Source organism: Pseudomonas paracarnis (assembly GCF_904063055.1).
Lineage (GTDB): Bacteria > Pseudomonadota > Gammaproteobacteria > Pseudomonadales > Pseudomonadaceae > Aquipseudomonas > Aquipseudomonas paracarnis.
On the sequence record NZ_CAJFCN010000001.1, the window covers coordinates 798271 to 855076 of the forward strand.

49 protein-coding genes and 1 pseudogene (2 of these 50 running past the window's edge) are annotated in these 56806 nt (G+C 60.8%); 28 read left to right on the forward strand and 22 right to left on the reverse strand.

Going from position 1 to position 56806, the window contains the following annotated elements; translation table 11 throughout:
- The 3 genes in view from JMV15_RS03710 to JMV15_RS03720 are tightly spaced (each overlapping or abutting the next) and all read left to right on the forward strand, a layout consistent with a single transcriptional unit that may run on beyond the window.
- A protein-coding gene (locus JMV15_RS03710; RefSeq protein ID WP_014717493.1) for a 5-oxoprolinase subunit PxpA crosses the window boundary here: on the forward strand, positions 1-423 show its 3' portion. 318 nt of this gene lie to the left of the window's left edge; only the last 423 of its 741 coding nucleotides appear in the window; the start codon falls outside the window, past its left edge; its stop codon occupies positions 421-423.
- Positions 420-1124 (forward strand): 5-oxoprolinase subunit PxpB, encoded by a 705-nt coding sequence (gene pxpB / locus JMV15_RS03715; protein WP_014717494.1) that lies wholly within the window; start codon positions 420-422, stop codon positions 1122-1124. Before JMV15_RS03710 ends, pxpB begins: the two co-directional genes overlap by 4 nt.
- Complete coding sequence (locus JMV15_RS03720; protein WP_019818254.1) at positions 1121-2035, forward strand: 5-oxoprolinase subunit C family protein; 915 nt, start codon at positions 1121-1123, stop codon at positions 2033-2035. Before pxpB ends, JMV15_RS03720 begins: the two co-directional genes overlap by 4 nt.
- A gap of 108 nt (positions 2036-2143) precedes the next feature.
- Here the strand turns inward: JMV15_RS03720 and JMV15_RS03725 are convergent, their stop codons facing one another.
- The 3 genes from JMV15_RS03725 to JMV15_RS03735 all read right to left on the reverse strand — a co-directional run bounded on the left by JMV15_RS03725 (position 2144) and on the right by JMV15_RS03735 (position 5436).
- Positions 2144-3322, reverse strand: coding sequence for a vWA domain-containing protein (locus JMV15_RS03725; protein WP_003189625.1), 1179 nt, complete (start codon positions 3320-3322; stop codon positions 2144-2146).
- A complete protein-coding gene (locus JMV15_RS03730; protein ID WP_003189627.1) occupies positions 3322-4167 on the reverse strand; it encodes an AAA family ATPase in 846 nt (281 codons plus the stop codon). The genes JMV15_RS03725 and JMV15_RS03730 overlap by 1 nt, the downstream gene beginning before the upstream one ends.
- Before the next feature lie 192 nt (positions 4168-4359).
- Complete coding sequence (locus tag JMV15_RS03735; protein ID WP_014717497.1) at positions 4360-5436, reverse strand: DUF748 domain-containing protein; 1077 nt, start codon at positions 5434-5436, stop codon at positions 4360-4362.
- A gap of 125 nt (positions 5437-5561) precedes the next feature.
- Between JMV15_RS03735 and cysK the strand changes: the two genes are divergently transcribed.
- Entirely contained in the window at positions 5562-6536 is a 975-nt protein-coding gene (gene cysK / locus JMV15_RS03740) for a cysteine synthase A (protein WP_201491273.1), read from the forward strand.
- Here cysK and JMV15_RS28240 read toward each other — a convergent pair.
- Positions 6535-6627 (reverse strand): annotated as a pseudogene (locus JMV15_RS28240) (outer membrane lipoprotein carrier protein LolA); the annotation flags it as partial. The gene cysK and the pseudogene JMV15_RS28240 overlap by 2 nt on opposite strands.
- A 148-nt stretch (positions 6628-6775) precedes the next feature.
- Here JMV15_RS28240 and JMV15_RS03745 point away from each other — a divergent pair.
- The gene (locus tag JMV15_RS03745; RefSeq protein WP_005786126.1) at positions 6776-7714 is read left to right on the forward strand and encodes an aspartyl/asparaginyl beta-hydroxylase domain-containing protein; all 939 of its coding nucleotides are present in this window, start codon (positions 6776-6778) and stop codon (positions 7712-7714) included.
- A 177-nt stretch (positions 7715-7891) separates the two neighbouring features.
- Here the strand turns inward: JMV15_RS03745 and acnA are convergent, their stop codons facing one another.
- Positions 7892-10633 carry an aconitate hydratase AcnA gene (acnA, locus tag JMV15_RS03750; protein ID WP_038449463.1) on the reverse strand — a complete coding sequence of 914 codons (2742 nt, stop codon included), beginning with the start codon at positions 10631-10633 and terminating at the stop codon, positions 7892-7894.
- 196 nt (positions 10634-10829) lie between these two features.
- Here acnA and rlmM point away from each other — a divergent pair, with 196 nt between their 5' ends.
- Positions 10830-11906, forward strand: coding sequence for a 23S rRNA (cytidine(2498)-2'-O)-methyltransferase RlmM (gene rlmM, locus JMV15_RS03755; protein ID WP_038449465.1), 1077 nt, complete (start codon positions 10830-10832; stop codon positions 11904-11906).
- Between the two features lie 129 nt (positions 11907-12035).
- Entirely contained in the window at positions 12036-12281 is a 246-nt protein-coding gene (tusA, locus tag JMV15_RS03760) for a sulfurtransferase TusA (protein WP_014717501.1), read from the forward strand.
- Here tusA and JMV15_RS03765 read toward each other — a convergent pair.
- Positions 12278-13672 carry an MATE family efflux transporter gene (locus JMV15_RS03765; protein WP_014717502.1) on the reverse strand — a complete coding sequence of 465 codons (1395 nt, stop codon included), beginning with the start codon at positions 13670-13672 and terminating at the stop codon, positions 12278-12280. The two genes, tusA and JMV15_RS03765, sit on opposite strands and share 4 nt — an antisense overlap.
- A gap of 251 nt (positions 13673-13923) precedes the next feature.
- On the opposite strand from JMV15_RS03765, the gene pdxB reads away from it, so the two are divergent.
- Entirely contained in the window at positions 13924-15066 is a 1143-nt protein-coding gene (gene pdxB, locus JMV15_RS03770) for a 4-phosphoerythronate dehydrogenase PdxB (protein ID WP_038449467.1), read from the forward strand.
- A 102-nt stretch (positions 15067-15168) separates the two neighbouring features.
- On the opposite strand, the gene JMV15_RS03775 is transcribed toward pdxB, so the two are convergent.
- A complete protein-coding gene (locus JMV15_RS03775) occupies positions 15169-15342 on the reverse strand; it encodes a PA1571 family protein (RefSeq protein WP_014717504.1) in 174 nt (57 codons plus the stop codon).
- 237 nt (positions 15343-15579) lie between these two features.
- Here JMV15_RS03775 and JMV15_RS03780 point away from each other — a divergent pair, with 237 nt between their 5' ends.
- Positions 15580-17385 carry an ABC transporter ATP-binding protein/permease gene (locus JMV15_RS03780; protein WP_169912502.1) on the forward strand — a complete coding sequence of 602 codons (1806 nt, stop codon included), beginning with the start codon at positions 15580-15582 and terminating at the stop codon, positions 17383-17385.
- A 65-nt stretch (positions 17386-17450) separates the two neighbouring features.
- Here the strand turns inward: JMV15_RS03780 and JMV15_RS03785 are convergent, their stop codons facing one another.
- Positions 17451-19379, reverse strand: a complete 1929-nt coding sequence (locus tag JMV15_RS03785) for a transglycosylase SLT domain-containing protein (RefSeq protein ID WP_014717506.1) — start codon at positions 19377-19379, stop codon at positions 17451-17453.
- Between the two features lie 213 nt (positions 19380-19592).
- Between JMV15_RS03785 and JMV15_RS03790 the strand changes: the two genes are divergently transcribed.
- Positions 19593-21515, forward strand: a complete 1923-nt coding sequence (locus JMV15_RS03790) for an ATP-binding cassette domain-containing protein (RefSeq protein WP_020302894.1) — start codon at positions 19593-19595, stop codon at positions 21513-21515.
- A gap of 183 nt (positions 21516-21698) precedes the next feature.
- Here the strand turns inward: JMV15_RS03790 and JMV15_RS03795 are convergent, their stop codons facing one another.
- Positions 21699-22139: a universal stress protein gene (locus JMV15_RS03795; RefSeq protein ID WP_014717508.1), complete on the reverse strand. Its 441-nt coding sequence runs from the start codon at positions 22137-22139 to the stop codon at positions 21699-21701.
- 105 nt (positions 22140-22244) lie between these two features.
- On the opposite strand from JMV15_RS03795, the gene JMV15_RS03800 reads away from it, so the two are divergent.
- From JMV15_RS03800 to JMV15_RS03830, 7 genes are all read left to right on the forward strand, one after another.
- Complete coding sequence (locus tag JMV15_RS03800; RefSeq protein ID WP_019818247.1) at positions 22245-22682, forward strand: hypothetical protein; 438 nt, start codon at positions 22245-22247, stop codon at positions 22680-22682.
- A 486-nt stretch (positions 22683-23168) separates the two neighbouring features.
- Positions 23169-25316, forward strand: coding sequence for a fatty acid oxidation complex subunit alpha FadB (gene fadB / locus JMV15_RS03805; protein WP_005786151.1), 2148 nt, complete (start codon positions 23169-23171; stop codon positions 25314-25316).
- 29 nt (positions 25317-25345) lie between these two features.
- Positions 25346-26521 (forward strand): acetyl-CoA C-acyltransferase FadA, encoded by a 1176-nt coding sequence (gene fadA, locus JMV15_RS03810; RefSeq protein WP_003189650.1) that lies wholly within the window; start codon positions 25346-25348, stop codon positions 26519-26521.
- A 98-nt stretch (positions 26522-26619) separates the two neighbouring features.
- Complete coding sequence (locus tag JMV15_RS03815; RefSeq protein WP_003189651.1) at positions 26620-26856, forward strand: DUF1653 domain-containing protein; 237 nt, start codon at positions 26620-26622, stop codon at positions 26854-26856.
- 114 nt (positions 26857-26970) lie between these two features.
- Complete coding sequence (topA, locus tag JMV15_RS03820) at positions 26971-29592, forward strand: type I DNA topoisomerase (RefSeq protein ID WP_003189652.1); 2622 nt, start codon at positions 26971-26973, stop codon at positions 29590-29592.
- Positions 29593-29783: 191 nt separating this feature from the next.
- Positions 29784-30305 carry a DUF6586 family protein gene (locus tag JMV15_RS03825; protein WP_003189653.1) on the forward strand — a complete coding sequence of 174 codons (522 nt, stop codon included), beginning with the start codon at positions 29784-29786 and terminating at the stop codon, positions 30303-30305.
- A gap of 530 nt (positions 30306-30835) precedes the next feature.
- Positions 30836-31069: a hypothetical protein gene (locus JMV15_RS03830; protein WP_014717511.1), complete on the forward strand. Its 234-nt coding sequence runs from the start codon at positions 30836-30838 to the stop codon at positions 31067-31069.
- 36 nt (positions 31070-31105) lie between these two features.
- Here the strand turns inward: JMV15_RS03830 and sulA are convergent, their stop codons facing one another.
- On the reverse strand, positions 31106-31579 hold the full coding sequence (gene sulA, locus JMV15_RS03835; protein ID WP_005786162.1) for an SOS-induced cell division inhibitor SulA: 474 nt from the start codon (positions 31577-31579) through the stop codon (positions 31106-31108).
- A gap of 10 nt (positions 31580-31589) precedes the next feature.
- Positions 31590-32198 (reverse strand): transcriptional repressor LexA, encoded by a 609-nt coding sequence (gene lexA, locus JMV15_RS03840; RefSeq protein WP_003172575.1) that lies wholly within the window; start codon positions 32196-32198, stop codon positions 31590-31592.
- Between the two features lie 263 nt (positions 32199-32461).
- Between lexA and JMV15_RS03845 the strand changes: the two genes are divergently transcribed.
- Both JMV15_RS03845 and nagZ read left to right on the forward strand, forming a co-directional pair.
- Positions 32462-33169, forward strand: a complete 708-nt coding sequence (locus JMV15_RS03845; protein ID WP_014717512.1) for a TetR/AcrR family transcriptional regulator — start codon at positions 32462-32464, stop codon at positions 33167-33169.
- Positions 33170-33304: 135 nt separating this feature from the next.
- Positions 33305-34315, forward strand: a complete 1011-nt coding sequence (gene nagZ, locus JMV15_RS03850) for a beta-N-acetylhexosaminidase (RefSeq protein WP_019818244.1) — start codon at positions 33305-33307, stop codon at positions 34313-34315.
- Positions 34316-34416: 101 nt separating this feature from the next.
- On the opposite strand, the gene JMV15_RS03855 is transcribed toward nagZ, so the two are convergent.
- From JMV15_RS03855 to mfd, 3 genes are read right to left on the reverse strand one after another with little or no spacing between them, the layout of a single operon-like run.
- Positions 34417-37107, reverse strand: a complete 2691-nt coding sequence (locus JMV15_RS03855) for a DEAD/DEAH box helicase (RefSeq protein WP_038449470.1) — start codon at positions 37105-37107, stop codon at positions 34417-34419.
- A gap of 9 nt (positions 37108-37116) precedes the next feature.
- Entirely contained in the window at positions 37117-37683 is a 567-nt protein-coding gene (locus JMV15_RS03860) for a CsiV family protein (RefSeq protein WP_014717515.1), read from the reverse strand.
- Between the two features lie 10 nt (positions 37684-37693).
- Complete coding sequence (gene mfd, locus JMV15_RS03865; protein WP_003189666.1) at positions 37694-41143, reverse strand: transcription-repair coupling factor; 3450 nt, start codon at positions 41141-41143, stop codon at positions 37694-37696.
- Positions 41144-41483: 340 nt separating this feature from the next.
- Here mfd and JMV15_RS03870 point away from each other — a divergent pair, with 340 nt between their 5' ends.
- On the forward strand, positions 41484-42947 hold the full coding sequence (locus JMV15_RS03870) for a glyceraldehyde-3-phosphate dehydrogenase (RefSeq protein WP_032873405.1): 1464 nt from the start codon (positions 41484-41486) through the stop codon (positions 42945-42947).
- Between the two features lie 171 nt (positions 42948-43118).
- Here JMV15_RS03870 and JMV15_RS03875 read toward each other — a convergent pair whose 3' ends face one another.
- Complete coding sequence (locus tag JMV15_RS03875) at positions 43119-43652, reverse strand: chalcone isomerase family protein (protein ID WP_168224241.1); 534 nt, start codon at positions 43650-43652, stop codon at positions 43119-43121.
- Positions 43653-43866: 214 nt separating this feature from the next.
- Here JMV15_RS03875 and sthA point away from each other — a divergent pair, with 214 nt between their 5' ends.
- Positions 43867-45261, forward strand: a complete 1395-nt coding sequence (gene sthA / locus JMV15_RS03880) for a Si-specific NAD(P)(+) transhydrogenase (RefSeq protein ID WP_003189670.1) — start codon at positions 43867-43869, stop codon at positions 45259-45261.
- A 42-nt stretch (positions 45262-45303) separates the two neighbouring features.
- Here the strand turns inward: sthA and JMV15_RS03885 are convergent, their stop codons facing one another.
- Entirely contained in the window at positions 45304-46026 is a 723-nt protein-coding gene (locus JMV15_RS03885) for a glycerophosphodiester phosphodiesterase (RefSeq protein ID WP_014717518.1), read from the reverse strand.
- A gap of 44 nt (positions 46027-46070) precedes the next feature.
- Positions 46071-46649, reverse strand: a complete 579-nt coding sequence (locus JMV15_RS03890; RefSeq protein WP_072434384.1) for a PilZ domain-containing protein — start codon at positions 46647-46649, stop codon at positions 46071-46073.
- 94 nt (positions 46650-46743) lie between these two features.
- Here JMV15_RS03890 and JMV15_RS03895 point away from each other — a divergent pair, with 94 nt between their 5' ends.
- From JMV15_RS03895 to JMV15_RS03905, 3 genes are read left to right on the forward strand one after another with little or no spacing between them, the layout of a single operon-like run.
- Positions 46744-47994, forward strand: a complete 1251-nt coding sequence (locus tag JMV15_RS03895) for a lipoprotein-releasing ABC transporter permease subunit (RefSeq protein ID WP_014717520.1) — start codon at positions 46744-46746, stop codon at positions 47992-47994.
- A 7-nt stretch (positions 47995-48001) separates the two neighbouring features.
- On the forward strand, positions 48002-48685 hold the full coding sequence (gene lolD, locus JMV15_RS03900) for a lipoprotein-releasing ABC transporter ATP-binding protein LolD (RefSeq protein ID WP_019818240.1): 684 nt from the start codon (positions 48002-48004) through the stop codon (positions 48683-48685).
- Between the two features lie 60 nt (positions 48686-48745).
- Positions 48746-49990 (forward strand): lipoprotein-releasing ABC transporter permease subunit, encoded by a 1245-nt coding sequence (locus JMV15_RS03905; RefSeq protein WP_014717521.1) that lies wholly within the window; start codon positions 48746-48748, stop codon positions 49988-49990.
- A gap of 108 nt (positions 49991-50098) precedes the next feature.
- Here JMV15_RS03905 and JMV15_RS03910 read toward each other — a convergent pair whose 3' ends face one another.
- Entirely contained in the window at positions 50099-51448 is a 1350-nt protein-coding gene (locus JMV15_RS03910; RefSeq protein ID WP_014717522.1) for a heavy metal sensor histidine kinase, read from the reverse strand.
- Entirely contained in the window at positions 51445-52125 is a 681-nt protein-coding gene (locus tag JMV15_RS03915) for a heavy metal response regulator transcription factor (protein WP_020302902.1), read from the reverse strand. The genes JMV15_RS03910 and JMV15_RS03915 overlap by 4 nt, the downstream gene beginning before the upstream one ends.
- Positions 52126-52281: 156 nt before the next feature.
- Here JMV15_RS03915 and copI point away from each other — a divergent pair, with 156 nt between their 5' ends.
- Both copI and queF read left to right on the forward strand, forming a co-directional pair.
- Positions 52282-52803, forward strand: a complete 522-nt coding sequence (copI, locus tag JMV15_RS03920; RefSeq protein WP_003189683.1) for a copper-resistant cuproprotein CopI — start codon at positions 52282-52284, stop codon at positions 52801-52803.
- A gap of 66 nt (positions 52804-52869) precedes the next feature.
- A complete protein-coding gene (gene queF, locus JMV15_RS03925; RefSeq protein ID WP_019818237.1) occupies positions 52870-53700 on the forward strand; it encodes an NADPH-dependent 7-cyano-7-deazaguanine reductase QueF in 831 nt (276 codons plus the stop codon).
- A 135-nt stretch (positions 53701-53835) separates the two neighbouring features.
- On the opposite strand, the gene JMV15_RS03930 is transcribed toward queF, so the two are convergent.
- Entirely contained in the window at positions 53836-54102 is a 267-nt protein-coding gene (locus JMV15_RS03930; RefSeq protein WP_014717525.1) for a DUF4404 family protein, read from the reverse strand.
- Positions 54103-54213: 111 nt separating this feature from the next.
- Positions 54214-54822, reverse strand: coding sequence for a hypothetical protein (locus JMV15_RS03935; RefSeq protein ID WP_003189687.1), 609 nt, complete (start codon positions 54820-54822; stop codon positions 54214-54216).
- Positions 54823-55018: 196 nt separating this feature from the next.
- On the opposite strand from JMV15_RS03935, the gene JMV15_RS03940 reads away from it, so the two are divergent.
- Positions 55019-55708 carry an MlaA family lipoprotein gene (locus JMV15_RS03940; RefSeq protein WP_003189688.1) on the forward strand — a complete coding sequence of 230 codons (690 nt, stop codon included), beginning with the start codon at positions 55019-55021 and terminating at the stop codon, positions 55706-55708.
- A gap of 137 nt (positions 55709-55845) precedes the next feature.
- Here the strand turns inward: JMV15_RS03940 and JMV15_RS03945 are convergent, their stop codons facing one another.
- Entirely contained in the window at positions 55846-56142 is a 297-nt protein-coding gene (locus JMV15_RS03945; RefSeq protein ID WP_003189689.1) for a PilZ domain-containing protein, read from the reverse strand.
- Between the two features lie 276 nt (positions 56143-56418).
- Between JMV15_RS03945 and rssB the strand changes: the two genes are divergently transcribed.
- Positions 56419-56806 carry the start of a two-component system response regulator RssB gene (gene rssB, locus JMV15_RS03950; RefSeq protein WP_014717527.1) on the forward strand. It continues 794 nt past the right edge of the window, so 388 of the gene's 1182 nt are visible here — the first part of the coding sequence; it begins with the start codon at positions 56419-56421; its stop codon lies off the right edge, out of view.

Consider the following 56806-nt stretch of genomic DNA (forward strand, 5'->3'; position numbering starts at 1 on the left):
AGCTATGTGAAACCCCACGGCGCGATGTACAACGACATGATGGCCAACCCCGCGCAGTTGCGTGCGGTGATCCAGGCCGTGGCCGCTTACGGCGACCTGCCGCTGATGCTGCTGGCCACCCGCGACAACCGCGCGGCCCAAGCCTTGGGCGACGAATACGGGGTGACCCTGTGGTTCGAAGCCTTCGCTGACCGTGCCTATGACAGTAACGGCCATCTGGTGTCTCGCCAACTGCCCGGCGCGGTGCATCACGACGCCGACACCATCGTGCAGCAGGCCCTGACCCTTTTCCGTGGCGAATCGCTGATTGCCAGCGACGGCAGCCCATTGGTGCTACAAGCCAATACCTTGTGTGTGCATGGCGACAACGCCAGTTCGGTCGCTGCCGTGCAGCGTATCCGCGAAGCGTTGAAAACAGCATGAACCCACGCATCGAAGTGGTGGCGATCGACTGCCTGATGGTGCGTCTGTTTGACGTGATCGCCGAAGCCAACATGCCGTGGATGCTCGCGGCTACCGAGCGCCTGCGCCACGGTTTTGGCCCGGCCTTGGTGGACCTGGTGCCGTCCTACACCACCTTGATGGTGCATTACGATCTCACGGCGCTGACCCCGGCCCAGGCCCGGGCGCTGATCGACCAGGCCCTCACCGATCTGCAACCCCAGGCGCAGGGCAGTGGCCAGTGCCATGTGCTGCCCGTGTGGTACGACCTGAGTGTCGGCCCGGAACTGAACTTGCTGTCCCAGCGCAGCGGGCTGGCCGTGGAGGAGGTGATCCGCCGCCACAGCGCCCACGAGTACCAAGTGTTCGCCCTCGGTTTTGCCCCAGGGTTTGCCTTTATGGGGCTGGTGGACGAGCTACTTGCCACGCCGCGCCTGAACACGCCGCGCAAACGCGTGGCTGCCGGCAGCGTCGGCATCGCCGAACGGCAAACCGCCGCGTACCCGGTGGTGTCCCCGGGCGGCTGGAACCTGATCGGCCGCACCCCGGCCAAACTGTTCGACCGGGAGCGCGACGGCTACAGCCTGATGCAACCCGGCGACACGGTGCGCTTCGCCTCGGTCAGCCACGCCGAATTCATCCACTTGGGTGGCGACGACACGCCGCTGGAGGCGCAGGCATGAGCCGCTTGATCATCGAGGCCAGCACGCCGCTGTGCCTGTTGCAGGACGCCGGTCGTTTTGGCGTACGCCACCTGGGCGTGACCCAGGGTGGCGCGCTGGATTGGGTGTCGATGTCCTGGGCCAACTGGCTGTTGGACAATGCCCTGGATGCGCCGGTGGTGGAGATCACCCTGGGGGGCTTTACCGTGCAGGCCGAGGATTATTGCCTGATGGCCTTGGCCGGTGCGGACCTGGGCGCCTATGTCGATGAGCGAGCGATAAGCCCCGGTCGCAGTTTTATCCTGCAAAAGGGCCAGCGACTGCGCTTCACCCAGCCGTTCACTGGGGCACGCGCTTATCTGGCCGCGCCCGGTGGCTTTGATGCGCAGGCTGTACTGGGCAGTTGTGCCACGGTCGTGCGCGAAGCGTTGGGCGGGGTGGACGGTTGCGGCAAGGCACTGGCCGAAGGCGGGCGTTTGGCGTATTCCGGTACGGGCGGTGCAATGAAGGTGCTGGCCAACCCGGATGTGCAATCCGCTGCATCACTGGACGTGATCATCGGCGCGCAGATAGGCCAGTTCAGCGGGCAGAGCCTGTTCGATGCTTTCAACACCGAATGGGCTCTGGACAGCCGTGCAGACCGCATGGGCATGCGCTTGCTCGGCACGCCGTTGCAGTATCAGGGGCCGTCGTTGATTTCCGAAGGGATTCCATTGGGCGCGATTCAGGTGCCCCCGGATGGGCAACCGATTGTGTTGCTCAATGACCGGCAGACGATCGGCGGTTACCCGCGGTTGGGCGCGTTGACACCTTTATCCTTGGCGCGGCTGGCGCAGTGTCTGCCGGGGGAGAAGGTGCGGTTGGCACCGGTGGTGCAGGAGGCTGCGCATCGGCAGCACATCAAGTTTTTGCAGCAGTTTGCCGATCGCTAAAAAGCATCGCAGGCAAGCCAGCTCCCACGGAGGAATGCATTCCAACTTTGAAATGCAGTCAACATGTGGGAGCTGGCTTGCCTGCGATGAGGCCGGTCAAAACACCGCCTATTTCGAGAGAAAGCGCATACCTTCTTCCAACCCGCGCAGCGTCAGCGGGTACATCTGATCCTCCACCAACTCGCGAACAATCCCCGTCGACGCTGTATAGCCCCAAGTGTCTTTTGGGTAGGGGTTAATCCAGATCAGCTTCTTGTACTTGGCCATGAAGCGCTGCATCCACACATACCCCGGCTCCTCGTTCCAATGCTCGACGCTGCCGCCGGCCTGAGTGATTTCATAGGGCGCCATGGCCGCATCGCCGATAAAGATCACTTTGTAGTCGGCGCCGTATTTGTGCAGCAGATCCTGGGTGGACGTGCGCTCCGAGGTGCGACGCTGGTTGTTCTTCCACACCGACTCGTACACAAAGTTATGGAAATAGAAGTACTCCAGGTGCTTGAACTCGGTCTTGCACGCGGAGAACAGCTCTTCGCAGATCTTCACGTGGGCATCCATCGAGCCGCCGATGTCGAACAGCAGCAACAGCTTGATGGTGTTACGCCGTTCGGGGCGCATCTGAATATTCAGCAAGCCGGCATCGCGAGCGGTGTGGTCGATGGTGCCATCGATATCCAGCTCTTCGGCCGCACCCTGGCGCGCAAACTTGCGCAGGCGGCGCAGGGCGATCTTGATGTTGCGCGTGCCCAGTTCCACCTGGTCGTCGAGGTTCTTGTACTCGCGCTGGTCCCAGACTTTCACCGCCTTGCCCTGGCGCTTGCCCGCGTCACCGACGCGAATGCCTTCTGGGTTGTAGCCGCCAGAACCAAAGGGGCTGGTGCCGCCGGTGCCGATCCATTTGTTGCCGCCGGCATGGCGTTCTTTCTGTTCTTCCAGGCGCTTCTTGAACTCTTCGATCAGTTTGTCCAGGCCACCGAGGGACTGGATCTGCGCACGTTCCTCATCGCTCAAGGAACGTTCGAATTCCTTGCGTAGCCATTCTTCGGGGATCAGCGCCTGCAGGTGGTCGTCGAGCTTTTCCAGGCCGTTGAAATAAGCGCCGAAGGCCCGGTCGAACTTGTCGAAATGCCGCTCGTCCTTGACCAGGATCGCCCGGGCCAAATAATAAAACTCGTCCATGTCGGCGAAGGTCACGCGCTGTTTCAGCGCGTTGATCAGGTCGAGCAGCTCGCGCACCGACACCGGCACCTTGGCGGCACGCATCTCATTGAACAGGTTGAGCAGCATCAGCGATTACCGCGACGGCTCATGAACGCCAGACGCTCCAGCAACTGCACGTCTTGCTCGTTCTTCACCAAGGCGCCGGCCAGGGGAGGGATGGCCTTGGTCGGGTCGCGCTCGCGCAGCACCGCTTCGCCAATATTGTCGGCCATCAGCAGCTTGAGCCAGTCGACCAGCTCGGAGGTGGAAGGTTTTTTCTTCAGGCCCGGCACCTTGCGCACATCGAAGAACACGTCCAGCGCTTCGCTGACCAGGTCTTTCTTGATGTCCGGGTAGTGCACATCCACGATTTTTTGCAGGGTGGTGCGGTCGGGGAAGGCGATGTAGTGGAAGAAGCAGCGGCGCAGGAACGCGTCCGGCAGCTCTTTTTCGTTGTTGGAGGTAATGATGATGATCGGGCGCTTCTTGGCCTTGATGGTCTCGTCGATTTCATAGACGTAGAACTCCATCTTGTCGAGTTCTTGCAGCAGGTCGTTGGGGAACTCGATGTCGGCCTTGTCGATTTCATCGATCAGCAGGATCACCCGCTCTTCGGACTCGAAGGCTTCCCACAGCTTGCCCTTCTTCAGGTAGTTGCGCACGTCGTGCACCTTGTCCACGCCCAGTTGCGAGTCGCGCAGGCGGCTGACCGCGTCGTACTCGTACAGGCCCTGGTGCGCCTTGGTGGTGGACTTGATGTGCCAGGTGATCAACCTGGCACCGAAGGATTCGGCCAGTTGCTCGGCAAGCATGGTCTTGCCGGTGCCCGGTTCGCCCTTGACCAGCAGCGGCCGCTCCAGGGTGATGGCGGCGTTGACGGCCAGTTTCAGGTCATCGGTAGCCACATAGGCCTGGGTGCCTTCGAACTTCATCGGTCATTCCTCGGATTCATCAATGGCCCGACTATACCCCTCAGCCCCGGCGACTGTGAACGCAGACGGGGCATTCAGTCTCTGAATGGCGGGTCACATCAGCCTTGGCCCATGCAGGAAGTGTGGGAGCTGGCTTGCCTGCGATGGCGGTGTATCAGTGACAGATGAGTTGGCTGATCGGCTCCCACAGGGTTAATCAGCGCTGGGCTTGGGCTGTTCGTAACGAGCATTGAACGCCTGGATGAACCCATTGCGCAGAATCGCGATCACCGCAGAAAACGCACTGACATTTTGCTGATGCACGCTACCGCTCAGCTCCACACGGGTGGCGAACTGGTTTTTACGCTGGTTTTTCAGCACGGTTTCGCTGGCGCCCACCACGGCTTCCCAGATTGAGCGGAAGATATTCTTGTCCTGGTTTTCAACGTCTTGTTGCCAATCGAACACCTCCACATCACGCAGCAGTGGCTTGATGTAGCCGGTGAGCCGGCCATTTTCAGCCTGGGCTTCGATCACCACATCACCCGTGCCTGCCTTGAAGTCGAACTTGCCATAGGCCGATGCAAAGTCGTTCATGCGTTTGAGTTGCAGGTCGCGGGCGCGGAAGCGGAACTCGAACTCTTCGAAATCGCTCAGCGGGTCAAAGGTGGCGTTGGCTTCCAGGGGCGCCTGGCCTTGCAGCAGTGCCTTGCCTTCAAAGCGTGCATCACGCTTGCCTTTGACATCCACCACATTGGTCAGGTTATAGAAGCTGGCGTTGACCCCGGTGGCGTTGATATTCACCTGAGGCTTGGAGCTGAAGTTATGGAAGGCGATCTCGCCGTCTTCGATGCGTACTTCATTGAGGGTAATCGGCAGCAGCTTGCGCAGTTGTTCCTGCCAGTCGGTGCCTTTACCGGTCTGGGACGCCTGTTTGTTGGCACCGCCATCGACGAAGTTGATCTGGGGGCGTACAAAATGCCCCTCGGCCACGACGGCATGGTCGTACCAGAGTGAATGCCAGCTCACGGCGAACTCGATCAGCGGCGCCTTGACGAACGGTACCGGGACCTTGCCGTCCACCTTGACGATTTGCAGGCCGTTGATCCGGTAGGCGCCGCGCCATAGCGCCAGATCCACATCGGCAATCTCGCCACGGTAATCGCCCATGTTGGCGAGTTTGTCGTTCAGGTAGTTGCGTACCAGGTAGGGCAGCGCGATGTGCACGGCAATCAGGACCAGCACCAGAGCGGCGATTGTCCCTAACGGCCAACTGTAGCGACGTTTCATTGGGCAGTTCTCCTAGCTTGTAGGAGATTGACTGTTCTGATCGTCGCAACGTTCCTCCTTCTGGACGCTTGGGAGCACGAGGCATACCCTTGGGGCCTTCCAAAGTCTCGACAACAGGAATCGCCATGAGCCGCATCTTCGCAGACAACGCGCACTCCATCGGCAACACGCCTCTGGTTCAGATCAACCGCATCGCACCGCGGGGCGTGACGATCCTGGCCAAGATCGAAGGGCGTAACCCCGGCTATTCGGTGAAGTGCCGCATTGGCGCCAGCATGGTCTGGGATGCGGAAAGCAGCGGCAAACTCAAGCCGGGCATGACCATAGTCGAGCCGACTTCGGGCAACACCGGTATCGGCCTGGCATTTGTCGCCGCTGCCCGTGGCTACAAGTTGCTGCTGACCATGCCGTCGTCGATGAGCCTTGAACGCCGTAAAGTGCTCAAGGCTCTGGGCGCCGAACTGGTGCTGACCGAGCCGGCCAAGGGCATGAAGGGCGCCATCGATAAGGCCGCCGAGATCGTCGCCAGCGACCCGGCCACCTACTTTATGCCGGCCCAGTTCGATAACCCGGCAAACCCTGCGATCCACGAGAAAACCACCGGCCCGGAAATCTGGAACGACACCGATGGCGCCGTGGACGTGCTGGTGGCGGGCGTGGGAACCGGCGGCACCATCACCGGGGCATCGCGCTATATCAAGAACACCGCGGGCAAGCCGATCCTGTCGGTGGCTGTGGAACCCATGGTTTCGCCGGTGATCACCCAGGCCTTGGCGGGTGAAGAGATCAAGCCCAGCCCGCACAAGATCCAGGGGATCGGCGCCGGTTTTGTGCCGAAAAACCTCGACCTGTCGATGGTCGACCGCGTGGAGCTGGCGACCGACGAGGAGTCCAAGGCCATGGCCCGGCGCTTGATGCTGGAAGAGGGCATTCTGTGCGGGATCTCCTGTGGCGCCGCCATGGCGGTGGCCGTGCGCCTGGCCGAGAAGCCGGAAATGCAGGGCAAGACTATCGTGGTGATCTTGCCGGACTCCGGTGAGCGCTACCTGTCGAGCATGTTGTTCAGCGATTTGTTTACCGAGCAGGAAAACCAGGCCTGAATACTGTAGGAGCGAGCTTGCTCGCGAAAAACCTGAGAGCGCCACGTTGTGTCAGTAAGCCCTCGTTATCGTTGACGTTCTTCGCGAGCAAGCTCGCTCCTACAAGTGTTGATACAGGTCAGTCTGGTTTCCTGGGCCTTCTGCATAATGGCTCAAGTGTTTATCATGGCCGGCTGTTACGTCTGGTTTCCCATTGACGGAAATTTGCTGGCCAGGCGCTTATTTCCAGGAGTTGCTGCATGACCTTTTCTTTGGCCGCCAAACTGTCGGTGTTGCTGCTGTTCATTGGCAGCACGCTGTATGTGCACCTGCGTGGCAAGGCCCGTTTGCCGATGTTGCGTCAGTTCGTCAACCATTCGGCGCTGTTCGCCCCGTATAACGCCCTGATGTACCTGTTTTCCGCGGTGCCGTCCAAGCCCTACCTGGACCGCAGCAAGTTCCCGGAACTGGATGTGCTCAAGGACAACTGGGAAGTGATCCGCGAAGAGGCCATGCACCTGTTCGACGAGGGCTACATCCGCGCCGCCGAAAAGAACAACGACGCCGGCTTCGGTTCGTTCTTCAAGAAGGGCTGGAAGCGTTTCTACCTCAAGTGGTACGACAAACCGCTGCCTTCGGCCGAGGCACTGTGCCCCAAGACTGTGGCCCTGGTGAGCAGCATCCCTAACGTCAAGGGCGCGATGTTTGCGCTGTTGCCGGGTGGCAGCCACCTCAACCCGCACCGCGACCCGTTTGCCGGTTCCCTGCGTTATCACCTGGGGCTGTCCACGCCGAACTCCGACGACTGCCGTATCTTCGTCGACGGCCAGGTCTACGCCTGGCGTGACGGTGAAGACGTGATGTTCGATGAAACCTACGTGCACTGGGTGAAAAACGAAACCGAACAGACCCGTGTGATCCTGTTCTGCGACATTGAGCGGCCATTGAGCAACCGCGTGATGACCCGTATCAACCGCTGGGTCAGCAAGCAACTGGGCCGCGCAACCGCCCCGCAGAACCTCGATGACGAGCGCGTGGGCGGCATCAACCAGGCGTACGCCTGGAGCAAGACCTTCAGCGACAAGTTCAGTGGCCAGGTCAAACAGTGGAAGCGCAAGCATCCCAAGGCCTACCGCATTGCGCGGCCGGTGCTGGCGGTGGTGGTGCTGGTACTGCTCTGGAAGTGGCTGTTCGGCTAAACCGCACACCATAAAAAGGCGCTGTATCGAAAGATACAGCGCCTTTTTCATGCCTGGAATGTGATCAAAACTGTGGGAGCTGGCTTGCCTGCGATGGCGGAGTATCAGCTATAAAAAGGTTGGCTGACCCACCGCTTTCGCAGGCAAGCCAGCTCCCACCTTTGATCTGCGTTTTTCTTAAGAGGCGATCAACTGGCGCAGCACGTAGTGCAGAATCCCGCCCGCCTTGAAATACTCCACTTCATTCAAGGTATCAATCCGGCACAGCACCTCAACCTTCTCGCTGCTGCCATCCTCCCGCGTGATCACCAACGTCAGGTTCATCCGCGGCTCGATCTCGGCGTCGGTCAGTCCGAGGATATCGATCTTCTCCTTGCCGGTGAGCTTGAGTGTCTTGCGGTTCTGATCCAGCTTGAACTGCAACGGCAACACGCCCATGCCTACCAGGTTGGAGCGGTGGATACGCTCGAAACTCTCGGCGATCACCGCCTTGACCCCTAGCAGGTTAGTGCCCTTGGCCGCCCAATCGCGGCTGGAGCCGGTACCGTATTCCTGGCCGGCGATCACCACCAGCGGTGTGCCCGAGGCCTGGTACTTCATGGCGGCATCGTAGATCGCCATTTTCTCGCCCGTGGGGATATACAGCGTGTTACCGCCTTCTTCGCCGCCGAGCATTTCATTGCGGATACGGATATTGGCGAAGGTGCCGCGCATCATCACTTCATGGTTGCCCCGGCGTGAGCCGTAGGAGTTGAAGTCACGCGGCTCCACGCCCTGTTCGCGCAGGTAGCGCCCGGCCGGGCTGTCGGCCTTGATATTGCCGGCTGGGGAGATGTGATCGGTGGTCACCGAATCCCCCAGCAGTGCCAGCACGTTGGCGCCCTTGACGTCCTCGATCACCGGCAGCGGGCCGGCAATGTCGTCGAAGAACGGGGGGTGCTGGATGTAGGTGGAATCTTGCTGCCACACGTAGGTGGCTGCCTGCGGCACTTCAATGGCTTGCCACTGTTCGTCGCCGGCAAACACTTCGGCATATTCCTTGTGGAACATGCTGGTGCTGACTTGGGCCACCGCTTCGGCGATTTCCTGGCTGCTGGGCCAGATGTCCTTGAGGTATACCGGATTACCCTGCTGGTCATTGCCCAGCGGTTCGCTGCTGATGTCGATGCGCACGGTGCCGGCCAACGCATAGGCGACGACCAGGGGCGGCGAGGCCAGCCAGTTGGTTTTCACCAGTGGGTGCACACGGCCTTCGAAGTTACGGTTGCCGGACAGCACCGAGGCCACGGTGAGGTCGGCCTTCTGAATGGCTTTTTCGATCGGCTCGGGCAGGGGCCCGGAGTTGCCGATACAGGTAGTGCAGCCGTAGCCCACCAGGTCGAAGCCAAGCTTGTCCAGGTACTGGGTGAGGCCCGCAGCCTTGTAGTAGTCGGTGACCACTTTGGAGCCTGGCGCCAGGGAGCTTTTCACCCAGGGCTTGCGGGTCAGGCCTTTTTCCACGGCTTTTTTCGCCACCAGCCCGGCCGCCATCATCACGCTGGGGTTGGAGGTGTTGGTGCAGGAGGTAATCGCGGCGATCACCACCGCGCCGTTTTTCAGGCGATAGGTGTTGCCTTCGTATTCATAATCCGCCTCGCCGACCAGATCGGCATTGCCCACGGCAACGCCGCCTCCGCCCTCGCTTTCGAGGCGGCCTTCTTCTTTGCTGGTGGGCTTGAATTGCAGGTCGAGAAAATCACTGAACGCTTGGCCTACATTCGGCAGGGCGACGCGGTCCTGGGGGCGTTTAGGCCCGGCAAGGCTGGCCTCGACAGTGCCCATGTCCAGGGCCAGGGTGTCGGTGAAGACCGGCTCCTGGCCTGCGTTGCGCCACAGGCCCTGGGCCTTGGTATAGGCTTCCACCAGCTTGACCGTCTCAGCCGGGCGGCCGGACAGGCGCAGGTAGTCCAGGGTCACCTCATCCACCGGGAAAAAGCCACAGGTCGCACCATATTCCGGTGCCATGTTGGCGATGGTCGCGCGGTCGGCCAGGGGCAAATCGGCCAGCCCGTCGCCGTAGAACTCGACGAACTTGCCCACCACGCCTTTCTTGCGCAGCATTTGTGTAACGGTGAGCACCAGGTCGGTGGCGGTGATGCCTTCCTTGAGCTTGCCGGTGAGCTTGAAGCCGATGACTTCCGGGATCAGCATCGACACCGGCTGGCCAAGCATCGCCGCTTCGGCTTCGATCCCGCCCACGCCCCAGCCCAATACGCCGAGGCCGTTGATCATGGTGGTGTGGGAGTCGGTGCCTACCAGGGTGTCGGGGAAGGCGTAGGTGCGGCCGTCTTCTTCTTTGGTCCATACGGTGCGGCCCAGGTATTCGAGGTTGACCTGGTGGCAGATACCGGTGCCAGGTGGCACGACGCTGAAGTTGTCAAAGGCGCTCTGGCCCCAGCGCAGGAAGGCGTAGCGTTCGCCGTTGCGCTGCATTTCGATGTCAACGTTCTGCTCAAAGGCGCTGGTGCTGCCGAACTTGTCGACCATCACCGAGTGGTCAATCACCAGGTCCACCGGTGACAGCGGGTTGATGCGCTGCGGGTCGCCCCCGGCCTTGGCCACGGCGGCGCGCATGGCGGCCAGGTCGACCACCGCGGGTACCCCGGTAAAGTCCTGCATCAGCACGCGAGCGGGGCGGTACTGGATCTCGCGGTCAGACTGGCGCTCTTTGAGCCAGGCGGCGATGGCCTTGAGGTCGGCGCCGGTGACGGTCTTGGCGTCTTCCCAGCGCAGCAGGTTTTCCAGCAGCACCTTGAGGGACATCGGCAGCTTGTCCAGGTCACCCAGGCTCTTGGCGGCTTCGGGCAGGCTGAAGTAGTGGTAGGTTTTACTGTCTATTTGCAGTGTCTTAAGGGTTCTCAGGCTATCAAGGGATGACATTACATGACTCCTTATGGTCCGCACGGCTACGGACCTGACGGGACGAACAGAGCTATCACGTTAGCGCTGTTTTCATTAGCAGGCTAATAACTGGACTCTATCGCTGAGTCCAAGGTTCCGAACTCGGCTATCATGCGCGCGTTTTCATGACAGGTATTGCGATAGCGCAAGGCCAGTTGATTCACCAGGAGATTCAATGAACACCCTTTTTATGCACTGCCGCCCGGGTTTTGAAGGCGAAGTCTGTTCCGAGATCGCGGAGCACGCCGCGCGCCTGAACGTGTCCGGCTACGCCAAGGCCAAGACCGGCAGCGCCTGCGCCGAATTTGTCTGCACCGAAGAAGACGGCGCCCAGCGCCTGATGCACGGCCAGCGCTTTGCCGAGCTGATCTTCCCCCGGCAGTGGGCGCGCGGGGTGTTTATCGACCTGCCGGAAACCGACCGTATCAGCGTGATCCTCGCCCACCTGCGCGAGTTCCCGACGTGCGGCAGCCTGTGGCTGGAAATGGTCGACACCAATGACGGCAAGGAACTCTCAAACTTCTGCAAGAAGTTCGAAGTGCACCTGCGCAAAGCTCTGCTTAACGCCGGCAAGCTGGTGGACGACCCGAGCAAGCCTCGCCTGCTGCTGACCTTCAAGAGCGGTCGCGAAGTGTTCATGGGCCTGGCCGAGTCGAATAACTCGGCGATGTGGCCGATGGGCATCCCGCGCCTCAAGTTCCCGCGTGACGCGCCCAGCCGCTCGACCCTGAAGCTGGAGGAAGCCTGGCACCACTTTATCCCCCGTGACCAGTGGGACGAGCGCCTGCACGGCGACATGACCGGCGTCGACCTCGGCGCCGCACCGGGCGGCTGGACCTGGCAACTGGTCAACCGTGGCATGCTGGTGACTGCCATCGACAACGGCCCCATGGCCGAAAGCCTGATGGACACCGGCCTGGTGCAGCATCTGATGGCCGACGGCTTCACCTTCGTGCCCAAGCAGCCGGTAGACTGGATGGTCTGCGACATCGTTGAGAAGCCCGCTCGCAACGCGGCACTCCTGGAAACGTGGATTGGCGAAGGGCATTGCCGCGAGGCGGTGGTGAACCTGAAGTTGCCGATGAAACAGCGTTACGCCGAAGTGAAGCGTTTGCTGGAGCGCATCGAAGAGGGCTTCAAGGCGCGTGGCATTCGTGTGGAGATCGGCTGCAAGCAGCTCTACCACGATCGCGAAGAAGTGACATGTCACCTGCGCCGCCTGGTAGACGTAAAGAAATCCAAAGGCCGCTGATATTAAATGTGGGAACTGGCTTGCCTGCGAAAGCGGTATAACAGTCGAAATTTATGTTGAATGTGCCCCCGTCATCGCGGGCAAGCCCGCTCCCACATTGTTGAGCGGTGCCAGTTTTAGGAGTGAAGTATGAGTCTTGAACTGCCGGTTGATGGCACCCTCGACGCCACCGGCCTCAACTGCCCGGAACCCGTGATGATGCTGCACCAGCACATCCGCGACCTGCCGGCGGGCGGCCTGCTCAAGGTGATCGCGACCGACCCGTCGACCCGTCGCGATATCCCCAAGTTCTGCGTGTTTCTCGACCATGAACTGGTGGATCAGCAGGAAGATGCTGGCACCTACCTGTACTGGATCCGCAAGAAAGCCGATTAAGCCTGCGCCTTTTCGGCCCGAATGCGTCGGCGTGCACTGCGCGCCAGGCGCACCACCAACATCCCCGCCGCACAGCTCAAGCCCACGATCAGCCCTTGCCATAAACCGCTCGGGCCGCTGGGCTCGCCGAGCCAGTTGGTCAGGCCCAGGGCGTAACCTACCGGCAGGCCAACGCCCCAATAGGCGAACAAGGTCAGCACCATGGTCACCCGGGTGTCCTGGTAGCCGCGCAATGCGCCGGCGGCGGTGACCTGGATCGAGTCAGAGAACTGGAACAGCGCCGAGAACACGATCAGCATCGACGCCAGGTGGATCACCACCGGGTCGGGCGTATAGATCGCTGCAATCTGCTCGCGAAACAACAGCATCAAGCTGCAGGAAAAGCAGGCATACGCCAGTGCGGTGCCCATGCCGACGCCGGCGGCGAAGCGTGCTTCCCGAGGTTCGCCGCGCCCCAGCGCCTGGCCGACGCGCACGGTGACGGCCATGCTCAGGGAGTAAGGGATCATGAACACCAGGGAGCTGACGTTCAGCGCGATCTGGTGGCCGGAGACCACCGTGGCGCCCAGGCTGCCGATCAACAAGGCGATCACCGCAAAAATACTCGATTCGGCAAAGATCGCCACGCCTATCGGCAGGCCAATGCCCAACACGCGCTTGATCACCGCCCACTGCGGCCAGTCGAAGCGCTTGAACAATTCGCTGCTTTGATAGGCCGCGCCCCAGCGCGTCCAGATGGCCAGGCCGATCATCATCACCCACATTGCAATCGCGGTAGCCCAGCCACAACCCACGCCGCCCATGGCCGGTACGCCCAGGTGGCCGTAGATGAAGATGTAGTTCAGCGGAATATTCAGCGCCAACCCGCACAAGCCCATGACCATGCTCGGCCGTGTGCGGCCCAGGCCGTCACTGAAACAGCGAAACACGTAGTACAACGCCACCGCCGGCATACCGGCGGCGATGCCGTGCAGGTAGCCCATGGACGGCTCGATCAAGTCGGGTTCGACCTTCATCGCATGCAGGATCGGCTCGGCGCATAGCAACAACAGCGCCCCTGCGATGCCAACCACGACGGCCAGCCACAATGACTGACGCACCAAGGGCCCGATCTCGCTGAACTGGCCCGCACCGTAGCGCTGGGCGACTTTCGGCGTGGTGGCCAGCAGAGTACCGGTCATCAACAGGTACACCGGGATCCAGATCGAATTACCCAGGCCCACCGCCGCCAGGTCCTGCGGGCTCACGCGCCCGGCCATCACCGCATCGACGAAGCTCATTGCGGTGGTTGCCAGTTGGCCAATCATGATCGGCAAGGCCAGCGTCAGCAGGCCGCGCACTTCCCGGCTGATGCGGGCGGGGCGGGAGAGGGTAGCGGTGGCAGTGTTCACGTACAGGTGTCCAATAAAAAAGGCAGTCGCAAGGACGGCGGATTCTACGCGTTGACGCAGCGGTCAGGAAAAAACCTGTGTTAGGGATTTGTAAGCAATGCGCCCAGGCCAGCGCTGAGCCCTGTGGGAGCTGGCTTGCCTGCGATGCAGGCACCTCGGTACATCAGGCAAACCGGGTCGATGCCATCGCAGGCAAGCCAGCTCCTACACAGGATCTTCTGTACACTGCCAATCCGCCAAAGGAGCCTGCCATGCTGATTGTTGCCGACGAAAATATCCCGCTGCTCGATGCATTCTTCGAAGGGTTTGGCGAGATTCGCCGCGTGCCTGGCCGTTCCATCGACCGCGCTACGGTCGGGCAGGCCGACGTGCTACTGGTGCGCTCGGTGACCAACGTCAACCGTGCCCTGCTTGAGGGCAGTAACGTGCGCTTTGTTGGCACCTGCACCATCGGCACCGACCACCTGGACCTCGACTACTTCAAGCAAGCGGGTATCCAGTGGTCCAGCGCGCCCGGCTGCAATGCGCGTGGGGTGGTGGACTACGTGCTTGGCAGCTTGCAGACCCTGGCTGAAATCGAAGGCGCTGACCTCAAACAGCGTACCTATGGCATCGTCGGTGCCGGCGAAGTCGGCGGGCGCTTGGTCAAGGTGCTCAAGGGCCTGGGCTGGAATGTGTTGGTGTGCGATCCGCCGCGCCAGATTACCGAAGACGGTGATTACGTCAGTCTGCAGCAGGTCATCGAGCAATGTGACGTGATCAGCTTGCATACGCCGCTGATCAAGTCCGGCAACGGTTCGACCTGGCACCTGTTTGATCGCCAGCGCCTGGCACAGCTCAAGCCGGGCACCTGGCTGATCAACGCCAGCCGGGGTGCGGTGGTGGATAACGCCGCGCTGCGCGAGGTGTTGCTGGCGCGCGAAGACCTGCAAGCGGTGCTGGACGTGTGGGAAGGCGAGCCCGAGGTGGACGTCGACCTGGCTGACCTGTGCGTGCTGGCCACGCCGCATATTGCCGGCTACAGCCTCGATGGCAAGCAGCGCGGCACCGCGCAGATTTACCAGGCGCTGCGCGCACACCTGGGCCAGGAACCGAGTATTCACTTAAGTGATTTGCTGCCGGCCCCCTGGCTGGCCGAGATGCACCTGCATCCTGAGACTGACCCGGCCTGGGCGCTGGCGACCTTGTGCCGCAGTGTGTACGACCCACGCCGTGACGACGCGGATTTGCGTCGCAGCCTGGTGGGCACTGTGCAGGAACAGCGCCAAGCTTTCGACCTGCTGCGCAAGCACTATCCGGAGCGTCGCGAGATCGATGGCTTGAAGGTGCGCATCAACGGGGAGTCGGCGGTGCTGTCACAGATCGTGACTGCTCTGGGTGCCGAACAGCTGTAACGGTTATCGCGGTGCTCTTGAGGCCTTCGCGAGCAAGCTCGCTTCTACAGCGGGCATAAAAAACCCGGCCACCTGGGCCGGGTTTGAAAGAGCGTGGGCGCTTCAGCCTTGCTGGGCAGGCTTGACCAGTCGCTGTTCCAGCTCGCTGCAGGCTTGCTGGATCATTTCTTCGGTAATCTGCACTTCCCGGCCCTTGGCATCGATGTACGAGCAAGGCAGCTGCTGCGGCTGGCGGATCACTTCAATCTTGGCGTCGCTGCTATTTTGCAAGGTCATGGCCTGTCTCCTCATCAGGTTGTGTACCTACTTTAATTCCCCCGCATGAACGCGCTGTTACAACTCCTTACACGCTCATCGGTTTGAACACCCAGTCCACCAGAAACCGGTACATATTTCCAGATCAGGCTTAGACCGATAGCCTCTAGCGGCCTGCATCGGCGGGCATAATTAACCTGACTCATTGTTATTTGCGCAAGTTCCCCCAATGTTGAGGTACAGACTCCTCATTGGGTGATGCCTTCCATGTTCTCCATCCGTCAACGCCGTGCGATTCGCCTGGCCAGCCGCTTTATTGCGCCCTACCGTTGGCAGGCGCTTGGCGCACTGCTGGCGCTGATCGTCACCGCTGGCATCACCTTGTCCATGGGGCAGGGCATACGCCTGTTGGTGGACCAGGGCTTCATGACCCAGTCGCCACACCTGCTCAACCAGTCAATCGGCCTGTTCATGCTGCTGGTGCTCGGCCTAGCCGTGGGCACCTTCACGCGGTTTTACCTGGTGTCGTGGATTGGCGAGCGGGTGGTAGCCGATATTCGCCGGCAGGTGTTCAACCACCTGATCTACCTGCACCCCGGCTTCTACGAGAACAACCGCAGCTCGGAAATCCAGTCGCGGCTGACCACCGACACCACCTTACTGCAATCGGTGATCGGCTCATCACTGTCGCTGTTTCTGCGCAACGCCCTGATGGTGATCGGCGGCATCGTGTTGCTGTTTATTACTAACCCCAAGCTCACCAGCATCGTGGTGGTGGCGTTGCCTCTGGTGCTGGCGCCGATTCTGATCTTCGGGCGCCGGGTGCGCAGCCTGTCGCGTTTGAGCCAGGACCGTATCGCGGACGTCGGCAGCTATGTCGCCGAGACGTTGGGCCAGATCAAGACCGTGCAGGCCTATAACCATCAGGTTCAGGACGAACAACGCTTTGCCGTCACCGTCGAGGACGCCTTTGTCACGGCACGTAAACGCATCTTGCAGCGCTCCTGGCTGATCACCTTGGTGATCATGCTGGTGCTCGGCGCGGTAGGCGTGATGCTGTGGGTGGGCGGCATGGACGTGATCAGCGGGCGCATTTCCGGCGGTGAGCTGGCGGCGTTCGTGTTCTACAGCCTGATTGTCGGCAGCGCCGTCGGCACCCTGAGCGAAGTGCTTGGCGAGTTGCAGCGTGCCGCCGGGGCAGCCGAGCGTATCGGTGAGCTGTTGCAGTCAGGCAACGAGATCCAGGCGCCGGCCACTGGCGGCGTACGTTTGCCGGAACGGGTCAGTGGCCGCATGGAACTGCAGGACCTACGCTTTTCCTATCCTTCGCGACCGGACAGCTATGCCATCGACGGCTTGAACCTGACCATCAACCCGGGCGAAACCCTGGCCTTGGTAGGGCCGTCCGGTGCGGGCAAGTCGACGATTTTCGATCTGCTGCTGCGCTTCTACGACCCCCAGCAAGGCCGAATCCTGCTCGAAGGCCAGCCGCTGACCGAGCTAGACCCCCTGGACCTGCGGCGCCATTTCGCCCTGGTGTCCCAGAGCCCGGCGTTGTTCTTCGGCAGCGTCGAGGACAACATCCGCTACGGCAACCCGTCCGCCACCACCGCCCAGGTGGAAGCCGCCGCGCGTATTGCCCACGCCCACGACTTCATCCTGCAAATGCCCGACGGCTACCAAACCCACCTCGGCGAAAGTGGCCAGGGCCTCTCCGGCGGCCAGCGCCAACGCCTGGCCATCGCTCGCGCCTTGCTGGTCGACGCGCCGATCCTGCTGCTGGACGAAGCCACCAGCGCCCTCGACGCCCAGAGTGAACACCTTATCCAGCAAGCGCTGCCGCAGCTGATGCAGGGGCGCACCACGCTGGTGATCGCCCACCGTTTGGCCACGGTGAAGAATGCCGACCGCATTGCGGTGATGGACCAGGGCAAGCTGGTGGCGGTGGGCACGCATCAGCAGTTGATTGCGAGCAATCCGCTGTATGCGCGGTTGGCGGCGTTGCAGTTCAGTGCGGACCCTGTGGGAGGGGGCTTGCCCCCGATAGCGGCGGATCAGCAATAGACGTGTGACTGACAGCCTGCAATCGGGGGCAAGCCCCCTCCCACATTAGAAGCAGGTTCAGAGCCTTATTGGTCGTCGAAGTACCGCTCATGCCAATCCACCAACGGCTGCGGTGAGTTGAGCTTCTGCCCGTAGATCACCGAATAAGACAGCACGTTCTGCACATACTGGCGGGTTTCGTCGAAGGGGATGCTTTCCACCCACACGTCGAAACTCAGGTGGTCTGCGCCGCGCAGCCATTGGCGCACGCGGCCGGGGCCGGCGTTGTAGGCAGCGGAGGCGAGCACGCGGTTGCCGTTGAACTGGCTGTGAACCTGGCTCAGGTAAGCAGCGCCGAGCTGGATGTTTTTATCCGGGTCCAGCACCTGGGCCGGGGAGGCCAGGGGGATGCTGAACTTGCGCGCGGTTTCCTTGGCCGTGCCGGGCATCAGTTGCATCAGGCCGCTGGCGCCGACGCCGGAGCGGGCATCGTCCATGAACGCGCTTTCCTGACGGGTGATGGCAAAGATCCAGCTGGAGTGCAGGCCACGTACCTTGGCTTCGCGCACCAGGGTGTCGCGGTGGGCCATCGGGAAGCGGATGTCCAGATCGTCCCAGTACTGCGCCTGGCTGATGGTGCGGATCGCCGGGAAGTACCACTTCATGTCGTAGGCCAGTTTGGCCTGGGCGACCATCTCGTCACGGTTGAAATGACGGCTGACGTGGTACCACTCGCGGCGACCGTCGACGATCTGGCCACGGGCGTAGAATTCCAGGGCACGCCGCACCCCCGGGGTATTGCGCACCTTGTTGACCAGCGCCTGGCTCATCACCAGCGGCTTGTTGTTCAACTGGTAAGGGGCTTTGGAGCGGTCAGCAGCGAGGAAACCGTAGAAGTCCCGCTCCTTGGCCACGTTTTTGTACAGCACCAAAGCCTGCGGGTTTTTCGGCTCGGCCAGCTCCAGGCTGCGTGCCTGCCAGTAGCGCCAACGGTTGGTGGTGGCCAGGTCCTGTGGGAGTTTGCGGGTCAACTGGTAGGCGTCTTCCCAGCGCGCTAGGCGCAACAGCAGGCGCAGACGCCACTCGGAAACCGTATTGTCGCGTAACTCGGGGTCGTACTTGGTCATGACCTCCAGTGCGCGCGGGTCGAAGCGCTTGGCCAGGGTCAAGCCGATCTCGCGGGCAATCGAGACTTTTTCGTCACGGGAGAAGTGCATGCTGCTGGCGTAACCGTCGAGCAGCGACATGGCTTTGTCCGGATCCTGCCGCGCCAGGCGACGCAGGCCCAGGCCCACGGCGTCAGACATGGCCTCGGTGGCCGGCTGGAAGCGTGACGGGTCGCTGAGCATGTCGGGCTTTTGCGCCACATCCACCATCAAGCGACCTTGGGCGCCGAGGGTGGGTAGGGTTTTCACCAAGCTATTGGCCAGCGCGTAGTTACGCGCTTCGGCGGCGAGCTTGGTGCGCTCCCAGATCTTCTGCTCGGTGAGCTGGCCGGCAGCGGCCCACTGGCCAAACGTGGCGTCACACGCGGCGGGCTGGGATTTGCCGGTCATCCACAATTTTTCGGCGGTCTTGTAGCCTTCAGCCTTGAGATTGTGGCTGAGCTGGTACTGGCCATGCAGGCAATCCAGCTCGACGAAATTGAGCTTGGTGTCGTAGTACTTTTCAAAAGTTTGCCAATCGCCGCGTTCGGCCAGCCAGCGCAGCCAACGCAGTTTCATCCAGTTGGCCTGGGGCAAGTCGCCGTGTTTGGCGAGGAATTGTTCGATTTCCTCGTTACTTGCGGTTTTCAGGCGCGCGGTCAGTTCGTCGTAGGCCAGGTAGGGCGTGAGCGGGTAATCGGCCAGGGCCTGGCTGTATTGCATATAGGGGCCGCTGTCGCCCTTGGCCAAGGCACGTTTGGCTTGATCGTAATACTGGCGTTGAGTGGTGAGGTCCACCGCCTGGGCGGATTGAACGGCAGTGGCGGAAAGAAGCAGACAAGATAAAAAGTTGAAAAGGCGACTGCGCATGAGACGTCCGTGCAGAGAAATCACGACTAGCACCGGCACTGCCGACACTGATTGCCCCTAGCTTAGCCTTTTGCCAGCGGCCCGCGAAAGCTTTGCCGGCTGGTTCGTTCAAGTTCGCCGGAAATGTCCTACAGAACGTGTCAATAGAGAAAATGCCGACCGCATCCCACCCTCACATCAGGTAGAATGCGCGCCCAGTTTTTGGAGAAGCGTATGACCCTGCTCAAATTCAGCGATGTGTCCCTTGCTTTCGGCGCCATGCCGTTGTTGGACAAGGTGTCCTGGCAGATCGCCCGTGGTGAGCGGGTGTGCATCATCGGCCGCAACGGCACCGGCAAGTCCAGCATGATGAAGCTGGTAAAAGGCGACCAGAAGCCCGATGACGGCTCTGTCTGGCGTGCCCCGGGCCTCAAGATCGGCGAATTGCCGCAAGAATTGCCGGTGGCCGACGGACGGACAGTGTTCGACGTGGTAGCCGAAGGCCTGGACGGTGTTGGCGAGTTGCTCGCGCAATACCATCACCTGGCACAGAACTGCGTCACCGAAGAAGACCTGGACAAACTGATGCACGTCCAGCAAGACCTCGAAGCCCGTGACGGCTGGCGCTTGCAGCAACTGGTGGACAGCACCCTGAGCCGCCTGCAACTGCCGGCAGACAAGACCCTCGCCGAATTGTCCGGCGGCTGGCGTCGCCGTGTGCTGCTGGCCCAGGCCCTGGTGTCCGAGCCGGACCTGCTGCTGCTCGACGAACCGACCAACCACCTGGACATCGGCGCCATCGCCTGGCTTGAAGAAGCCATCAAGGACTTCCAGGGCGCCGTGCTGTTTATCACGCACGACCGTGCTTTCCTGCAGAGCCTGGCTACGCGCATCCTCGAGCTGGACCGTGGCGGCCTGATCGACTGGAACGGCGACTACGCCAGCTTCCTGGTGCATAAGGAAGCCGCCCTGGCGGCCGAAGAAACCGCCAACGCGCTGTTCGACAAGAAGCTGGCCCAGGAAGAAGTCTGGATCCGCCAGGGCATCAAGGCCCGTCGCACCCGTAACGAAGGCCGCGTGCGTGCCTTGAAAGCCTTGCGCGTGGAGCGCAGTGAGCGCCGCGAGCGTACCGGCAAGGCCAATATCCAGCTCGATACTGCCGACAAGTCGGGCAAGCAAGTGATGGTGCTGGAGAACGTCAGCTTCCATCACCCGGACGGCCCGTTCCTGATCAAGGACTTCTCCATGGTCCTGCAGCGCGGCGACCGTATTGGCCTGTTGGGCGCCAACGGTACCGGCAAGACCACCTTGCTCAAGCTGATGCTCAGCGGTCTGCAACCGACCAGCGGCAAGGTGGAAGAGGGCACTCGCATCGACGTGGCCTACTTTGACCAGTTGCGCCACCAGTTGGACCTGGAAAAGACCGTGATCGACAACGTCGCCGAAGGTCGCGACTTTATCGACATCGACGGCCAGAGCCGCCACGTACTCAGCTACCTGGGCGACTTCCTGTTCAGCCCGCAACGTGCGCGCACGCCGGTCAAGGCGCTGTCGGGGGGTGAGCGTGCGCGCCTGCTGCTGGCCAAGCTGTTCAGCAAGCCGGCCAACCTGCTGGTGCTCGACGAACCGACCAACGACCTCGACGTGGAAACCCTGGAACTGCTGGAAGAGGTCTTGCTGACCTTCAACGGCACCGTACTGATGGTCAGCCACGACCGGGAATTCCTCGACAACGTGGTCACCAGCACCCTGGTTTTCGAAGGCGAAGGCAAGGTGCGCGAATACGTGGGCGGTTATCAGGACTGGCTGCGTCAGGGCGGCTCGCCGCGCCTGCTGGGCGTGACCGAGAGCAAGTCGGGCAAGGCGGACCTGAACACGGCGGTGGTGGCTCCCGCCGCTGCCGAGGCGCCTGCACCGGCTGCTGACGCTGCGCCGGCCAAGAAGAAGCTGAGCTATAAGTTGCAGCGCGAGTTGGAAGCCTTGCCAGGCGATATCGACGCCAAGGAACAGCAGATCGCTGCGGTCGAAGCGGAAATGGCTGACGCCGGCTTCTACCTGCGCCCTGCGGCAGAAACCGCCAAGGTCATCGCCTCTCTGGAGACGCTGAACCAGGAGCTGGAAGCCTTGGTTGAGCGTTGGGCCGAGTTGGATGCCTGACTGATCGACCCGCAATAAAAAAGCCCGGCACTCTTCTATGAGCGCCGGGCTTTTTCATATGAAATACAGTTAAAAATGTGGGAGCTGGCTTGCCTGCGATAGCAGTCTGCCAGTTGATGCATCGGGTGGCTGATACACCGCTATCGCAGGCAAGCCAGCTCCCACATTAGACCTTTATCGGTCTTACGGACTCTTTATCAGTTTGACGGCCAATACATCGCACGGCGCGCCGTGCAATACATCATTGGCGGTCGAGCCCAGCAACAACGCCAAACCGTGACGACCATGGCTACCCACCACGATCAAGTCGCAAGCCTTTTCCTTGGCCAGGTGGTGAATTTCCTGGCGCGGTTGGCCGTATGTCAGGTGGCAGTCTTCCTTTTTCAGGTGCGGGTATTTGAGAATCAAACGGTCAAGGCGCTCCTTGGCCTGGTCAAATTGTTGTTGCTGCAGCTGGGAAAGGTCCATCGGCACGTCACCACCAAAGGCCATGGCCATGGGCTCGACGATGTGCACCAACGACAGTTTGGCGCCATTGGCAATCGCGGATTCCTGTGCGCGCTTGATCACTGGATCGCACTCTTCGGTCAGGTCGACAGCGACCAGAATATGTTCGTAGGGCATGAGGCGTTCCTCCAGAGGACTGCAATAAGTTCAGTATGGCTGCTTTCAAGCGGATGGGGTTGCCGCAGATCAAATCCGCTCATCTAGAAATTCGGGAGTACACATATGACGGTCTGGATAGTGGTGTCAATCCTTGCGGTGGTTTTGAGCCCCCTGGTATGGCTGCGACCTTCGCGCCAGCAGAGTGGGCGTATGGCCCTGCGCATGGAGGCACGCCGCATCGGCCTGGCCATGCAGTTGGCGCCTCAGGAATGGCCGCACTGGCTCAAGCAGGAGCCGCCGAGCCCCTGTGCGCAGTATTGCCGGCCACGACGCGGCAGCGCGCCCGCAACCTGGAGCTACTGGCAGCTGGAGCCGGGGCTATGGGTCAATCAGTGGCGTGAACCCTGTGTGGATGAGAAGTTGTTGCCGCATTTTGCAACGCTGCCGGCAAACGTCTACAAGGTCGAGGCCGACAAACAGATGATTGCTCTGTATTGGGGCGAAAAGGGCGACGCAAGCGTGCTGAAAGATATTGATACGCTGCTCAAGGCCCTGGCCTGACCCAAGCTCTGTAGGAGCGAGCCAGCTCGCTCCTACAGGAAAGCCAGGCAATAAAAAGCCCGACATCATCATCGGGCTGGAGGTGGCCAGGCAGGCCGGTAAATCTGCACATTGCCGCTAGCCTAGTCGTGTATTGCTTTCTGTACAGCCTTTTCACACATCCTTTCCATTATTGATCCTGTGAATATTTGAATATTGACGGGTGGCGAGCCTGTGGGCCGGGTTCTGAAATGACTGGAAAGTCGCGTTTTTCCTAGCCTTTGGAGCGATTGACAATTGCTCGGAATTGGATGAAGGTGGCGTACCCAAATCAAACGGGCGTATGAATTGAGCGTTTGCCTGTCAGACGACTCATACAAAACCCGACTATCGCACTGGCGGGTGTGCCTGGCGGATTGGCGTGAGCATTGATTCAACTGTCAATGTCAAACCAGAGACCAGCGTCCAGTGTGTACTGTTCAGCTTCCATATCGTGGAGATCAGTTGATGATTTACGAAGGTAAAGCCATCACGGTTAAGGCTCTTGAAAGTGGCATCGTCGAACTCAAATTCGACCTCAAGGGTGAGTCCGTCAACAAGTTCAACCGTCTAACCCTGAACGAACTGCGTCAGGCCGTAGACACCATCAAAGCAGATGCTTCGGTCAAGGGCGTGATCGTCTCCAGCGGCAAGGACGTGTTTATCGTCGGCGCTGACATCACCGAATTCGTCGACAACTTCAAGCTGCCCGATGCCGAGCTGGTGGCTGGCAACCTCGAAGCCAACAAGATCTTCAGCGATTTCGAAGACCTCAACGTGCCGACTGTTGCTGCCATCAACGGCATCGCGTTGGGCGGCGGCCTGGAAATGTGCCTGGCGGCAGACTTCCGTGTCATGTCCGCGACGGCCAAGATCGGCCTGCCGGAAGTCAAGCTGGGTATCTACCCAGGCTTTGGCGGTACCGTGCGCCTGCCGCGCCTGATCGGTGCCGACAACGCGATCGAATGGATCGCCGCCGGCAAGGAAAACAAGGCTGAAGACGCACTGAAAGTCGGTGCCGTCGACGCTGTGGTGGCCCCGGACAAACTGGCCGAAGCCGCGCTGAACCTGATCAAAGGCGCCATCAGCGGCGAATTTGACTACAAGGCCAAGCGTCAGCCGAAGCTGGAAAAACTCAAGCTCAACGCCATCGAACAGATGATGTCGTTCGAAACCGCCAAAGGTTTTGTGGCAGGCCAGGCCGGCCCGAACTACCCGGCGCCGGTTGAAGCGATCAAGACCATCCAGAAGGCCGCGAACTTTGGTCGCGACAAAGCCCTGGAAGTGGAAGCGGCAGGCTTCGTCAAACTGGCGAAAACCTCGGCGGCCCAGAGCCTGATCGGCCTGTTCCTGAACGATCAGGAACTGAAGAAAAAGGCCAAGGCCTACGACGAAATCGCCAAGGACGTGAAACAGGCCGCCGTACTCGGCGCCGGTATCATGGGTGGCGGTATCGCCTATCAGTCGGCGTCCAAAGGCACGCCGATCCTGATGAAAGACATCAACGAGCACGGTATCGAACAGGGCCTGGCCGAAGCCGCCAAGCTGCTGGTGGGCCGCGTTGATAAAGGTCGTATGACCGCTGCAAAAATGGCTGAAGTGCTCAACGGCATTCGTCCTACGCTGTCCTACGGTGATTTCGGCCACGTCGACCTGGTGGTCGAAGCGGTTGTCGAAAACCCGAAGGTCAAGCAGGCGGTACTGGCTGAAGTGGAAGCCCAGGTCAAAGATGACACCATCCTGGCCTCCAACACCTCGACCATTTCCATCTCGCTGCTGGCCAAGGCCCTCAAGCGTCCGGAAAACTTCGTCGGCATGCACTTCTTCAACCCGGTGCACATGATGCCGCTGGTGGAAGTGATCCGTGGCGAGAAGTCCAGCGAGCTGGCCGTGGCCACCACCGTTGCCTACGCCAAGAAAATGGGCAAGAACCCGATCGTCGTCAACGATTGCCCGGGCTTCTTGGTCAACCGCGTGCTGTTCCCGTACTTTGGCGGTTTCGCCAAGCTGGTCAGCGCCGGTGTGGATTTTGTGCGCATCGACAAGGTCATGGAAAAATTCGGCTGGCCCATGGGCCCGGCGTATCTGATGGACGTGGTCGGCATCGACACCGGCCACCACGGTCGCGACGTCATGGCTGAAGGCTTCCCGGACCGCATGAAAGACGACCGCCGCTCGGCGATCGACGCGCTGTACGAGGCCAAGCGCCTGGGCCAGAAGAATGGCAAGGGCTTCTACGCCTACGAGGCCGACAAGAAGGGCAAGCAGAAGAAAGTGGCCGACCCGTCGGTGCACGAAGTGCTCGCTCCGGTCATCTACGAACAGCGTGAGGTGTCGGACGAAGACATCATCAACTGGATGATGATCGCCCTGTGCCTGGAAACCGTGCGTTGCCTGGAAGACGGCATCGTTGAAACCGCCGCCGAAGCCGATATGGGCCTGGTGTACGGTATTGGTTTCCCTCCATTCCGTGGTGGCGCGTTGCGTTACATCGATTCGATCGGTGTGGCCGAGTTCGTTGCCCTGGCTGACAAATACGCTGATTTGGGCCCGCTGTACCACCCGACCGCGAAGCTGCGTGAAATGGCCAAGAATGGCCAGAGCTTCTTCGGTTAAGCGCCCAATCGACTAGAGCGAGAATATTTATGAGCTTGAATCCAAGAGACGTCGTGATTGTCGACTTCGGTCGTACGCCGATGGGCCGCTCCAAGGGCGGCATGCACCGCAACACCCGCGCCGAAGACATGTCGGCGCACCTGATCAGCAAAGTGCTGGAGCGCAACACCAAGGTCGACCCGAACGAAGTCGAGGACGTGATCTGGGGCTGCGTCAACCAGACCCTGGAGCAGGGCTGGAACATCGCGCGCATGGCGTCGTTGATGACCCAGATCCCGCACACCGCGGCCGGCCAGACCGTCAGCCGCCTGTGCGGCTCGTCGATGAGCGCGCTGCACACCGCTGCGCAAGCGATCATGACCGGCAACGGCGATGTGTTCGTGGTCGGCGGCGTGGAGCACATGGGCCACGTCAGCATGATGCACGGCGTCGATCCTAACCCGCACATGTCCCTCTACGCGGCGAAAGCCTCGGGCATGATGGGCCTGACCGCGGAAATGCTCGGCAAAATGCACGGCATCACCCGTGAAGCCCAGGACGCCTTCGGCCTGCGCTCCCACCAACTCGCCCACAAGGCAACGGTGGAAGGCAAGTTCAAGGATGAAATCATCCCGATGAACGGCTACGACGAGAATGGTTTCCTGAAACTGTTCGACTACGACGAAACCATTCGTCCGGACACTACCCTGGAAAGCCTGGCGGCCCTCAAGCCAGCCTTCAATCCAAAGGGCGGCACCGTGACAGCCGGTACTTCCTCGCAGATCACCGACGGTGCTTCGTGCATGATCGTGATGTCGGCGCAGCGTGCCCAGGACCTGGGTATCCAGCCGCTGGCCGTGATTCGTTCGATGGCAGTGGCGGGTGTGGATCCGGCGATCATGGGCTATGGTCCAGTACCGGCCACACAAAAAGCCTTGAAGCGCGCAGGCCTTTCCATCTCTGATATCGACTTCTTCGAGCTCAACGAAGCTTTCGCCGCACAGGCCTTGCCAGTGCTGAAAGATCTGAAAGTACTCGACAAGATGAACGAGAAGGTTAACCTGCACGGCGGTGCGATTGCCCTGGGCCACCCATTCGGTTGCTCCGGTGCGCGTATCTCTGGCACTTTGCTTAACGTGATGAAGCAAAATGGCGGCAACCTTGGGGTTGCAACCATGTGCATTGGTCTCGGCCAAGGCATCTCTACCGTCTTCGAACGCGTCTAAACGTTCGGTTGACGGAAGCCGGGGCCCAGTGCCCCGGTTTTTGTTTTTTGGAACTTTTAAATATTTTTTTTCAACAAATTTTGCATGAGGGCCAGAGCATGAAAGTCGAACCAGGGCTCTACCAGCATTACAAGGGGCCGCAGTACCGTGTTTTCAGCGTGGCGCGCCACTCTGAAACCGAAGAAGAAGTGGTGTTTTACCAAGCGCTGTATGGCGAATACGGCTTTTGGGTGCGCCCTTTGAGCATGTTCCTGGAGACCGTCGAAGTTGACGGCGAGCAGGTCCCGCGCTTTGCTTTGGTCACGGCCGAACCCAGTCTTTTTACAGGGCAATAACGGCAGGTCGCGCAGAATGCTGCGCTTGACCTCATCCGGTTGCCACTATATATAGCGTTGCCGCGTCAGGCGCCAACTGCCTTTCACTTCTCGAATTCAGGAATTTTCCGATCCATGGGCAAATCGCTGGTCATTGTGGAATCCCCGGCTAAGGCCAAGACCATCAACAAGTACTTGGGCAACGAGTACGTGGTGAAGTCGAGTATCGGCCATATCCGAGACCTGCCCACCAGCGGTTCGGCTAGCGCCAGCAAGGAGCCTGCCGCCAAGCGCGGCAAGGCCGCCGCGGGCGAAGGTCCGGTACTCACGCCTAAAGAAAAAGCGCGCAAGCAACTGGTTTCGCGCATGGGTGTGGACCCGGACCATGGCTGGAAGGCCAAGTACGAAATCCTTCCGGGCAAGGAAAAGGTCATCGAAGAGCTGCGCCGGCTCGCCAAAGATGCTGACACCATCTATCTCGCGACGGACTTGGACCGCGAAGGGGAAGCCATTGCCTGGCACCTGCGCGAAGCCATCGGCGGTGATGACAGCCGCTACAAGCGCGTGGTGTTCAACGAAATCACCAAGAAAGCCATCCAGGAAGCCTTCTCCAAGCCGGGCGAGCTGGACATCGACCGTGTCAACGCCCAGCAGGCCCGTCGCTTCCTCGACCGCGTCGTCGGCTACATGGTCTCGCCACTGCTGTGGGCGAAGATCGCCCGTGGCCTGTCCGCCGGCCGTGTGCAATCGGTAGCGGTCAAGCTGGTGGTTGAGCGTGAGCGCGAGATCCGTGCGTTCATCCCTGAAGAATACTGGGAAGTCCACGCCGACCTCGGCACTGCCAAGGGCGCCAATGTGCGCTTTGAAGTGGCCCGTGAGAAAGGCGAGGCCTTCAAGCCGCTGAACGAAGCCCAGGCCATGGCCGCGCTGGAGAAGCTCAAGGCCTCCAGCTACAGCATCGTCAAGCGTGAAGACAAACCGACAAGCAGCAAACCGTCGGCGCCGTTCATCACCTCCACCCTGCAACAGGCCGCGAGCAACCGTTTGGGCTTCGGGGTGAAGAAGACCATGATGATGGCCCAGCGTCTGTATGAGGCTGGCTACATCACCTATATGCGTACGGACTCCACCAACCTGTCGCAAGACGCGGTGGCGATGGCGCGTACCTATATTGAAAGCGAATTCGGCAAGACCTACCTGCCGGAGAAGCCGAACGTCTACAGCAGCAAGGAAGGCGCACAAGAGGCACACGAAGCGATTCGTCCTTCCGACGCCAACACCACGCCTGCCAAGCTGAGCGGCATGGAGCGCGACGCTGAGCGCCTCTACGAGCTGATCTGGCGCCAGTTCCTGGCTTGCCAGATGCTGCCGGCGCAATACCTGTCTACTACCGTCAGCGTGGGCGCGGGCGATTTCGAGCTGCGTGCCAAGGGCCGTATCCTCAAGTTCGATGGCTACACCCGTGTGATGCCGCAGATCGCCAAGCCTGGCGATGATGATGTGCTGCCGGACATGGCCCAGGGCGACACACTGAAGCTGATCAAGCTCGACCCGTCCCAGCACTTCACCAAGCCGCCGGCGCGTTATTCCGAAGCCAGCCTGGTGAAAGAGATGGAGAAGCGCGGTATCGGTCGTCCGTCGACCTACGCGGCAATCATCTCCACCATCCAGGACCGTGGCTACGTTGCGCTGCATAACCGTCGTTTCTATTCGGAAAAGATGGGTGACATCGTCACCGAGCGTCTGTCGGAGAGTTTCTCCAACTTGATGGATTACGGCTTCACTGCCGGCATGGAAGAGAACCTCGATGACGTGGCCCAGGGCGAACGCGACTGGAAAAACGTGCTGGATGAGTTCTACGGCGACTTCAAGAAAAAGCTTGAAGTGGCCGAGAACCCCGAGAACGGGATGCGCGCCAACCAGCCGGTGATGACGGATATTCCGTGCACTACCTGCGGTCGACCGATGCAGATTCGTACCGCCTCCACCGGCGTGTTCCTCGGTTGCTCGGGCTACAGCCTGCCGCCCAAAGAGCGCTGCAAGGCGACCGTCAACCTGGTGCCGGGCGATGAAATCGCGGCTGACGACGAGGGTGAGTCCGAGTCGCTGGTGCTGCGTGGCAAGCACCGCTGCCCGATCTGCAGCACGGCGATGGACGCCTACCTGCTGGACGAGAAGCACAAGCTGCACATCTGTGGTAACAACCCGGATTGCAACGGCTACGAGATCGAAGAGGGCACCTATCGCATCAAGGGCTATGAAGGCCCGAGCCTGGAATGCGACAAGTGCGGCAGCGAGATGCAGCTCAAGACTGGCCGTTTCGGCAAGTTCTTCGGGTGCACCAACCCAACCTGCAAGAACACCCGCAAACTGCTGAAAAGCGGTGATGCGGCGCCGCCGAAGATGGATCCGGTGAAAATGCCCGAGCTCAAGTGCGAGAAGGTCAACGACACCTACATCCTGCGTGACGGCGCTTCGGGGCTGTTCCTGGCTGCGAGCCAGTTCCCGAAAAACCGCGAGACCCGTGCACCACTGGTGATGGAGATCGTGCCGCACAAGGACGAGATCGATCCGAAGTACCACTTCCTGTGTGAAGCGCCGAAAAAGGACCCGGATGGTCGCCCAGCCGTGATCCGTTACAGCCGCAAGACCAAGGAGCAGTACGTGCAGACCGAAGTGGACGGCAAGCCTACTGGCTGGAAAGCGTTCTACGACGGCGGCAAGTGGAAGGTCGAGGACAAGCGCCAGGGCGCTTGATCCGCTAGTCTGTTAACGCCAAAAGCCGTCTGTATAGACGGTTTTTGCTTACTGTAGGAGCGAGCTTGCTCGCGAAGATCGTTAACGAAAACGCGGGAAACCTGGCACCCTGCGGTGCCTGGAAGTTTTTCGCGAGCAAGCTCGCTCCTACACAGCCAGCATCACGCCTATTCGTTGTGGAGATTGCCGTCATGGCCAACGAACTCTATACCCGTACCAATCAGAAAATTTACTTCGCGGGTTTATCCCTGGAGGCCCTTGGCCGTGCCGAGGAAGGGAAAGAGATGAACGCCATCGCGCTGGTACAGGCGGGGCGCGAAGCGGCGTTGTTCCACCTGTACGGTGCCTTGCTGGGGCTGTGCCATGAGATCGCCGGGTTCTACCGCCTACCCCAGGCCGGTGCGCCGCGTGCAGAAATGATCATGAATCGTGAAGTGCTGGATTCCATGGCGATCCCCGAGTTGGCCGAGCTGGTGGAAATGGCCCAAAGCCCCGACAGTTGGGTGGCACGGCTGCTCAAAGCCCATGCGGATATGTTTCAACCGCCGCGTATTCCCCATGTGCCCAAAGGTGATGTCACCCAGCCGCTGATCGTCGCCGTGGCCTTGGAACAGGATGAGCCCAAGCCTTTGAGCCGTGAGGAGTTGGAAGGCTGGCGCCAGGAGCTGAAAAAGATGGCGCTGCGTTTTCGTGAAGGGCTCAACGAGTGCTGAAGGGGTTGCACTAAGCAAATGTGGAGGCTGGCTTGCCTGCGATGACGGCCTGCCAGCCGACACCTATCGATCTGATGCCCCGCGTTCAACCTGTGGCAGCTGGCTTGCCTGCGATGGCGGCCTGACAGGCGACCCTGTTATACCGAGTACATATCCATTCCTGCGGTAACGGCCACTTAGGGTTCCGCCTGACGGCGGGTCACTGTGGAAAAGCCGGAATGCCAGCGTGGTTTAACGGGGAGCCTGAGATCAAGATCAAAAGCAGATCAAAAGCTACTCGCTTCGCATCGTGGTTACCGTTGGCTGCTTTAGCCTGCAAAGTTGTATAGGTACCTATGCTGCGATAGCGGTGGGTCAGTTTGCTGGTTATTCGCTGATACTCCGCCATCGCAGGCAAGCCAGCTCCCACATAGAGACGCGTGTTCCCTAGGGCGCCATTCATCACACCGTAAACAAACCTGTCCATATCCCCTGCGAGGCTGGGTGGATGACTGATATAATCCCAGGCCTTTCGTGGAGAACAGACTTTTATGCCAACGTCCTTTCTGGAAATTGTTGAACTGCCTGACGGCCGAATCGAACTGCGCCGGGCTGAGGACGAGGGTTCTCTGGTTATTCTGGATTTCTCCGAAGACGCCAAGGTCTTCCTGCAAGGCCAGCATGTCGAAGTGGCTAAAGCCATGTTGAGCGTGGGCGTGCAGATGGCAGGTCGCCTTGCCGAAGGCGAGCCGGAGAAAGATGAAGGGCCGCGCGTTCTTCACTGAGTCTTTTGTGACGGCTGCTTCTGTGGCGCGCCATCATTACCCCAATCGAATATTCAAACTCTGTGCATCACCCGTGCGCGCAGCACTGATCAGTTGCTGCTTGGCGCTGGCATTCAGCGGGTTCAACCAGCTCACCACCGTATGGCTGCGGCCCAGGCGCAAGGCTTCGCAGGTTAGCTGCTGGGCACTTTGCGCGCCGCGTGGTTGCAGCAACAGGATACGCTCACGGTTGAGCCCAGCGTCCCGCAGCCAGGCCTGGGTGAGGCTGGCGGGCGGGGCGATCAGTGTCAGCCAGCGGGCGTCCTGATCTTCGCTCAATTCGCGCAGGATAGGTGCCAGCAGGTTCAGGCAGCTCTCAGCCGCACCGCGCAACGACAGTTCACTGAACGCCTCAGGTTCGCCGCCCCAGGGGGCTTCGACCGTTTCCTTGAGGATTGGCGCAAGGGGCTGGGCCATGAAGGCCTCGAACAGCGACAGTTGTGTATGTTGTGGGGTGTGCACGAGCTGCATGATGCCTCCTTTAGCGGCGAATGACGCCGACACTCAAGCCTTCGATCACCAGGTCCTGGTCTTTCAGGTTGACTTCGATCGGGGCAAACTCAGGGTTTTCGGCCAGGAGCCAGACCTTGCTGCCTTCGCGCTTGAAGCGTTTGACCGTGACCTCGTCGCCGATACGGGCCACGACGATCTGGCCATTGCGGGCTTCGCGGGTGGTATGCACGGCCAGCAGGTCGCCGTCGAAGATACCCACGTCCTTCATGCTCATGCCGTGCACACGCAACAGGTAGTCGGCGCGAGGGTGGAAGAAGGTCGGGTTGATATTGCAGGATTCCTCGACGTGCTGCTGCGCCAGGATCGGCGCACCTGCGGCGACGCGACCGATGATCGGCAATGTCGACTCGTCGGCCTTGGCTTCGAAGCCAGGGATGCGAATACCTCGTGAAGCACCCGGGGTCATCTCGATCGCACCTTTGCGAGCGAGGGCCTTGAGGTGTTCCTCGGCGGCGTTCGGGGACTTGAACCCCAGTTCCAGGGCAATCTCCGCACGGGTAGGCGGGTAACCATTGTCATCAAGGCAGCGCTTGATAAAAGCCAGAATCTCAGCTTGGCGTGGCGTCAGTTTTAGCATGTTGATCGCTCTGTCTTTTTATACAGTGACTGGGATTATATACAGTGAACTGCGCTTGGCAATCATCCTTTTTAATGGCCCCGCTGGACGGTCATCCGTCAGCCGTCCTACAGAGCAGAAGCGGCGCTGCCTACACAGCTGCAAGGATGTGATTAAATAGCGATGAATCAGATGACTGACCAGCCGCAAAGCGGACCCGCAGGCTTGACAAGACACACTCTGAAACGTATGTTTCAAACAAGTGTTTGTCAGGCGGAGTAGCCATGGCCCAGTCGGAAACCGTTGAACGCATTCTCGATGCTGCCGAGCAATTGTTCGCGGAAAAAGGATTTGCTGAAACTTCATTGCGCCTGATCACCAGCAAGGCTGGGGTCAACCTGGCCGCCGTGAACTATCATTTCGGCTCGAAAAAGGCCCTGATCCAGGCGGTGTTCTCACGCTTTCTGGGCCCGTTCTGCACAAGCCTCGACCGTGAGCTGGAACGCCGCCAGGCCAAGGCCGATCACAAGCCCAGCCTGGAAGAGCTGCTGGAAATCCTCGTGGAGCAAGCCTTGGTCGTGCAGCCTCGCAGCGGCAACGACCTGTCGATCTTCATGCGCCTGCTGGGCCTGGCGTTCAGCCAGAGCCAGGGCCACTTGCGCCGCTACCTGGAAGACATGTACGGCAAGGTGTTCCGCCGCTATATGCTGTTGGTCAACGAAGCGGCCCCGCGTATTCCACCTATCGAGCTGTTCTGGCGTGTGCATTTCATGCTCGGTGCCGCAGCTTTCAGCATGTCGGGTATCAAGGCGCTGCGGGCAATTGCCGAGACCGATTTCGGTGTGAACACGTCCATCGAGCAAGTCATGCGCCTGATGGTGCCGTTCCTTGCCGCTGGCATGCGCGCCGAAACCGGCGTCAGCGACCCGGCCATGGCCGCCGCCCAGTTGCGCCCACGCAGCAAAACCGTACCGGTCGCCGCCAAGGTTTGATCGCTGCGGGTGGGCGCGGCCGCTTGCATCCGCTAAGCTAGCCGCCATGCCGATTTCAGCTATTTATTCGCAACCCGTCGTCCTTGCCGTGCCTGGCAAGGACGACGGGTTGTGTGCGTTATTTAAGGAAGGTTTATGACTGCTGCCCTGCAAGGTTCTTTGATGGTCGACGTCGCCGGTACCTGGCTCACGGCCGAGGATCGTCATCTGTTGCGCCAACCGGAAGTGGGCGGCCTGATTATTTTTGCGCGCAATATCGAGCACCCGCGCCAGGTTCGCGAGTTGAGCGCCGCGATTCGTGCAGTGCGCCCGGACTTGCTGTTGGCCGTGGACCAGGAGGGCGGTCGCGTGCAGCGTCTGCGCCAAGGCTTCGTGCGCCTGCCGGCCATGCGTGCGCTGGCGGATAACCCCAACGCTGAATACCTGGCCGAACAGTGCGGCTGGATCATGGCCACCGAGGTGCTGGCGGTGGGCCTGGACCTGAGTTTTGCCCCCGTGCTGGACCTCGACTACCAACGCAGCGCCGTGGTCGGTACCCGTGCTTTCGAAGGCGACCCCGAGCGCGCTGCCGTGCTCGCGGGTGCCTTTATCCGTGGCATGAACAGCGCCGGTATGGCCGCCACCGGCAAGCACTTCCCTGGCCATGGTTGGGCCGAGGCCGATTCCCACGTTGCCATTCCCAATGATGAACGCAGCCTGGAGCAGATTCGCGCCAATGACCTGGTGCCTTTCGCACGCCTGAGCAAGCAATTGGCCGCCGTGATGCCGGCGCACGTCATCTACCCGCAGGTCGATGCCCAGCCTGCTGGTTTTTCGCGCCGCTGGTTGCAGGACATCCTGCGCGGTGAGTTGCAGTTTGACGGGGTAATCTTCAGCGATGACCTGTCCATGGCCGGCGCCCATGTGGTCGGCGATGCGGCCAGCCGTATCGAAGCGGCGCTGACCGCCGGTTGTGACATGGGCTTGGTGTGCAATGACCGTGCGGCGGCCGAGCTGGCGCTCAGTGCAGCACAGCGGATGAAGGTCACGCCGTCGGCGCGGATTGCGCGTATGCGTGGGCAGGCGGTTGCCTCGACGGACTATAAGCAGGACCCGCGTTGGCTGACAGCGCTTACTGCGTTGCGCGATGCGCAGTTGATCGACTGAAAACCGAAGCGCGGCCATCGCAGGCAAGCCAGCTCCCACATTTTGATTTGTGAATACAGTCAGGTGTGGGAGCGTGCTTGCTCGCGAAGGCGGCCGAACAGTCAGCGCTTTTCTTGCTTATTGGGCAACGGCGCAAACAACGCTTCAATCTCCTCATTGCCCAACTGCCAATCCCCCGTGGTTCGCCCATCCAGCACGCCCGCAGCCAGATCGGACTTCTCCTTCTGCAAGTGCTGGATTTTCTCCTCTACCGTGCCCCGGGCAATCATCTTGTACACGAACACCGGCTTTTCCTGGCCGATGCGGTACGCACGGTCGGTGGCCTGGTTTTCCGTAGCCGGGTTCCACCAAGGGTCATAGTGGATAACCGTGTCGGCTTCGGTCAGGTTCAAGCCCACGCCGCCAGCCTTCAGGCTGATCAAAAAGATCTGCAGCTTGCCGCTCTGAAAATCCTTCACCGGTGTACGTCGATCCCGGGTCTGGCCGGTCAGCAGGGCGTAGGCAATGCCGCGCTTTTTCAGTTCGGCCTCGATCAGGCTCAGCATCGAGGTGAACTGTGAGAACAGCAGGATCCGGCGGCCTTCAGCAAACAGCTCGTCGAGCATGTCCATCAGGCTGTCGAGCTTGCCCGAGCTGCTGCCACGGGCGGGCAGGGTGGCGTCGTTGACAAGGCGCAAGTCGCAGCACACCTGGCGCAGTTTGAGCAGGGCTTCGAGGATGATGATCTGGCTGCGGGCCACGCCCTTGCGGGTGATCTCGTCGCGGACCTTTTTATCCATGGCCAGGCGCATGGTTTCGTACACGTCGCGCTGGGCCTCGTTGAGGTCGACCCAGTGGATGATTTCGGTTTTGGGTGGCAGTTCGGTTGCCACTTGTTCCTTGGTGCGGCGGAGCAGGAAGGGTTTGATCCGACCGTTGAGGTGCTGCAATCGCACATCGCTGGCACGCTTTTCAATGGGCACGCGGTAATCACGGTTGAAGCTCTTCACGTCGCCCAGCCAACCCGGCAACAGGAAGTGGAACAGCGACCACAGCTCACCCAGGTGGTTTTCCAATGGAGTGCCGCTCAGGCACAGGCGCTGGCGTGCATTCAGCTCGCGTGCGGCCTGGGCCGCCTTGCTGGACGGGTTCTTGATGTACTGCGCTTCATCCAGGATCAAGACGTGCAAGGGCAGGGCGGCGAGCTGTTCAATGTCCTTGGGCAGCAGGGCGTAGGTGGTCAGCAGCAGGTCGTAGTCATTCAGGTTGGCGAAATGTTTCTTACGCCCCGCGCCATAAAGTGCCTGCACTCTCAACTGCGGGGTGAAGTGCGCGGCTTCATCGAGCCAGTTCGGGATCAGGCTGGTAGGCATCACGACCATGCACGGCCGATCAAGGCGCCCTGCGTTTTTTTCGGTGAGGATGTGCGCCAGGGTCTGCAAGGTTTTGCCCAGGCCCATGTCATCCGCAAGTATCCCACCCACCTCCAGTTGGCGCAGCGACTGCATCCAGCTCAGACCTTCCAGCTGGTAGGGGCGCAAGGTCGCATTCAGGCCTTCGGGCGCCACGCAGGTGAAATCCTTGATATCGCGCAGGCGCTGGGCGAAGGTGCGGATCTTCTCGCCGCCTTCCCATTGCAGTGGCAGGTCTTCCAGCGGGTTGAGGCGTATGGCGTCGGCCTTGGCCAGGCGCAGCGCGGTGGTGCCGGCTTCCTGCAGGTAAAACTCGCCGAGGGTCGCCAGCACCGGCTTCAAGCGGCCGTAGGGCAGCGCCACTTGCAGCGGGCCGTGGCCGTTGGGCAGGCCGGGGATGTTCACCAGGATCAGCTCTTCATCGCGGCGCCGCGCCAGTTTCTCCGGGTTGAGGATCTCGGTGTGGGAGCGCATCAGGTTCAGCAGGATCGGCAGCAGGCTCAAACGTTCGCCGTTGACGATGATGCCCAGCTCCAGGTCGAACCAATCGCGTTCCGGCCCTTCATCGACCGTGGCATACCAGTCATCGACGGGGCTGAGATCAAAGCCGAAGTCTTCATCGATCTGCAGCTCCCAGCCCTCGGCACGCAAAGTGGGCGACACATTGAGGGTGAAGTTCAGCCAGGCACTGTCATTGACCATTTCGAAGAGCTCGCCGGCGCTTTCCGGCAGGGCCTTGCTCTGGCGCGTGGCGATCTTGAAGCCAAGCAGGCGCAGGTGTTCGCGATAGGCCTGTTCTTGCTCGGGATGGCGCTTGATCCGCAGGCTCTGCGTCTCTTGGCGCACAATGATGTCAGCATTTTTTTGCCCGCTGACATAGTTGCCCAGGTAGTTGAACGACAACGCCGCACGGTGCTGGATATAGCGCTGCATCTTGCCGTTGCGCGGTTCGAACGCGCTGAACTCCACGCTGGCCAGCCACAGGCGTGGCACCGGTTGCACGTCGTCCATCACCACTTGCGGCAGGACCACGCGGTTATCGAGCACCGCCTGGAGCTTCTCCAGCAGCTGCGCATCCTGAGCCGCTGCCGGGTAGGCCAGGGTTTCCTGGACCTTGAGCAGCACCGCCGCGATGTGTTTGCAGTTGGTGTGCACCGGGCACGTGCAGCGGCTGTCCACCAAGATCAGCAGGCCCTTGGCCGATTCGCGCAGTGAGATGGTCTGGCGGTAAACATTACCGCCCGAGCCTTCGCAACTGGCGGTGATGGTGCTGTCGCCGCACTCGACGATGCGCACGCGGTTCTCCAGGGCGTAGCGTCGCCCGCGCTCGAGGCTTTGCTCTTTGAAGCGATTGGCCCACGAAGGGGCCAGGGGTTTGGTCAACGACGACGTCAGGGGCATGGCGCGCAATCAGTCCTGAAGGTCGGGCGGTGGCGCGCTGGGTGGCTTGGCGGTCAGCGAGGTGATCTTGATCAGCAGCGCCAGGTGGCCGCCGTCCAGGTAGTTGAGCTGGTTGTTCTTGGTGCGCACGTCTTTCTGGCTCAAGTGTTCGCTGGCGATCACGCTGCCGTTGCCGTCGAACTGGTTGATCCAGAAATCCGCGTCGATATCGGTAAAGCGCCCCAGTTGCAGGCTCAACACCCCTTCGATAGGGAACTGGCCGAACTGCTCCTGGCCGTCGGTGATCGCCACCTTCACCGCTTGCTCGCCCAGGTTCTGCTCCCAGGCCTTGTGGGCGAGCACCGTGTAGTTGGCGTCGGCGCGCAGCTTGTCGACGATATTGCCCAGGCGCGGCGGGCTCATCCGCTCACCCAGGCGCGGCGCGCCCGCATCCCAGTTTTCCGGGGCGGCGCGGCTGTTGATCACTGGTTCTGCATTCTGGCGCACCAGGATCATTTCCACCTGATACAGGCTGTCGGCAAAGGCCGAAGGTGCGAGTACCACCAACAACAGGCTCAAAATGCGGAACACGCGCATGGGGGCGTCCTTAAACGGATTTCGGAATGAGGCGTTCAAACAGCGCCTCCAAAGTGTTGAAGCGTTCTTCGGCGCGTTCCATCGGCACCATGAACTTGAACAGCGTAGCCCCTTCGAACTTGTAGCGGTTGGGCTGGCCCTGGATCAGCTTGATCAGCACCAACGGGTCAACCGGCGTCTGCGCTTCGAATTCGATACGCCCGCCTTGCGGCCCGGCGTCGACTTTCTTGATGCCCAACTGCTCGGCCTGCAACTTGAGCAGGGTCAGGCGCACCAGGTTCTTGGTCGGTTCAGGCAGCAGGCCGAAACGGTCGATCATCTCTACCTGCAAGTCCTTGAGGCCTTCTTCGTCGGCCGCCGAGGCAATGCGCTTGTACAGGATCAACCGTGCATGCACATCCGGCAGGTAGTCTTCGGGAATCAACGCCGGCAAGCGCAGGTTGATCTCCGGGCCGCCGCCCAAGGGTTGGTCGAGGTTCGGTTGTTCGCCTTTGCGGATGGCTTTTACCGCGCGTTCGAGCATCTCCATATACAGCGTGAAACCCACCGCCTGGATCTGCCCGCTCTGGCCGTCGCCGAGCAATTCACCGGCACCCCGGATTTCCAGGTCATTGGTGGCCAATACAAAGCCGGCCCCGAGGTCCTGGGTATTGGCGATCGCTTCCAGGCGTTTTTCCGCATCGGAAGTGATCTGCTGGCGCGGCGGTGTCAGCAGGTAGGCATAGGCCTGGTGGTGACTGCGCCCGACGCGACCGCGCAATTGGTGCAGCTGCGCCAGGCCGAACTTGTCGGCACGCTCGATGATGATGGTGTTGGCGCTCGGCACGTCGATGCCGGTCTCGATGATGGTCGAGGCGATCAGCACGTTGAAGCGCTTGTGGTAGAAGTCGCTCATCACCTGTTCGAGTTCGCGCTCGCGCATCTGCCCGTGGCCGATGGCGATACGGGCCTCAGGTACCAGTTCGGCGAGGTCGGCGGCGCATTTCTCGATGGTTTTCACATCGTTGTGCAGGTAATACACCTGGCCGCCGCGCAGCAGTTCGCGCAGCAGGGCTTCCTTGACCGTGCTCTTGTTCTGCTCCATCACAAAGGTGCGCACCGACAAACGACGCGCCGGTGGCGTGGCGATGATCGACAGGTCGCGCATGCCCGACACCGCCATGTTCAGCGTGCGCGGAATTGGCGTGGCGGTGAGGGTGAGGATGTCGACTTCACTGCGCAGGGCCTTGAGCTGTTCTTTCTGGCGCACGCCAAAGCGGTGTTCTTCGTCGATGATCACCAGGCCCAGGTTCTTGATCTTCACATCGTCCGACAGCAGCTTGTGAGTACCGATGACGATGTCGATCTTGCCCTCGGCCAGGTCGGCAACGGCGGCGTTCACTTCCTTGGCGGACTTGAAGCGGCTCATCACCTCCACGGTCACGGGCCAGTCGGCAAAGCGGTCGCGGAAACTGTTGTAGTGCTGCTGGGCGAGCAGGGTGGTCGGCACCAGGATCGCCACCTGGCGACCGCCGTGTACCGCAATAAAGGCTGCACGCATGGCCACTTCGGTCTTGCCGAAGCCCACGTCGCCGCACACCAGGCGGTCCATCGGCTTGGGCGCGAGCATGTCGGCGCGCACCGCTTCGATGGTGGTTTGCTGGTCCGGGGTTTCTTCGAACGCGAAGCCAGCGCTGAAGGTGGCGTAATCGGCTTTGGGGTCAGCGAAGGCATAACCTTCGCGGGCAGCACGGCGGGCATAGATGTCGAGCAGTTCGGCGGCCACGTCGCGCACCTGTTCGGCGGCCTTGCGCTTGGCTTTCTGCCAGGTCTCGGAGCCCAATCGATGCAACGGCGCCAAGGCGTCGTCGCTGCCGGTGTAGCGGGCGATCAGGTGCAGGTTGGCCACCGGCACGTAGAGCTTGGCGCCCTCGGCGTATTCCAGGGTGAGGAATTCGGCGGCCTGGTTGTCGATCTCCAGGGTCTGCAGGCCCAGGTAGCGGCCCACGCCATGGTCGATATGCACCACCGGCGCGCCTTCGCGCAGCTCGGTGAGGTTCTTGATCACCGCGTCGTTGTTGGCATCGGCGCGTTTTTCCCGGCGACGGCGTTGCATCACGCGCTGGCCGAACAGCGGGCTTTCGGCGATCAAGGCCAGCGCCGGGTCATCCAACCGCAGCCCTTCGTCCAGCGGCGCGATGGTGATCGCCAGGCGCTCTTTGCTGGCGACAAAGTCAGGCCAGCTGTCGACGGTTTTCGGCCGCAACTTCAGGCGTTCCAACAGCTCTAGCAGCACTTCGCGACGCCCGGCGGATTCGGCGGTAAACAGCACGCGGCCCGGGAAGTCGCCGAGGAAGTTCGACAGCGCCTCCAGCGGTTGCGTGGCTTTGGCCTGGATCGCCAAATCGGGCAACGCGCTCGCCGGGAAACGCTCCCGGCCACTGCCGGCGTCCACGTCCTGCTGGCTGGCTACTACACGCGGCCAGTTTTTCAGGCGCGCGAAGCAGTCTTCAACTGGCAGGAACAGTTCAGCGGGCGGCAATAAAGGCCGGGATGGATCGACGCGACGTTCTTCGTAGCGGTTGCGCACATCGTTCCAGAAGTTTTCCGCCGCCTGTTCGATACCCGGCAGCGAGAACACCTGGGTGTCCTGGGGCAGGTAGTCGAAGAGGGTAGAGGTCTCGTCGAAGAACAACGGCAGGTAGTACTCGATACCGGCAGGTGTAATCCCGCTGCTCAAGTCCTGGAAGATCGGGCAGCGACGGAAATCCACATCGAAGCGCTCACGAAAGCGCGCCTTGAAGCGTGTTACCGCGTCTTTTTGCAGCGGAAACTCCCGCGCCGGCAGCAGCTTGATCGAGTCGACCTTGTCGATAGAACGCTGGTTCTCCGGGTCGAAGGTGCGCAGCGTCTCGATTTCGTCATCGAACAGGTCGATGCGGTACGGCAACTTGCTGCCCATCGGGAACAGGTCGATCAAGGCGCCGCGCACCGCAAACTCACCGTGCTCGTACACCGTGTCGACGCAGCGGTAGCCGCTGGCTTCCAGGCGCGTGCGCATCTGCTCGACGTCGAGCTTCTGGCCCACGTCCAGCACCAGGCTGCTGCCCAGCAGGAACTTGGTCGGCGCCAGGCGGTGCAGGGCGGTGGTGATCGGCACCACCAGCACGCCGTGGGCCAGTTCCGGCAAGCGGTACAGGCTGGCGATGCGCTGGGAGATGATGTCCTGGTGCGGCGAGAACAGATCGTAAGGCAGGGTTTCCCAGTCGGGAAAATGCAGCACCGGCAAATCCGGGGCGAAGAAGCTCAGCTCCTGCTCCAACCGTTCGGCACTTTGGCTGTCGGCGGTGAGCAGCAGGGTAAAGCGCTTGGCTGCGCTGGCAGCCTCGGCAATGGCCAGGCTCAGGGCGGCACCGGGCAGGTTGCCCCAGTGCTGTTTACCTGCCGCGGCAGGGAGTAGCGGTAGACGCAGAACGGGCACGGAAGGTTGAGCTCCAAGCGTTGCGACAAAGTCGGTAATTGTAACGGCCCCAGGTGCCGCCTGTCAGTTGCTGACTGTGCCTATTACGGTTTGTAGGAAATGTAGTGGCTAAGACAAACAATGGCGGGTTTTGACTCAATATGTAGTGCCAAAATGCGCGAATGTTTAGGAGGGTTACGGACAAGTCGGCCTGCTCACCAAACTAGTGGCCTTCTGGAACCCGCGTATTTCCTGGGCTGTAGCGCGGTGGTATTTTTTTGCAAGGGCTTTTTGTTGCCCTTCGCGCATTGCTCAACGCTCAGTCGGGCGACATAATGTAGCCCCTTTTTTCTGCCCCTACATGTGGAAGGTTCCCGTGACTCAGAAGCCCGACCAGTGTCTTGGTGAATGGATCGACCGTGAAGCACTCGCTGAAGCGATGATTCCGCTTATCGGTCAGCTGTACCGCAATAACAATGTGGTGAGCTCGATCTATGGCCGCAGCCTGATCAACCAGTCTGTCATCGCGATTCTCAAAGCTCACCGCTTTGCGCGCCATCGCTCCGCCGACGACAGCGAACTCTCCGTCCACGAAACATTCCCGCTGCTCAAAGCCATGAGCGAGCTCAAGCTCGGCGCGGCTTCGGTAGACCTGGGCAAGTTGGCCTACAAATTCCGCAAAGAAGGCGCTGGCCGCACCGCCGAGCAGTTCGTGCGTGAAGAAATGGCCGATGTGGTTGGCCAGCAAAACGCTGCCGCCCGTAAAGGCACCGACGTGGTGCTGTACGGCTTTGGCCGTATCGGCCGCCTGCTGGCGCGCATCCTGATCGAAAAGACCGGTGGCGGCGACGGCCTGCGCCTGCGTGCCATCGTGGTGCGCAAAGGCGCCGAGAACGACCTGACCAAGCGCGCCAGCCTGCTGCGTCGCGACTCGGTACACGGCTCGTTCAACGGCACCATCACCATTGACGAAGAAAACAACACCATCACCGCCAACGGTAACCTGATCCAGGTGATCTACGCGAAGAACCCGACCGAGGTGGATTACACCCAGTACGGCATCCAGAACGCCCTGCTGGTGGACAACACCGGTGTATGGCGTGATGCCGAGGGCCTGGGCCAGCACCTGGCTTGCCCGGGTGTTGACCGCGTTGTGCTGACCGCGCCTGGCAAAGGCAAGCTCAAGAACATCGTGCACGGCATCAACCACGCTGAAATCACCGCTGACGACAAGATCGTGTCCGCCGCGTCCTGCACCACCAACGCCATCGTGCCGGTGCTCAAGGCGGTGAATGACAAGTTCGGCATCGTTAACGGCCACGTTGAAACCGTTCACTCGTACACCAACGACCAGAACCTGATCGACAACTTCCACAAGGGCGATCGCCGTGGCCGTAGCGCCGCGTTGAACATGGTGATCACCGAGACCGGCGCTGCCACCGCTGCTGCCAAGGCCCTGCCTGAACTGGCCGGCAAGCTGACCGGTAACGCGATCCGCGTACCGACGCCGAACGTGTCGATGGCCATTCTCAACCTCAACCTTGAGAAAGCCGCCACCCGTGAAGAGATGAACGAGTACCTGCGCTACATGGCGCTGCACTCCGACCTGCATAAGCAGATCGACTTCGTCAATTCTCAGGAAGTGGTCTCCACCGACTTCGTTGGCTCGCGCCACGCCGGTGTGGTGGACGCCGAAGCGACCATCACCCAGGACAACCGTGTTGTGCTGTACGTGTGGTACGACAACGAGTTCGGCTACAGCTGCCAGGTGGTTCGCGTGATGGAAGACATGGCTGGGGTCAACCCGCCTGCGTTTCCGCGCTAAGCCTGTGCGCTGAATGAGAAAGCCCCGACTGGTTCGGGGCTTTTTTATGCCTGTGGTTTTTGTGGTGCCTGGGAAGGCCTTATCGCAGGCAAGCCAGTTCCCACAGTTGAACTGCATTTACCTGTGGGAGCTGGCTTGCCTGCGATGACGATGGAACCGTCAACGCCGCCATCACTTGAGTAGCGTGTTGCGCAAACTGTCCGACAGCCCTTTGGGCCCGAGCCAGATACCCAGGTAGGCCTTCGCTAATTCAGCGTCCGGGCTGTTGAACACCACCTGGCCATTAATCTCCAGATTCAACCCGCGCCCCGGACGAAAATCCAGGGCATAGCGATCACCGCTGCGAATATCCCGAAAGCGCGCGTGCAGCTTGGCTATCTCTGGGTTCAACCCGGCATTGGCTTGCTGGCGCTCCAAGGTGACGGTGGCCGCCTTGATCACATCATCGCGATCAATGTCGCGAAAGTAATACAGCGCCAGGCGCACAGCCTTCTGCTGGTCCCAAGCCTGCTTTGCCGGCAGGTCAGCGGGTGCATACAGCGCCGCGGCATACACATCCGCCCAGAGATAGTTGAACACCGCCTGGTTTTTCAGGGCCAGCCCCTCGACCTGTGCGGGGAAGCTTGCCTGCTTGAGCCGCTGTGCATCGTTGGCGTGCGCCATGAGCGACACCATCAGCATCAAACAGAAAAATAGTTGTCGCATAATGGCTCATCCTGAATTCGGCGCTGATGCGCGTCCTGTAGTATGGCAACACTGGCCTACGACGCGACCAAGGGTTAATGTTCGCGGCGCTCGGCCTTCTATAGACTGTGCCCCGGTTCACACACTTGAGCCAAATTGTCCTTCATGCTCGCTGGCCGCGGCATGATTTAGCCCGGCGTCCAACCGTACGCCTGGCCTGTTCTGAGGAGTACGCATGGCTGTCTACAACTACGACGTGGTGGTACTGGGTTCCGGCCCAGCTGGAGAAGGTGCGGCGATGAACGCTGCCAAAGCAGGGCGCAAGGTGGCGATGGTCGATAGCCGTCGCCAGGTCGGCGGTAACTGCACCCACCTGGGTACCATCCCGTCCAAGGCATTGCGTCACTCGGTACGGCAGATCATGCAGTTCAATACCAATCCGATGTTTCGGGCCATTGGTGAGCCGCGCTGGTTCTCCTTCCCGGACGTACTGAAAAGCGCTGAAAAAGTCATCTCCAAGCAAGTCGCCTCGCGTACCGGCTACTACGCCCGTAACCGCGTCGACCTGTTCTTCGGCACCGGCAGTTTTGCCGATGAGCAAACCGTCGAAGTGGTCTGCGCCAATGGCGTGGTCGAGAAGCTGGTGGCCAAGCACATCATCATCGCCACCGGTTCGCGCCCGTATCGCCCAGCGGACATCGATTTCCACCACCCACGTATCTACGATAGCGACACCATCCTGAGCCTGGGCCATACCCCGCGCAAACTGATCATCTACGGCGCCGGCGTGATCGGCTGTGAATACGCCTCGATCTTCAGTGGCCTGGGGGTACTGGTCGAGCTGGTGGACAACCGCGACCAGTTGCTCAGCTTCCTCGACTCGGAAATCTCCCAGGCGTTGAGCTACCACTTCAGCAACAACAACATCACCGTGCGCCATAACGAAGAGTACGAGCGGGTCGAAGGCCTGGACAACGGTGTGATCCTGCACCTCAAGTCCGGCAAGAAGATCAAGGCCGACGCCTTGCTGTGGTGCAACGGCCGTACCGGCAACACCGACAAGCTGGGCATGGAAAACATCGGGGTCAAGGTCAACAGCCGTGGCCAGATCGAAGTGGATGAGAACTACCGCACCTGCGTGCCGAACATCTACGGCGCCGGTGACGTGATCGGCTGGCCAAGCCTGGCCAGTGCCGCTCATGACCAGGGCCGCTCGGCCGCTGGCAGCATTGTCGACAACGGCAGCTGGCGCTACGTGAACGACGTGCCGACCGGGATCTACACGATTCCCGAGATCAGCTCGATCGGCAAGAATGAGCACGAACTGACCAAGGCCAAGGTGCCTTACGAAGTGGGCAAGGCGTTCTTCAAGAGCATGGCGCGTGCGCAGATTGCCGGTGAGCCGCAAGGCATGCTGAAAATCCTGTTCCACCGCGAAACCCTGGAAGTACTCGGCGTGCATTGCTTCGGCTACCAGGCCTCGGAGATCGTGCACATCGGCCAGGCGATCATGAACCAGCCAGGTGAGCAAAATACCCTCAAGTATTTCGTCAACACCACCTTCAACTACCCGACCATGGCCGAAGCCTATCGGGTAGCGGCCTACGACGGCCTCAACCGGCTTTTTTGAGCGGCTCCGGCCGGTGGCCTGAGCCGGCCGGGGAGACCGATTTCAGTAATTCTCGAGGGTGGCAGTGGCCAAACCGGGAAAGTCTGTAATCAGGCTATCTACGCCGAAGTCGGCGAGCCTGCGCATCAGCGCAGGTTCGTTGACTGTCCACACGGACACATGCAAGCCCTGGCGCTGGGCTTTTTCCAGCCGCTCGGGGGTGCACAGCGTCCAGTTCAATGCCAAATACTCACAGCCGTAGTTCTGCGCGACCTTCAGCGGGTCGAGCCAGGCGTATTCAGCGACCAGGCCGCGTGACAGGTCCGGGGTGAGTTCCACGGCGGCCTTGAGCACTTCCCGCGAGCTTGACGTCACCGTGACCTTGTCCATCAAGCCAAAGCGCACAGCCATTTCGCGAATCGCCAGCACAGTGGTGGCGGCACGGGTACGCGAGGCGCTTTTGACTTCCAGTTGCCAGTGATCGAAGTCGCACTGTTCGAACAGCTCCTCCAGACGTGGAATCGGGCAGGGGCTTACCCAGCCTGGGCCGCCTTTGCGTGCGTCCATCTTCACCAGGTCAGCCGCCGAGTACTCGACGACCTTGCCGCGTCGGTCGGTGGTGCGCTTGAGGGTCGGGTCGTGGATGACCATCAACTCGCCGTCCATGGACAGGTGCAAGTCCAGTTCGCAACGACGTACGCCGTGTTTGAGACATTCCTGAAAACTGGTCAGGGTATTTTCCGGTGCTTCGCCTTTGGCACCGCGGTGGCCGTAAATCAGGGTCACAGTTGCTCCTTTGCGCCAGGATGGCTGGCGTCGTGAATACGCATTCAGAGGTCTTCGCTTTGTTCTCGCGCCAGGCGGCGTTCCTGGGCCTGTTTCTGCAGGATATAGCGCGCCAGCAGTTGGCGTTGGGCATCGGTCATGGACTCGAACTCCGTGCCCACATCAAAGCCGTCGCCCTTGGGGTCGCAATGGGTCACCCGCGCGCGCAGCAACAGGCCGAGCGCCTGGGGCATCAGCACCAGCTTGACCGCCAGGTGAGTGTCGGCGGGCAGCGGTGTCGGGTGCTGGAAGTCGATGCCGCCTTCGGAGAGGATCACCGGTTGCGGCGCGCCCACCTCGTTCAGCAAACCGCGAGCCATGACCTGGCTGAGCAGATCCAGGCGTTTGTTCTGCACTTTGAGGAAGGCCGCCAGGCTGCGGTCTTTCTCGCTGATCTGGCGCAGCAGGTGCTGGGCTTCGAATTCGCTCAGATGCAGTTCGCTGAGCAGATTGAACAGCGGCGAATCATCCAGCAACACTTCCTTGCTCGCCGCGTCGGGGCCAGACAGGGGTTTGATTTGAAGTGCGATCATGTCATCGATACGGTAGTATTCGCGGCGCTCTTCTTCATCTAATGTCGACATGGCGAACCCCAGGTAACGGTAATGGTCTGAGTGTAAAGCTGCTGACCAGACCCCGCCACCGGGACGTCTTCTTTTCCTCCGAACAAGCCCCGACATGTTCAGACCTCTCTTCGTATTTATCGGCACGCGTTATACCCGTGCAAAGCGTCGCAATCATTTTGTGTCGTTCATTTCCTTGACCTCGATGATCGGTCTCGCCCTGGGCGTGGTCGTGATGATCGTGGTGCTGTCGGTGATGAACGGCTTCGATCATGAGATGCGCACCCGCGTGCTGGGCATGGTGCCCCACGCGACCATCGAGGGCGATGCGCCCATCAACGACTGGCAAAGCCTGGCCGCCAAGGTCCAGCAGAACCCCAAGGTGGTGGCGGTCGCGCCGTTTACCCAGATGCAGGGGTTGCTGACCAACGACGGCAAGGTGCAGAAGATCCTGCTCAATGGCATCGACCCGGCCCAGGAACGCAATGTCTCGATCATCGACAAGTTCATGCTGCAAGGTAAGCTCGACGCGCTGGCGCCCGGCAGCTTTGGCATCGTCATCGGTGACAAGGCCGCGGCCAAGCTGGGCGTGGGGGTTGGCGACAAGCTGACCTTCGTCGCCCCGGAAGTCACCGTGACCCCGGCCGGCATGTTCCCGCGCATGAAGCGCTTTACCGTGGTGGGCACCTTCCACGTCGGCGCTGGCGAGATCGACGGTTACATCGGCCTGACCAACCTCACCGACCTGGCCCGCCTGCATCGCTGGCAGCCCGACCAGGTGCAGGGCCTGCGCCTGAAATTCAACGACCTGTTCGATGCGCCGCGCGGTGCCTGGGAAATTGCCCAGCACCTGGGGGAGACCGAGTACTACGCCCGCGACTGGACCCGCACCCACGGCAACCTGTACCAGGCCATCCGCATGGAAAAAGCCATGATCGGCCTGTTGTTGTTGCTGATCGTCGCCGTGGCGGCTTTCAACATCATCTCCACGCTGGTGATGGTGGTGAACGACAAGAAGGGCGACATCGCCATTCTGCGTACGTTGGGCGCCACGCCGGGGCAGATCATGGCGATCTTCATGGTGCAGGGCACCGTCATCGGCGTAGTCGGCACCTTGATCGGCACGGCGGTGGGCATTCTGGCCGCGCTGAACGTCAGCGCTGCCATTGCCCTGCTTGAAAAAGTGATCGGCCACAAGTTTCTCAACGCCGACGTCTACTTCATCGATTACTTGCCGTCCCAGGTGCAAACCCAGGACGTGCTGATGGTGGGCGGCGCTGCGTTGGTCCTGAGCTTCCTTGCCACCCTGTATCCAGCCTGGCGCGCGGCACGTACCCAGCCAGCACAGGCATTACGTTATGAGTGAATCGGGCATGAGTGAAAAAGCAATCCTGAGCTGCCGCAACCTGGGCAAATCCTACGAGGAAGGCCCGGAGTCGGTGGTGGTGCTGTCCAACCTGCAGCTTGAACTGCACCCTGGCGAGCGTGTGGCGATCGTCGGCAGTTCCGGTTCCGGCAAGAGTACCTTGCTCAACCTGCTGGGCGGCCTCGATACGCCGTCCCAGGGCAGCGTATGGCTGGCCGGTGAAGAACTATCGGCGTTGAATGAAAAGGCCCGCGGCCAACTGCGCAATCGCTCGTTGGGCTTTGTGTACCAGTTCCACCACTTGCTGCCGGAATTCACCGCCCTGGAAAACGTGTGCATGCCGCTGTTGATCGGCAAGACCGCGATTCCTGAAGCGCGTCAGCGTGCCACGGCCTTGCTCGAACGCGTCGGCCTGGGCCACCGCCTGGAGCACAAGCCGGCGGAGTTGTCCGGTGGTGAGCGCCAGCGCGTGGCGATTGCTCGTGCCCTGGTGAACAACCCGGGCCTGGTGATGCTCGACGAGCCGACCGGCAACCTCGACTCCCACACCGCCCAGGGCATCAAGGACTTGATGCTGGAACTGAGCACCCAGATGCGCACCGCGTTCCTGGTGGTGACCCATGACATGAGCATGGCCCGGCAGATGGACCGTGTACTGCATTTGCAGGAAGGTCATCTGGTCGCTATCTGACCTGTTGCAAGCCCGGTTTTTAGAGGTCGGGCTTTTTCATTTTTCCAACGGTGCCCGCGAATGTTCAGACCGTTATCGATTTTTATCGGCACGCGCTATACCCGCGCCAAGCGCCGCAACCGTTTTGTCTCGTTTATCTCGATGACCTCGATGATCGGCCTCGCCCTGGGCGTATTGGCGATGATCGTGGTGCTTTCGGTAATGAACGGCTTTCAGCGTGAAATGAGCTCGCGCATCCTCGGCATGGTGCCCCACGCCACCATCGTCGGCGTAAAGCCGATTGATGATTGGCAGCCGGTGGCCGCGGCCGCGATGAAGAATCCGCAAGTCACCGCCGCTGTGCCCTTCACCCAGATGGATGGCATGTTTTCCTATAAGGGCGCGATGCAGCCGATCGAGATCAGTGGCGTCGACCCGGCCCAGGAAGGCAAGGTGTCGATCGTGGCCCAGCACATCGTGCGCGGCAAACTCGACGACCTCAAACCCGGCGAGTTCGGGGTGGTGGTCGGTGATATCACTGCGCGGCGTTTTCGCCTGAACGTGGGCGACAAGCTGACCCTGATCGTGCCGGAGCTCAGCAGCGCCCCGGGCGGTATCACCCCGCGCATGCAGCGCCTGAATGTGGTGGGCATCTTCAAGGTCGGCGCCGAACTGGATGGCTCCATGGCCCTGATCCACATGGCCGATGCCGCTGAAATCCAGCATTGGCAGCCCAACCAGGTGCAAAGCGTGCGCCTGGCGGTGAAGGACCTGTATGCAGCGCCCAAAGTCTCGGCAGATATCGCCGCCAGCCTGGGCGCGGCTTACAAGCCGGATGACTGGACCCACACCCAGGGCAGCCTGTTCAGCGCGATGAAAATGGAAAAGACCATGATCGGCCTGCTGTTGCTGATGATCGTCGCCGTGGCCGCGTTCAACATCATCGCCACCTTGATCATGGTGGTGAACGACAAAGGCGCGGATATCGCCATCCTGCGTACCATCGGCGCCACACCTCGGCAGATCATGGCGATCTTCATGGTGCAGGGCACCGTGATTGGCGTGGTCGGCACCTTGATCGGCGGCGTGCTGGGGGTGATTGCGGCGCTGAACGTGAGTGAGCTGGTGGGCTGGCTGGAGCGGGTGAGCGGGCAGCATATCTTCAGCTCGGATGTGTACTTTGTCAGTAACCTGCCTTCGGAGCTGCAAGGTGGGGATGTGTTGCTGATCTGCTCGGCGGGGTTTGTGTTGAGCTTCTTGGCGACGATTTACCCGGCGTATCGGGCGGCGAAGATTGAGCCGGCGCACGCCCTCAGGTATTCGTAACCTGCTCGTTCCCACGCTCTGCGTGGGAATGCCTCACCGGACGCTCCGCGTCCGCTGTTGGGACGCACAGCGTCCCGGAATGCATTCCCACGCGGAGCGTGGGAACGATCAGCAGTCGCCCTCGGGCAACTCAATCACAAACCTGGTCCAGCCCGCCTGCGACTCACAATAAATCCTCCCGCCATGCGCCCGCACAATCGACTGGGTAATCGCCAGCCCCAGGCCCGCATGTTCACTGCTACCTGCACGCCTCGACGGATCGGCTCGGTAGAACCGGTCAAACAGCCGCGGCAATAACGGCGCAGGAATACCTTCCCCGCTGTTCTCAACCGTCAGTGTCACGCCACTCTCGATCCGCACCCGCACTTCGCCGCCCGGTGGGGTAAACCGCAGCGCGTTATCCAGCAGATTCGACAAGGCCCGGCGCAACATACCGCGATCGCCCATCGTCTGGGCGGTGCCTTCGCGCACCAGCGTCACCTGTGCGTCCTCCGCCAGCAGGGTAAAGAACTCCAACAGTGCGTCGACCTCATCGCCCAAATCCAGAGCTTCTCGGCTGGGCATCAGCAAGCCGTGGTCAGCTTTGGCCAGGTACAGCATGTCGTTGACCAGTTGCGCCATCCATTGCAGCTCTTCCAGATTGCTGTGCAGCGCCTCGCGGTAATCCTCCAGCGGGCGCGGTTGGGTGAGGATGACTTGGGTCTGGGTCAGCAGGTTGGACAGCGGTGTGCGCAGTTCGTGGGCGATATCTGCGCTGAAGGCAGACAGGCGCTGGAACGCGTCATCCAGGCGCGCCAGCATGGCGTTGACGGCTTGGGCCAGCTCCGCGAGCTCCACCGGCATTTGTTCTTGGGGTAAGCGTTGCGTGAGGGAGTGGGCGGAGACACTGGCGGCCACTTCGCCCATGCGCCGCAGCGGTCGCAAGCCACTGCGCGCAGCCCAGGCGCCGAGCAGGGCAGTGGCCAGGGCCGAGAGGCCGACGGTCAGCCAGATCAAGCGTTGCATGCGTTGCAGAAAGTGCTGGTGGTGGGTGATGTCGAGGATCAGGGTCAGTTGTGGCGAATCCAGTTGGCTGGGCGTCAAGGGCGCGATGAATACGCGGTAGTCGGTGCCTGCGTATTGCAGGCTGTGCAGGCCGGGTGCTTGGGGCAAGGGAAGGTGTGGCGCGCCGTCCAGCCAACGTTGCCCAGCTCCGGTGATGCGCAAGGCGAGGTCGGGCTGGTGATCGAGTTCGGCGCGCAGTTGAGGGGTTCGCCGGGCGAGGTCTTCCGGTGATGCGACACCCTGCAAGGTGCTGCGCAGGGCCACCAGTTTACTTTCGAGCTGTTGCTGGTCCAGCTCCATGAAGTGCGCCTCGCTGGCCCGGTTGAACAACACCCCGGCGATCAACGAGACCACCGCCGTGCAGGCGGCAAACAGCAGCGCCAGGCGGCTGGTCAGGGACAGGCGCTTGATCACGTGAACCGTTCCTCCAGCACGTAACCCATGCCGCGCACGGTGTGGATCAGCTTATTGGGGAAATTGTCATCGACTTTCAGGCGCAGGCGGCGAATGGCAACTTCGATGATGTTGGTGTCGCTGTCGAAATTCATGTCCCACACCTGGGAGGCGATCAGCGTCTTGGGCAGCACTTCGCCCTGGCGGCGTAGCAGCAGCTCCAGCAAGGCGAACTCCTTGGCGGTGAGGTCGATGCGCTGGCCGCTGCGCTCGACGCGGCGGCGGATCAAGTCCAGGCTCAGGTCGGCCAGTTGCAGCGTGGTCTCCTGCGGCGTGCTGCTGCCACGGCGCAATAAGGTGCGCACCCGCGCCAGCAGTTCGGAAAACGCGAAGGGTTTGACCAGATAATCGTCGGCGCCCAGCTCCAGGCCATGTACTCGGTCTTCTACGGCATCGCGAGCGGTGAGGAATAGCACCGGGATGTCCAGGCCGGCACTGCGCACCGCCTGCAGGATTTGCCAGCCATCGCGGCCGGGCAGCATCACATCGAGGATCAACAAGTCATAGTCGCCCGTTAGCGCCAAGTGCTGGCCACTGGTGCCGTCGGCCACCAGTTCGGTGGTAAAGCCCGCTTCGGCCAGGCCCTGACGCAGGTAATGACCGGTTTTGGGTTGGTCTTCGACGATCAGCAGTTTCATGTAGGGCTCTTGGTCAAGGTGGACGCCGGCCTTTATACCCTGGGCTCCGGGGTATGGGCGCAAGCTGACAAAGTTGTAATCTAGCAGTCAGCTGGCTGGCAGCGAGGCCATCTTAAAGTGTTGCCCAAGCTGGATACCTATTTTGGAGAGTGAAAGATGGCGTTGCGTACACCCCAGTTATTGGCGGGCTGCCTGTTGGCGTTGAGTTTCAATGCACTGGCGGATGCGACTCACACCTACGCGTTCGGCCAGCCGGCCCCGGCGGATAAAGCCACGCGCACCGTTGAAGTCACGCTGCGGGACATTGCCTTTGAGCCCAAATCCCTGGACGTCAAGGCCGGTGAAACCGTGCGCTTCGTGCTGGTCAACAAAGGCCAGTTGCTGCATGAGTTCAACCTGGGTGACGCGGCCATGCATGCCGCCCACCAGAAAGAGATGTTGCAGATGCAAGCCAGTGGCATGCTCACCGCCACCGGCATGGGCAAGATGGATCACAGCGCCATGGGCCACGGCGACATGGGCGGCATGAAGCACGACGATCCCAACAGTGTGTTGGTGGAGCCGGGCAAGACGGCCGAACTGACCTGGACGTTCAAGCAGGCCACAGGCCTTGAGTTCGCCTGCAACCTGCCTGGGCATTACCAGGCGGGCATGGTCGGCAAACTGACCGTTGAGTGAGGCGTTTGTTAAGGGCGGGAGCAAAGGCTGGTAGACTGGCGCGGTTTATTTAGCCAGGTTTCCGCCATGCATCCCGCAGCCGAACATTCGCCGCTGGGCAAGTCCAGTGAATACATCAGCACTTACACGCCTTCGTTGTTGTTCCCGATTCCACGCGCCGCCAAGTGGGCCGAGCTGGGCCTGAGCGCCGAGACCCTGCCGTACAAGGGCGTGGATTTCTGGAACTGCTTCGAACTGTCCTGGCTGTTGCCCTCGGGCAAGCCGGTGGTAGCCATCGGTGAATTCAGCATTCCGGCCGACTCGCCAAACATCATCGAGTCCAAGTCGTTCAAGCTGTACCTCAACTCGCTGAACCAGACCGCGTTTGCCGATACGCAAAGCCTTGAAGCCACCCTGCGCACCGACCTCAGCGCTGCGGCCGGCAAGCCCGTGAACGTGCGCATTCGTAGCCTGGCCGACATCGAGGCAGAAGGCGTGATGGCGTTGCCGGGCGTGTGCATTGACGGCCTGGATATCAACGTCAGCAGCTACGAACACCCGCGCCCGGAACTGCTGCGTTGCGATGATTCGCGCGTGGTGGAGGAGAGCGTGCACAGCCACCTGCTCAAATCCAACTGCCCGGTGACCAGCCAGCCTGACTGGGGCAGTGTGGTGGTGGAATACCGTGGTGCGGCGCTGGATCACGCCAGCCTGCTGGAATATATCGTCAGCTTTCGCCAGCACTCGGACTTTCATGAGCAGTGTGTGGAGCGGATCTTCCTGGACTTGCAGCGCTTGCTCAAGCCGGAGAAGTTGACCGTGTATGCACGCTATGTGCGTCGGGGTGGGTTGGATATCAACCCGTATCGCAGCACTGAGAACACCCAGTTCCTGAACGTGCGGCTGGCGCGTCAGTAAGCCTTCATACAAAAAACTGTGGGAGCTGGCTTGCCTGCGATTGCGATCTTTCAGTCATTCATCAAGTGACTGATACACCGCTATCGCAGGCAAGCCAGCTCCCACATTTGGTTTTGTGTTTGGCTTGGGCTCGGGTTAGATGCCGATATTGCCAAGGGTCAGCACGATATTGCGCAACGTCCCGGCAATGCCTGGATGGTCCAGTTCAAAACCTTCCACTGCCCGGTTCACATCGTCAGCGATGCTGGGCGTCTGGGTGGCCGGTTCCATTTCCAACTGGACTTCGAATTTGGCGATCAACTCTTCCAATGCTTGACGTTTCTCGGCGGGCAACTCGGGATGATTCTCCAGTTGCTCACGCACAATATCGGCCTGCTGTTGTAACTTCTCGCGATCAGGCATGACGTTCTTTCCTTTTATCGATAGGCACTGGCATAGACCGCGGCACGCCGTGAAAGGTCTACGGGCTGACCTGTAGATTAATCCACTGCGGCCAACTGTGCATGATCTCGATCAGGGCTTCTCGCCCTTGAGCTGGCGCAGGCGGATGTCGGCCAGGCAGGTGCCGAGTTCGCCGAGGTGGTCGATCACCGAATGCACACCCAGGCCATAGAGCGCCACCGTGGCCTTGCCGCGCTTGTGTTCGCGTTGCTGCTCGGTCAGCGCCTGCCATTGCTGGGGCGACAGGCCGCAGAGCGAACCGCAGGAGGCCAGGCCGATGGTCCACAAACCGGCATTCAGGCCCGATTGCAGCAGGCGCGGCTCGCCGCTGACCAGTACGCAGCCTTCCAGGCGTTCGATGTTCAACTCCATCAGGGCTTGCCAGCAAGCGTGGGGCGCGGGCCAGCGAATGGAGGAGGGCGAGGCCGCCTTGAGCCAGCCAGGCAGGCCGGCGCAGAGTGGCGTGGTCACGGCGGGAGGCAGTTCGTCCAGCCAGGCGCAGGGCACGCCTTGTTCTTTGAGACTGCGCAGGATTTTCAACGCGCCTGGCGTGGCCTCGGCGTCGGCGCAAGGTGAGTCGGTGCGCGCCAGGGAACCAAAATCCACCAGGCAGCCACTCAGGCCAAATAACACGGCGGTCAATGAGGGGGCGGCGGCGACGGCAATCTCGGCGTGTGGCATCTGAACGTCCCTGAAATAGCTGCCACGCTATCGGGGCGGCATGACAAGGGGGATGACACTGTCGATATTTGTAGGAATTTTGTGCATTTTCCCTAAGACGATTCTAGGTAGCTGCCTAAATCGGCACTTCCGTCATATACTGACAGCCTTATTCAGGGCATAGCGCCCATGACAGACCATTCAAGGAGCAAAAGCTATGCGCTGGAGCCAGTACTTCGCTCAGCTATCGGTGTGTGCCACCATCCTGTTGGCGCCTTTCGCTGCCCAAGCGGCCTCGGAAGATGACCCGTGGGAAAGCGTCAACCGCCCCATCTTCACCTTCAACGACACCGTTGACACCTATGCCCTCAAGCCAATCGCCCAGGGCTATCAGTTCGTCACCCCACAATTTGTGCAGGACGGCGTTCACAACTTCTTCCGCAACATCGGTGATGTCGGCAACCTGGCCAACAACGTGCTGCAACTCAAGCCGCACAATGCAGGCGTCGACACCGCCCGCTTGTTGGTCAACACCACATTTGGCGTTCTGGGCTTTATTGACGTCGGCACCAAAATGGGGCTGCAGCGCAGCGATGAAGACTTCGGCCAAACCCTCGGCTACTGGGGCGTGGGCAGCGGCCCGTACGTGATGATCCCGTTGCTGGGCCCAAGCACCTTGCGTGATGCGCCGTCCAAATACGTCGACAGCTACACCCAACCGTACCGCTACATGAACGACATCGGCTGGCGTAACAGCACCTTCGGCCTCAACGTGGTCGACGTGCGCGCCAGCCTGCTCGACAGCGAGAAGCTGATCAGCGGCGACAAGTACACCTTCATTCGTAACGCTTACCTGCAGAACCGCGAGTTCAAGGTCAAGGACGGCAAGGTCGTTGACGACTTTTAAGCTGCGACGTTTTGAAATGAAAAAGGCGACCTTTATAGGGTCGCCTTTTTTGTGCGCGCTGATCGTTCCCCACGCTACGCGTGGGAACGCATCCCGTGACGCTCCGCGTCACCCTTGCGCAGGGGCTGGATGCTGCGTTAGCGCATTTTCAGAATCTTGAGGCCCAGATGCTGGTCATCGCCTACTGCCTTGGTCCACACCACCTCGGTATCCGCTTCAAGACCCCTGAGCGCGGCGTGCTCTGAATCAATGCGCACGGTCAGCAGGTCACCCACCGTGAACTGGCGAGGTGCCTGCACCTGCATGCCGGAACTGGAGAGGTCCACGCAGGTACCGGCAATCTCCTGCCCGGCATGGATCAAAGACACATCGGCATCTATTCGCATGCGGATGAAATCGCGTTTTTCGGCGTAGTCGCGCTCGTGTTCGCTCACAGCATCCATCCTTACTTTGCGTTGTGGTTGTGAGGGTTCTTATAACTCCCGGTGATTTGCGGTGTAAAGACGCCCGGCGACCATCGGCATGAGCTTGAAACCCCTCACGGATGGGAGTACCGTCTGCGCCTTAGAAGGGCACCTCTGCTTTACCGTTGTGCATGGGCCAAATCCCAATGCTTTGTAGGACAGAGAGGCTAGAAAGCGAATCCAGTACGTGAGCCCGGCCATTGCCGAGCCGCCTACGCCAACCTAATTCTGGCGCCGTTTGCCCACATGCAAAAAACCAGTGCCACGCTGCTGATAATCGATGACGACGAAGTAGTGCGCGCGAGCCTCGCGGCCTACTTGGAAGACAGTGGCTTCAGCGTCCTGCAGGCCAGTAATGGCCAACAGGGTCTCCAGGTATTCGAGCGCGACAAGCCCGACCTTGTGATCTGCGACCTGCGCATGCCCCAGATGGGCGGCCTGGAGCTGATTCGCCAGGTGACCGACCTTGCCCCGCAAACGCCGGTGATTGTCGTGTCCGGTGCCGGTGTCATGAACGACGCCGTCGAAGCCCTGCGCCTGGGCGCTGCCGATTACCTGATCAAGCCCCTGGAAGACCTGGCCGTGCTGGAGCACTCGGTGCGCCGCGCCCTGGACCGTGCACGCCTGCTTTTGG

Excerpts from the sequence above, each read along its gene's own strand:
- JMV15_RS03875 (WP_168224241.1), bottom strand. The coding sequence starts at position 43,652 with ATGCGACAACTATTTTTCTGTTTGATGCTGATGGTGTCGCTCATGGCG.
- JMV15_RS03730 (WP_003189627.1), bottom strand. The coding sequence starts at position 4,167 with ATGAAGTTCGAAGGCACCCAGGCCTATGTGGCTACCGATGACCTGAAA.
- pxpB (WP_014717494.1), top strand. The coding sequence starts at position 420 with ATGAACCCACGCATCGAAGTGGTGGCGATCGACTGCCTGATGGTGCGT.
- JMV15_RS03890 (WP_072434384.1), bottom strand. The coding sequence starts at position 46,649 with ATGTCGACATTAGATGAAGAAGAGCGCCGCGAATACTACCGTATCGAT.
- copI (WP_003189683.1), top strand. The coding sequence starts at position 52,282 with ATGGCGTTGCGTACACCCCAGTTATTGGCGGGCTGCCTGTTGGCGTTG.
- acnA (WP_038449463.1), bottom strand. The coding sequence starts at position 10,633 with ATGTCATCCCTTGATAGCCTGAGAACCCTTAAGACACTGCAAATAGAC.
- fadA (WP_003189650.1), top strand. The coding sequence starts at position 25,346 with ATGAGCTTGAATCCAAGAGACGTCGTGATTGTCGACTTCGGTCGTACG.
- topA (WP_003189652.1), top strand. The coding sequence starts at position 26,971 with ATGGGCAAATCGCTGGTCATTGTGGAATCCCCGGCTAAGGCCAAGACC.
- nagZ (WP_019818244.1), top strand. The coding sequence starts at position 33,305 with ATGACTGCTGCCCTGCAAGGTTCTTTGATGGTCGACGTCGCCGGTACC.
- JMV15_RS03800 (WP_019818247.1), top strand. The coding sequence starts at position 22,245 with ATGACGGTCTGGATAGTGGTGTCAATCCTTGCGGTGGTTTTGAGCCCC.
- JMV15_RS03870 (WP_032873405.1), top strand. The coding sequence starts at position 41,484 with ATGTGGAAGGTTCCCGTGACTCAGAAGCCCGACCAGTGTCTTGGTGAA.
- JMV15_RS03825 (WP_003189653.1), top strand. The coding sequence starts at position 29,784 with ATGGCCAACGAACTCTATACCCGTACCAATCAGAAAATTTACTTCGCG.
- lolD (WP_019818240.1), top strand. The coding sequence starts at position 48,002 with ATGAGTGAAAAAGCAATCCTGAGCTGCCGCAACCTGGGCAAATCCTAC.
- JMV15_RS03785 (WP_014717506.1), bottom strand. The coding sequence starts at position 19,379 with ATGCGCAGTCGCCTTTTCAACTTTTTATCTTGTCTGCTTCTTTCCGCC.
- JMV15_RS03860 (WP_014717515.1), bottom strand. The coding sequence starts at position 37,683 with ATGCGCGTGTTCCGCATTTTGAGCCTGTTGTTGGTGGTACTCGCACCT.
- JMV15_RS03935 (WP_003189687.1), bottom strand. The coding sequence starts at position 54,822 with ATGCCACACGCCGAGATTGCCGTCGCCGCCGCCCCCTCATTGACCGCC.
- JMV15_RS03915 (WP_020302902.1), bottom strand. The coding sequence starts at position 52,125 with ATGAAACTGCTGATCGTCGAAGACCAACCCAAAACCGGTCATTACCTG.
- tusA (WP_014717501.1), top strand. The coding sequence starts at position 12,036 with ATGAGTCTTGAACTGCCGGTTGATGGCACCCTCGACGCCACCGGCCTC.
- rlmM (WP_038449465.1), top strand. The coding sequence starts at position 10,830 with ATGAACACCCTTTTTATGCACTGCCGCCCGGGTTTTGAAGGCGAAGTC.
- JMV15_RS03780 (WP_169912502.1), top strand. The coding sequence starts at position 15,580 with ATGCCTTCCATGTTCTCCATCCGTCAACGCCGTGCGATTCGCCTGGCC.
- JMV15_RS03905 (WP_014717521.1), top strand. The coding sequence starts at position 48,746 with ATGTTCAGACCGTTATCGATTTTTATCGGCACGCGCTATACCCGCGCC.
- pdxB (WP_038449467.1), top strand. The coding sequence starts at position 13,924 with ATGCTGATTGTTGCCGACGAAAATATCCCGCTGCTCGATGCATTCTTC.
- sulA (WP_005786162.1), bottom strand. The coding sequence starts at position 31,579 with ATGCAGCTCGTGCACACCCCACAACATACACAACTGTCGCTGTTCGAG.
- JMV15_RS03815 (WP_003189651.1), top strand. The coding sequence starts at position 26,620 with ATGAAAGTCGAACCAGGGCTCTACCAGCATTACAAGGGGCCGCAGTAC.
- queF (WP_019818237.1), top strand. The coding sequence starts at position 52,870 with ATGCATCCCGCAGCCGAACATTCGCCGCTGGGCAAGTCCAGTGAATAC.
- JMV15_RS03775 (WP_014717504.1), bottom strand. The coding sequence starts at position 15,342 with ATGACCTTGCAAAATAGCAGCGACGCCAAGATTGAAGTGATCCGCCAG.
- JMV15_RS03720 (WP_019818254.1), top strand. The coding sequence starts at position 1,121 with ATGAGCCGCTTGATCATCGAGGCCAGCACGCCGCTGTGCCTGTTGCAG.
- JMV15_RS03895 (WP_014717520.1), top strand. The coding sequence starts at position 46,744 with ATGTTCAGACCTCTCTTCGTATTTATCGGCACGCGTTATACCCGTGCA.
- fadB (WP_005786151.1), top strand. The coding sequence starts at position 23,169 with ATGATTTACGAAGGTAAAGCCATCACGGTTAAGGCTCTTGAAAGTGGC.
- cysK (WP_201491273.1), top strand. The coding sequence starts at position 5,562 with ATGAGCCGCATCTTCGCAGACAACGCGCACTCCATCGGCAACACGCCT.
- JMV15_RS03940 (WP_003189688.1), top strand. The coding sequence starts at position 55,019 with ATGCGCTGGAGCCAGTACTTCGCTCAGCTATCGGTGTGTGCCACCATC.
- JMV15_RS03790 (WP_020302894.1), top strand. The coding sequence starts at position 19,593 with ATGACCCTGCTCAAATTCAGCGATGTGTCCCTTGCTTTCGGCGCCATG.
- JMV15_RS03745 (WP_005786126.1), top strand. The coding sequence starts at position 6,776 with ATGACCTTTTCTTTGGCCGCCAAACTGTCGGTGTTGCTGCTGTTCATT.
- JMV15_RS03735 (WP_014717497.1), bottom strand. The coding sequence starts at position 5,436 with ATGAAACGTCGCTACAGTTGGCCGTTAGGGACAATCGCCGCTCTGGTG.
- lexA (WP_003172575.1), bottom strand. The coding sequence starts at position 32,198 with ATGCTAAAACTGACGCCACGCCAAGCTGAGATTCTGGCTTTTATCAAG.
- JMV15_RS03830 (WP_014717511.1), top strand. The coding sequence starts at position 30,836 with ATGCCAACGTCCTTTCTGGAAATTGTTGAACTGCCTGACGGCCGAATC.
- JMV15_RS03855 (WP_038449470.1), bottom strand. The coding sequence starts at position 37,107 with ATGCCCCTGACGTCGTCGTTGACCAAACCCCTGGCCCCTTCGTGGGCC.
- sthA (WP_003189670.1), top strand. The coding sequence starts at position 43,867 with ATGGCTGTCTACAACTACGACGTGGTGGTACTGGGTTCCGGCCCAGCT.
- JMV15_RS03845 (WP_014717512.1), top strand. The coding sequence starts at position 32,462 with ATGGCCCAGTCGGAAACCGTTGAACGCATTCTCGATGCTGCCGAGCAA.
- JMV15_RS03795 (WP_014717508.1), bottom strand. The coding sequence starts at position 22,139 with ATGCCCTACGAACATATTCTGGTCGCTGTCGACCTGACCGAAGAGTGC.
- JMV15_RS03725 (WP_003189625.1), bottom strand. The coding sequence starts at position 3,322 with ATGCTGCTCAACCTGTTCAATGAGATGCGTGCCGCCAAGGTGCCGGTG.
- JMV15_RS03930 (WP_014717525.1), bottom strand. The coding sequence starts at position 54,102 with ATGCCTGATCGCGAGAAGTTACAACAGCAGGCCGATATTGTGCGTGAG.